At 57.0% G+C, this 55,235-nt stretch carries 53 protein-coding genes and 3 pseudogenes (1 of these 56 running past the window's edge); 28 read left to right on the plus strand and 28 right to left on the minus strand.

From position 1 onward, the window contains the following. Positions 1 to 246 precede the first annotated feature (246 nt). From H6F75_RS28715 to H6F75_RS03060, 3 genes and pseudogenes are all read right to left on the minus strand, one after another. A pseudogene (locus H6F75_RS28715) lies at positions 247 to 902 on the minus strand (DJ-1/PfpI family protein). Positions 903 to 1,040: 138 nt separating this feature from the next. Then, positions 1,041 to 2,105: a DUF4331 family protein gene (locus H6F75_RS03055; RefSeq protein ID WP_190749132.1), complete on the minus strand. Its 1,065-nt coding sequence runs from the start codon at positions 2,103 to 2,105 to the stop codon at positions 1,041 to 1,043. Between the two features lie 6 nt (positions 2,106 to 2,111). Continuing rightward, on the minus strand, positions 2,112 to 2,276 hold the full coding sequence (locus H6F75_RS03060; protein WP_190749134.1) for a hypothetical protein: 165 nt from the start codon (positions 2,274 to 2,276) through the stop codon (positions 2,112 to 2,114). A gap of 268 nt (positions 2,277 to 2,544) precedes the next feature. On the opposite strand from H6F75_RS03060, the gene H6F75_RS03065 reads away from it, so the two are divergent. Next, on the plus strand, positions 2,545 to 4,134 hold the full coding sequence (locus H6F75_RS03065; protein ID WP_199303728.1) for a CapA family protein: 1,590 nt from the start codon (positions 2,545 to 2,547) through the stop codon (positions 4,132 to 4,134). 385 nt (positions 4,135 to 4,519) lie between these two features. After that, positions 4,520 to 4,918, plus strand: a complete 399-nt coding sequence (locus H6F75_RS03070) for a hypothetical protein (RefSeq protein WP_190749138.1) — start codon at positions 4,520 to 4,522, stop codon at positions 4,916 to 4,918. A 156-nt stretch (positions 4,919 to 5,074) separates the two neighbouring features. Here the strand turns inward: H6F75_RS03070 and H6F75_RS03075 are convergent, their stop codons facing one another. The 4 genes from H6F75_RS03075 to btpA form a co-directional block, all read right to left on the minus strand. Continuing rightward, positions 5,075 to 5,509, minus strand: coding sequence for a tellurite resistance TerB family protein (locus H6F75_RS03075; RefSeq protein WP_206754664.1), 435 nt, complete (start codon positions 5,507 to 5,509; stop codon positions 5,075 to 5,077). Positions 5,510 to 5,716: 207 nt separating this feature from the next. Then, positions 5,717 to 6,103 (minus strand): DUF2809 domain-containing protein, encoded by a 387-nt coding sequence (locus H6F75_RS03080; protein ID WP_190749142.1) that lies wholly within the window; start codon positions 6,101 to 6,103, stop codon positions 5,717 to 5,719. Between the two features lie 173 nt (positions 6,104 to 6,276). Further along, a complete protein-coding gene (locus H6F75_RS03085; RefSeq protein WP_190749144.1) occupies positions 6,277 to 7,197 on the minus strand; it encodes a vitamin K epoxide reductase family protein in 921 nt (306 codons plus the stop codon). A 111-nt stretch (positions 7,198 to 7,308) separates the two neighbouring features. Beyond that, entirely contained in the window at positions 7,309 to 8,160 is an 852-nt protein-coding gene (gene btpA, locus H6F75_RS03090) for a photosystem I biogenesis protein BtpA (RefSeq protein ID WP_190749147.1), read from the minus strand. Between the two features lie 353 nt (positions 8,161 to 8,513). Here btpA and rimO point away from each other — a divergent pair, with 353 nt between their 5' ends. From rimO to H6F75_RS03110, 4 genes are all read left to right on the plus strand, one after another. Then, positions 8,514 to 9,866: a 30S ribosomal protein S12 methylthiotransferase RimO gene (gene rimO, locus H6F75_RS03095; protein WP_190749149.1), complete on the plus strand. Its 1,353-nt coding sequence runs from the start codon at positions 8,514 to 8,516 to the stop codon at positions 9,864 to 9,866. A gap of 46 nt (positions 9,867 to 9,912) precedes the next feature. Continuing rightward, a complete protein-coding gene (locus tag H6F75_RS03100) occupies positions 9,913 to 11,322 on the plus strand; it encodes a DEAD/DEAH box helicase (protein ID WP_190749151.1) in 1,410 nt (469 codons plus the stop codon). A gap of 197 nt (positions 11,323 to 11,519) precedes the next feature. Continuing rightward, positions 11,520 to 11,717: a hypothetical protein gene (locus tag H6F75_RS03105; RefSeq protein WP_190515072.1), complete on the plus strand. Its 198-nt coding sequence runs from the start codon at positions 11,520 to 11,522 to the stop codon at positions 11,715 to 11,717. Positions 11,718 to 11,866: 149 nt separating this feature from the next. After that, positions 11,867 to 12,361, plus strand: coding sequence for a Tic20 family protein (locus tag H6F75_RS03110; protein WP_190515070.1), 495 nt, complete (start codon positions 11,867 to 11,869; stop codon positions 12,359 to 12,361). Here the strand turns inward: H6F75_RS03110 and H6F75_RS03115 are convergent. Further along, the gene (locus H6F75_RS03115) at positions 12,358 to 13,134 is read right to left on the minus strand and encodes a fumarylacetoacetate hydrolase family protein (RefSeq protein ID WP_190749153.1); all 777 of its coding nucleotides are present in this window, start codon (positions 13,132 to 13,134) and stop codon (positions 12,358 to 12,360) included. The genes H6F75_RS03110 and H6F75_RS03115 overlap by 4 nt on opposite strands. Positions 13,135 to 13,293: 159 nt before the next feature. Here H6F75_RS03115 and rpsF point away from each other — a divergent pair, with 159 nt between their 5' ends. Then, a complete protein-coding gene (gene rpsF, locus H6F75_RS03120) occupies positions 13,294 to 13,680 on the plus strand; it encodes a 30S ribosomal protein S6 (protein WP_190749155.1) in 387 nt (128 codons plus the stop codon). 307 nt (positions 13,681 to 13,987) lie between these two features. Then, on the plus strand, positions 13,988 to 14,509 hold the full coding sequence (locus H6F75_RS03125; RefSeq protein WP_190749681.1) for an Npun_F5560 family protein: 522 nt from the start codon (positions 13,988 to 13,990) through the stop codon (positions 14,507 to 14,509). 62 nt (positions 14,510 to 14,571) lie between these two features. Here the strand turns inward: H6F75_RS03125 and H6F75_RS03130 are convergent, their stop codons facing one another. Next, on the minus strand, positions 14,572 to 15,507 hold the full coding sequence (locus H6F75_RS03130) for an S-layer homology domain-containing protein (protein ID WP_190749157.1): 936 nt from the start codon (positions 15,505 to 15,507) through the stop codon (positions 14,572 to 14,574). A gap of 193 nt (positions 15,508 to 15,700) precedes the next feature. Here H6F75_RS03130 and H6F75_RS03135 point away from each other — a divergent pair, with 193 nt between their 5' ends. Next, positions 15,701 to 16,441, plus strand: coding sequence for a hypothetical protein (locus H6F75_RS03135; protein ID WP_190749159.1), 741 nt, complete (start codon positions 15,701 to 15,703; stop codon positions 16,439 to 16,441). A 25-nt stretch (positions 16,442 to 16,466) separates the two neighbouring features. On the opposite strand, the gene H6F75_RS03140 is transcribed toward H6F75_RS03135, so the two are convergent. From H6F75_RS03140 to H6F75_RS03150, 3 genes are all read right to left on the minus strand, one after another. Next, on the minus strand, positions 16,467 to 17,996 hold the full coding sequence (locus tag H6F75_RS03140) for an anthranilate synthase component I family protein (protein WP_190749162.1): 1,530 nt from the start codon (positions 17,994 to 17,996) through the stop codon (positions 16,467 to 16,469). 188 nt (positions 17,997 to 18,184) lie between these two features. Then, positions 18,185 to 18,613: a photosystem I reaction center subunit II PsaD gene (locus H6F75_RS03145; RefSeq protein WP_190694544.1), complete on the minus strand. Its 429-nt coding sequence runs from the start codon at positions 18,611 to 18,613 to the stop codon at positions 18,185 to 18,187. Positions 18,614 to 18,821: 208 nt separating this feature from the next. Then, positions 18,822 to 19,631 (minus strand): glucose 1-dehydrogenase, encoded by an 810-nt coding sequence (locus H6F75_RS03150; RefSeq protein ID WP_190749164.1) that lies wholly within the window; start codon positions 19,629 to 19,631, stop codon positions 18,822 to 18,824. A gap of 183 nt (positions 19,632 to 19,814) precedes the next feature. Between H6F75_RS03150 and H6F75_RS03155 the strand changes: the two genes are divergently transcribed. After that, positions 19,815 to 20,492 (plus strand): TrkA family potassium uptake protein, encoded by a 678-nt coding sequence (locus H6F75_RS03155; protein WP_190749166.1) that lies wholly within the window; start codon positions 19,815 to 19,817, stop codon positions 20,490 to 20,492. Positions 20,493 to 20,526: 34 nt separating this feature from the next. Here H6F75_RS03155 and H6F75_RS03160 read toward each other — a convergent pair whose 3' ends face one another. Beyond that, a complete protein-coding gene (locus H6F75_RS03160; RefSeq protein ID WP_190749683.1) occupies positions 20,527 to 22,137 on the minus strand; it encodes a sodium:proton antiporter in 1,611 nt (536 codons plus the stop codon). 301 nt (positions 22,138 to 22,438) lie between these two features. On the opposite strand from H6F75_RS03160, the gene H6F75_RS03165 reads away from it, so the two are divergent. After that, positions 22,439 to 23,047 (plus strand): CPP1-like family protein, encoded by a 609-nt coding sequence (locus H6F75_RS03165; RefSeq protein ID WP_190749168.1) that lies wholly within the window; start codon positions 22,439 to 22,441, stop codon positions 23,045 to 23,047. 111 nt (positions 23,048 to 23,158) lie between these two features. On the opposite strand, the gene H6F75_RS03170 is transcribed toward H6F75_RS03165, so the two are convergent. The 3 genes from H6F75_RS03170 to H6F75_RS03180 form a co-directional block, all read right to left on the minus strand. Next, the gene (locus tag H6F75_RS03170; protein WP_190749169.1) at positions 23,159 to 24,265 is read right to left on the minus strand and encodes a VOC family protein; all 1,107 of its coding nucleotides are present in this window, start codon (positions 24,263 to 24,265) and stop codon (positions 23,159 to 23,161) included. Positions 24,266 to 24,515: 250 nt separating this feature from the next. Continuing rightward, on the minus strand, positions 24,516 to 25,313 hold the full coding sequence (locus H6F75_RS03175; RefSeq protein ID WP_190749171.1) for a hypothetical protein: 798 nt from the start codon (positions 25,311 to 25,313) through the stop codon (positions 24,516 to 24,518). 136 nt (positions 25,314 to 25,449) lie between these two features. After that, positions 25,450 to 26,550: a Gfo/Idh/MocA family oxidoreductase gene (locus H6F75_RS03180; RefSeq protein ID WP_190749173.1), complete on the minus strand. Its 1,101-nt coding sequence runs from the start codon at positions 26,548 to 26,550 to the stop codon at positions 25,450 to 25,452. Between the two features lie 135 nt (positions 26,551 to 26,685). Here H6F75_RS03180 and H6F75_RS03185 point away from each other — a divergent pair, with 135 nt between their 5' ends. From H6F75_RS03185 to H6F75_RS03200, 5 genes are all read left to right on the plus strand, one after another. Next, positions 26,686 to 28,026, plus strand: coding sequence for an efflux RND transporter periplasmic adaptor subunit (locus H6F75_RS03185; protein WP_190749175.1), 1,341 nt, complete (start codon positions 26,686 to 26,688; stop codon positions 28,024 to 28,026). A 153-nt stretch (positions 28,027 to 28,179) separates the two neighbouring features. Beyond that, the gene (locus tag H6F75_RS03190) at positions 28,180 to 29,403 is read left to right on the plus strand and encodes an ABC transporter permease (RefSeq protein WP_190749177.1); all 1,224 of its coding nucleotides are present in this window, start codon (positions 28,180 to 28,182) and stop codon (positions 29,401 to 29,403) included. 574 nt (positions 29,404 to 29,977) lie between these two features. After that, on the plus strand, positions 29,978 to 30,106 hold the full coding sequence (locus H6F75_RS28400) for a hypothetical protein (protein WP_277874224.1): 129 nt from the start codon (positions 29,978 to 29,980) through the stop codon (positions 30,104 to 30,106). A gap of 21 nt (positions 30,107 to 30,127) precedes the next feature. After that, complete coding sequence (locus H6F75_RS03195; RefSeq protein WP_190749179.1) at positions 30,128 to 30,802, plus strand: VOC family protein; 675 nt, start codon at positions 30,128 to 30,130, stop codon at positions 30,800 to 30,802. 7 nt (positions 30,803 to 30,809) lie between these two features. Continuing rightward, positions 30,810 to 31,289, plus strand: coding sequence for a GNAT family N-acetyltransferase (locus H6F75_RS03200; protein ID WP_190749181.1), 480 nt, complete (start codon positions 30,810 to 30,812; stop codon positions 31,287 to 31,289). 73 nt (positions 31,290 to 31,362) lie between these two features. Here the strand turns inward: H6F75_RS03200 and H6F75_RS03205 are convergent, their stop codons facing one another. Next, complete coding sequence (locus H6F75_RS03205; RefSeq protein WP_190749182.1) at positions 31,363 to 32,754, minus strand: NAD-dependent malic enzyme; 1,392 nt, start codon at positions 32,752 to 32,754, stop codon at positions 31,363 to 31,365. 169 nt (positions 32,755 to 32,923) lie between these two features. Here H6F75_RS03205 and H6F75_RS03210 point away from each other — a divergent pair, with 169 nt between their 5' ends. Further along, a complete protein-coding gene (locus tag H6F75_RS03210) occupies positions 32,924 to 33,394 on the plus strand; it encodes an SRPBCC domain-containing protein (protein ID WP_242019633.1) in 471 nt (156 codons plus the stop codon). Between the two features lie 97 nt (positions 33,395 to 33,491). Here H6F75_RS03210 and H6F75_RS03215 read toward each other — a convergent pair whose 3' ends face one another. The 3 genes from H6F75_RS03215 to groES all read right to left on the minus strand — a co-directional run bounded on the left by H6F75_RS03215 (position 33,492) and on the right by groES (position 38,092). Further along, positions 33,492 to 35,633: a cation:proton antiporter gene (locus tag H6F75_RS03215; RefSeq protein ID WP_242019635.1), complete on the minus strand. Its 2,142-nt coding sequence runs from the start codon at positions 35,631 to 35,633 to the stop codon at positions 33,492 to 33,494. Positions 35,634 to 35,921: 288 nt separating this feature from the next. Beyond that, positions 35,922 to 37,553 (minus strand): chaperonin GroEL, encoded by a 1,632-nt coding sequence (gene groL / locus H6F75_RS03220; RefSeq protein ID WP_190749186.1) that lies wholly within the window; start codon positions 37,551 to 37,553, stop codon positions 35,922 to 35,924. Between the two features lie 227 nt (positions 37,554 to 37,780). Further along, positions 37,781 to 38,092, minus strand: coding sequence for a co-chaperone GroES (groES, locus tag H6F75_RS03225; RefSeq protein ID WP_190515018.1), 312 nt, complete (start codon positions 38,090 to 38,092; stop codon positions 37,781 to 37,783). Positions 38,093 to 38,288: 196 nt separating this feature from the next. Between groES and H6F75_RS03230 the strand changes: the two genes are divergently transcribed. Then, the gene (locus H6F75_RS03230) at positions 38,289 to 39,182 is read left to right on the plus strand and encodes a DMT family transporter (protein ID WP_190749188.1); all 894 of its coding nucleotides are present in this window, start codon (positions 38,289 to 38,291) and stop codon (positions 39,180 to 39,182) included. 72 nt (positions 39,183 to 39,254) lie between these two features. Further along, positions 39,255 to 40,736, plus strand: coding sequence for an SGNH/GDSL hydrolase family protein (locus H6F75_RS03235; RefSeq protein ID WP_190749190.1), 1,482 nt, complete (start codon positions 39,255 to 39,257; stop codon positions 40,734 to 40,736). Positions 40,737 to 40,879: 143 nt separating this feature from the next. Here H6F75_RS03235 and H6F75_RS03240 read toward each other — a convergent pair whose 3' ends face one another. Next, complete coding sequence (locus H6F75_RS03240; RefSeq protein WP_190749192.1) at positions 40,880 to 41,086, minus strand: hypothetical protein; 207 nt, start codon at positions 41,084 to 41,086, stop codon at positions 40,880 to 40,882. A gap of 348 nt (positions 41,087 to 41,434) precedes the next feature. Between H6F75_RS03240 and H6F75_RS03245 the strand changes: the two genes are divergently transcribed. Together H6F75_RS03245 and H6F75_RS03250 are read left to right on the plus strand one after the other, a co-directional pair. Next, positions 41,435 to 43,348, plus strand: coding sequence for a bifunctional diguanylate cyclase/phosphodiesterase (locus H6F75_RS03245; RefSeq protein ID WP_190749194.1), 1,914 nt, complete (start codon positions 41,435 to 41,437; stop codon positions 43,346 to 43,348). Between the two features lie 135 nt (positions 43,349 to 43,483). After that, on the plus strand, positions 43,484 to 44,773 hold the full coding sequence (locus H6F75_RS03250; protein WP_190749196.1) for a Glu/Leu/Phe/Val dehydrogenase: 1,290 nt from the start codon (positions 43,484 to 43,486) through the stop codon (positions 44,771 to 44,773). A gap of 64 nt (positions 44,774 to 44,837) precedes the next feature. On the opposite strand, the gene H6F75_RS03255 is transcribed toward H6F75_RS03250, so the two are convergent. Further along, positions 44,838 to 45,581 (minus strand): SDR family oxidoreductase, encoded by a 744-nt coding sequence (locus H6F75_RS03255; RefSeq protein WP_190749198.1) that lies wholly within the window; start codon positions 45,579 to 45,581, stop codon positions 44,838 to 44,840. A 115-nt stretch (positions 45,582 to 45,696) separates the two neighbouring features. Between H6F75_RS03255 and H6F75_RS03260 the strand changes: the two genes are divergently transcribed. After that, positions 45,697 to 46,038: a helix-turn-helix domain-containing protein gene (locus H6F75_RS03260; RefSeq protein WP_190749199.1), complete on the plus strand. Its 342-nt coding sequence runs from the start codon at positions 45,697 to 45,699 to the stop codon at positions 46,036 to 46,038. 52 nt (positions 46,039 to 46,090) lie between these two features. Here the strand turns inward: H6F75_RS03260 and H6F75_RS03265 are convergent, their stop codons facing one another. Next, a complete protein-coding gene (locus H6F75_RS03265; protein WP_190749201.1) occupies positions 46,091 to 46,699 on the minus strand; it encodes a flavodoxin family protein in 609 nt (202 codons plus the stop codon). A gap of 183 nt (positions 46,700 to 46,882) precedes the next feature. Here H6F75_RS03265 and H6F75_RS03270 point away from each other — a divergent pair, with 183 nt between their 5' ends. After that, positions 46,883 to 47,272, plus strand: a complete 390-nt coding sequence (locus H6F75_RS03270; RefSeq protein ID WP_190749203.1) for a helix-turn-helix domain-containing protein — start codon at positions 46,883 to 46,885, stop codon at positions 47,270 to 47,272. On the opposite strand, the gene aat is transcribed toward H6F75_RS03270, so the two are convergent. Continuing rightward, positions 47,246 to 47,824, minus strand: coding sequence for a leucyl/phenylalanyl-tRNA--protein transferase (gene aat / locus H6F75_RS03275; RefSeq protein WP_190749687.1), 579 nt, complete (start codon positions 47,822 to 47,824; stop codon positions 47,246 to 47,248). The genes H6F75_RS03270 and aat overlap by 27 nt on opposite strands. Before the next feature lie 149 nt (positions 47,825 to 47,973). Between aat and H6F75_RS03280 the strand changes: the two are divergent. Both H6F75_RS03280 and H6F75_RS03285 read left to right on the plus strand, forming a co-directional pair. Beyond that, positions 47,974 to 48,300, plus strand: a pseudogene (locus H6F75_RS03280) (hypothetical protein); the annotation flags it as partial. A gap of 102 nt (positions 48,301 to 48,402) precedes the next feature. Next, positions 48,403 to 48,977, plus strand: a pseudogene (locus H6F75_RS03285) (Uma2 family endonuclease). Positions 48,978 to 49,107: 130 nt separating this feature from the next. On the opposite strand, the gene rpsN reads toward H6F75_RS03285, so the two are convergent. Further along, on the minus strand, positions 49,108 to 49,410 hold the full coding sequence (gene rpsN / locus H6F75_RS03290) for a 30S ribosomal protein S14 (protein WP_190749207.1): 303 nt from the start codon (positions 49,408 to 49,410) through the stop codon (positions 49,108 to 49,110). 349 nt (positions 49,411 to 49,759) lie between these two features. Between rpsN and H6F75_RS03295 the strand changes: the two genes are divergently transcribed. Continuing rightward, positions 49,760 to 50,530 (plus strand): DUF362 domain-containing protein, encoded by a 771-nt coding sequence (locus tag H6F75_RS03295; protein ID WP_190749209.1) that lies wholly within the window; start codon positions 49,760 to 49,762, stop codon positions 50,528 to 50,530. A gap of 94 nt (positions 50,531 to 50,624) precedes the next feature. On the opposite strand, the gene H6F75_RS03300 is transcribed toward H6F75_RS03295, so the two are convergent. Beyond that, positions 50,625 to 51,149, minus strand: a complete 525-nt coding sequence (locus H6F75_RS03300) for a hypothetical protein (protein ID WP_190749211.1) — start codon at positions 51,147 to 51,149, stop codon at positions 50,625 to 50,627. A 217-nt stretch (positions 51,150 to 51,366) separates the two neighbouring features. Here H6F75_RS03300 and dxs point away from each other — a divergent pair, with 217 nt between their 5' ends. Beyond that, the gene (gene dxs / locus H6F75_RS03305) at positions 51,367 to 53,274 is read left to right on the plus strand and encodes a 1-deoxy-D-xylulose-5-phosphate synthase (protein WP_190749213.1); all 1,908 of its coding nucleotides are present in this window, start codon (positions 51,367 to 51,369) and stop codon (positions 53,272 to 53,274) included. Between the two features lie 61 nt (positions 53,275 to 53,335). Here the strand turns inward: dxs and H6F75_RS03310 are convergent, their stop codons facing one another. Together H6F75_RS03310 and H6F75_RS03315 are read right to left on the minus strand one after the other, a co-directional pair. After that, positions 53,336 to 53,746 (minus strand): biopolymer transporter ExbD, encoded by a 411-nt coding sequence (locus H6F75_RS03310; protein WP_190749214.1) that lies wholly within the window; start codon positions 53,744 to 53,746, stop codon positions 53,336 to 53,338. A gap of 165 nt (positions 53,747 to 53,911) precedes the next feature. Continuing rightward, complete coding sequence (locus tag H6F75_RS03315) at positions 53,912 to 54,376, minus strand: VOC family protein (protein WP_190749216.1); 465 nt, start codon at positions 54,374 to 54,376, stop codon at positions 53,912 to 53,914. A 30-nt stretch (positions 54,377 to 54,406) separates the two neighbouring features. Between H6F75_RS03315 and H6F75_RS03320 the strand changes: the two genes are divergently transcribed. Next, a protein-coding gene (locus H6F75_RS03320) for an RluA family pseudouridine synthase (RefSeq protein ID WP_199303735.1) crosses the window boundary here: on the plus strand, positions 54,407 to 55,235 show its 5' portion. Its footprint extends 146 nt past the window's final position; 829 of the gene's 975 nt are visible here — the first part of the coding sequence; its start codon is at positions 54,407 to 54,409; the stop codon falls past the right edge of the window.

Consider the following 55,235-nt stretch of genomic DNA (forward strand, 5'->3'; position numbering starts at 1 on the left):
AAGTTGCTGGGGTAGTCTTTACTCATAGCCTCACTCCGGCGTTGCTGACTTCTATCTGCAACCTATACGGAGTGAGCTTTTTTACTCAAGCCTTAACTTTTCAAACATCCTCTTAGCAATGCCCTCATCGTGTTGTTGCTGCCACTGTTGAGGTCGTTTAGGTCAGAGACAATCATCTGCCTTCCGGCAATTCGCTGAGACCTTATCACAGGCTATTCTTCGACTTGACTGGAAAAACTTTTAACGCTAAAGCTCACTGACAGAGCGAAGCGGGGTCTGGTGCAGCGCTTCGTCAGGCGTGATCGTACTGATATACCGCTCGATATTCTTGATTGCCCTTGAAACATACTCATCTTTCTCGCCAAGCGGAGTAACGTAGTGCAATGTTTCCCTAGCAGCTTCTTCGCCTTCGGTACGAGCAATAATCTATGCGGCCAGATACTGCGACGCGAAACAACCCCGTGCGGTAGCGATATTACCTGATGCGTAGAAGGGTTGGCTCAGCACTTCAACCCCAGCTTCTTGTACCCAAGGTTTGGTTGTGAGATCAGGCATGCAGGAACATCGGCAAGGATGCCAAGCTTGGCAAGGATGAGCGTACCGGAGCATTGCGCTCCAATGAGCTGGCGTGTGGGAACCAAGCGCAGAGGGGACATGATGGCTGAGTCGTTCACGATTTCTCGCGTTTTAATGCCGCTGCCGACAATAACCGCGTCAGCGTCAGTTATTTACGCGAGGGTTGACTGCCCACGCACGGTCACGCCATTCATTGAAGAAACTTCCTTCTCTGGACAGCAAAGCGTGACGCGCTAGTCTGGTTTCTTAATTCGGTTGAGAATGCCAAGCGCTACAAGGGAGTCGAGTTCGTTGAAGCCTTGAAAGGTGAGTATGGCAGTGTGCATTTTTTAGTTACCTCTGCTTTGGAGCATGACGCTTAATGACCAAGATACGCAGTGGCAGATTGCCTTGGTACTACCACCCAGAGCTTTGCCCGTCCGCTTTATTAATTGGTTATGCGGCGATCGCCCACGTCAAGATTTTTACTCTTCCTGTCGGCTAGGAACGCTAACCGCTGGCTCTGTAGGTAGAGGTCTCGCTGGAGCGACATAGGGAAATTCAGCTCTTAAATCAGACGGAGGGGGCACTTTGTTCTGAAGTAATGTATTAAAAAACAGCGTGTAAACGACTGTACCGAAATCATCTTGTAGTCTGCGTCCGTTAATGCCTGCAAAGCCAAAACTGGCTGGAAGCTGTGGGTTAAAGGGAAGCACATCTGGAAATAACCAGTTTGTGACCATCTGTCCATAGGTCGCAGGTTGGTCGGTGCTGCCTGCAACGCGACAAATTTGAGTTACCAGATCGCTCACAGGTTGAGCAAAGTTGTCATAGTCGGCATCGGGATCAGTAGAGTTGTAGAGTAGTGATCCTTCGGGATTGTCATTGAATGTTGCTGCAAAATTGGGCTTGCCACAGCGATTTACTTGCGTCCAATGTCCGTGATCGTTGGCTGAAACAGTTGCATAAAAGCCAAAGGGTTTCGTTGAAATTAGATTTAGGGGCAGTTCAGCAACGATCGCCAAAACATTAGTTGCTCCCGTTGTGCTGGCTCCGGTGCTGAAACTTTCTACGTCCCATTCCTGATTTTGGATGGCTTTATCGAGACAGACCCGGGCAGCCACCGCATCTAGAAAGAAGGGATCGCCTGCTAATCCTGTCCAAACACGCCCTAGACTAGCAACCGTCGCAATTTCATTTACGATCCCTTGCCCTAGTTCACGACCTGTGGCATGAGGATCGCGCGCTTCTGCTCCACTCAAGCAAGTGAGTGTCCAGGTCTGGGGATGCGCTTCGCCTTGAAAGATGAATCTGAACACCACATCCGATTTAGCATCACTGTTGGTGTCAAAGCGAAATTCGTAGGCTGTGTCGGGTCTAAAAGTATTCCACTGAAGTTGCCCAGTAAACGGCGAAAGTAGACCGGCCAGGGGGCTGATCGTCATGACGACAACGATCGTCTCGGGTGCATCCGCGTTGAACAGATAAATGTCGCAAATGTTGATGCGGCTATCCTGCCGAGATCCTGGTGAATCAAAATGGTGGCTCATCTTCCCTCACTGATAGATGTGTTCAGTCTGCCAGTGGTCAGGCGCTTGGGTGTGCAGTTGCCAATACACTTCCGCGATCGCATTTGGAGCGAATTTTGTTCTAGACGCGATCGCTCCAGAAATTGTCACGGTAGCCGTGTAAATATCGTTTGCTTTCAGTTCGTCAGCCAATTTCAACACGAGGGAGCAAACCGCAAACAGCATTGAGTTTGTGGGCGAGAACACCTATGTTTAACCCTGGTGGCTCTACCCAGCGAGAACAGCGATCGTTCAATTGGTAGGGACAGTGCTGCTGATCTCCCCAAGTTTCACAGGTCTAATAGATCCGTCTCTGCCCCGTTGGTCTCTGGCTAGCAGGGCAGTTTTTTGTGAGGTAGCAATTTCTTTTTGCTCCGCCGGTATGATTTGCGTAACTTCGGAGCCTGGATACCTTTCGTTTGTGACTATTGCTAACCTGACCCAACTGTCTATGTGGCCCCAGGGCCAGCAGGGCAACCTAGCCGCGATCGCCGCTTTGCTCACCACCGCCCTGGACGATTCAGCGCTGCGGGTAGAAGTTTCTCGGCGCGATCGCACCCTCTACGTGCTGCTCACCGTCCCTCACCGTGACGGGCTGCCCCAGCATCTCGATCGCATTCACGCCGTAGTGACGGCCCTCGCTCTGCCTGACATCGCCGAACTCAAGGTAGTGGATGGCACCGATCACCCCCTGGAAGACCGCTGGCAGCAGGTCTTTAGCCTAGATGCTGCCGCCCCAGCGCCTCCAGCCACCATTTTTGCCGATGGAACGTTGGAGGAGGAGAGGGCTGCGGAAGTCGCGCCCAGCGATCGCAGATCAGCGCCAGCGGCGAGGACTAGAGGCCGCTGGCGTTGGGGAGCATTGTCTATGGCAACGGTGCTCGGGTTTGGCCTGGCCGCTGGGATCACTCAATGGCGTTACGAACAGCAGCGCGAACCTAGCCCAACCCAGTCACTACCTGCCGCCAAGGCCGGCATGACTCAAGCGATCGAGCCCCTGCTTCCGGCAGCGTCTACAGCAGCTTTGGCGATCCCCGACCTAGCGGCCCCCGTAGCCCTAACCATCAAGGCCGTGGGCGACATCATTCCTGGTACCGACTACCAGCGCTACCGCCTGCCCGACGACTGGCAATACCTGTTTGGCAGCATTCAATACCACCTGGGCGAAGCCGATATCACCTTCGGCAATTTTGAAAGCACCCTCACCGAAGTTCCCAGCAGCGCCAAAGACACCGGCAGCGCCAATACCTTCGCCTTTCGCACCCCGCCCTGGTACGCCAGCGTGCTCAAAGAGGCCGGGTTTGACGTTCTGAGCGTGGCCAACAACCACTCCATGGATTTCTTTGAGCAGGGCTTCACCGATACCATCGCCCACATCGAAGCGGCGGGTATGAAGGCCGTGGGCCGCAAAGGCGAAATTTTGTACGTCGAGGCCCAGGGGCAAACCGTCGCATTCATTGGCTTTAGCAACTACCAAGAGCACAACCAAGTGCAGGATATAGAGGCTGCGATCGCCCTGGTAGAGACCGCCAATGCCCAGGCCGATATTGTCGTCGTCTCCTTCCACGCCGGCAAAGAAGGCACCGATGCCACCGTCACCCGCGATCAAGACGAGCTGTTCTACTCCGAAAATCGCGGCAACGTCGTGCGCTTCTCTCGCGCCGTTGTTGACCACGGGGCCGATCTGGTACTGGGCCATGGACCCCACGTTCCCAGGGCGATCGAGCTGTACAACAACAAACTAATCGCCTATTCCCTCGGAAATTTCCTCGGCTACCGCAGCCTCTCTACCGTTGGCCCCCTCGGCACCTCGCTGATTCTGCAAACCGACCTTGATGCCCAGGGCAACTTTGTCAGCGGGCGCATCGTTCCCGTCGCCCTCGATCGCAACGGTGTTCCCTACCTCGATGACCACTTCGGCGGCGTGGTGCTGGTGCGCCAATTCACCCAACGCGACTTTCCCGATACACCTCTAGAGATCGACGATCTGGGCTATATCTGGCCCCGGTGATGTCAGTAGTGCACCCTATGGGCAAAGGGCGATGCAGAGAGCAGGCGACGTTTGAACCCTTTAGCCTTCTTTAACCACGGCTTGAAGAAGGTATCAGCATTCTCCGCAACTCGTGAATTTAGGCGATGCAATGTCTGTTGCCTGCCGAGTTCACGCTCTAATTCACCAGCATTCGATCGGCCTTCTGCCCTGTTTCTATCTTGAGGAAGACGTTGAAGGCCGTATTTTTACTTACGCTACTCACATCTAGGAAGTCATGAGCTGTGAGCTTTTAGACTGACTGATTGCTTTCTCTAAAGTTATCAGACGCGTTTTTGTGGTAGAAAAAATCCGTAGCTTAGCGGACTTACCACAAAACTTATTCCTGTTTTTAGAAGGATAAAACATGACAACTCGTAAGCTTTATGTTTCATTAAAAACGTCAGTCAAGCGCCTTGCAGTGCTGCTTGTGGCTGTGGTTGCACTGTTTGGCTTTTCCCAGACGGCGGCTTTGGCAAACCCTGCCTCCAGCTCGTTAGTAGCCTTAGCAGCGTCGTCTCGCTTTGCTGCTCAAGCAGAATCCAAAGGTGCAGAGCCCATTATTCCTGAAGAAAAACTCAGCGAAATGCGAGAGCAGCGCCGAGAGTGGCAAAATAAAGCCGCTACTGACGCCGCTGCCGCTGCTGATGCAAACAAGAAATCTAGCAGCTCAGCTGGTGAATTAATCAAAGATAAACTCAATCTCGACGAAATTACTGAAGAGAACGAGATTGTCGAGACAATAACTAACTCCCAAGAGAAATAGAAGCATCTGCTTTAGGGAGATAAAACTGGTGGGCAATGGGCTTAGAAAGCTATACGCTGTCACGCCCAATGCCCACCTTAAGTACGCTTATTTGAGGTTAGAAGCACCGAATTAATGGCACAAAATTTTCTGCCATTAATAGGGATTACATAGAGTTTACTCTTCTTCGCTCTCGTCGTATTCCTCTTCAGCTTCCTCTACTTCAGAGAAAAGCTCGCTGACAATCTCATCAGCTCGTTCGACAGAGATCCGGAGAGCCTGACGCAAGTCGTCGATAAACTCTTGCTCGTCTTCGGGCACTTCACCGTCTGCAACGAGAACAACTAGCGCAATGATAAAGGCGGCCTCTTCTACGCCCTCATCCTTAATGGTCTCAATGGCTTGGGAGACGACAGCTTCAACCCCAGCCTCGTTGATCAGGCTACCGATCTCGGCACCCAAGTCGGCAAAGTCTTCCTCCGTATATTCAGAATACAGATCGATGCAGCTGACCATCTCACCCAGCGCATAGGCTTCTGCATCGCTGGACACTTCACCGTCAGCAAACGCTGAAAATAGACCAATCATGGCCACTGCTAGCTCTGGACTCAAGGCAACTTGAGTACCACCACCACGCGGTAATCTGCGTTTAGGCATGTTTCTCTAATCCATTAGTAATGTTGTGCGGCCCCCAGTCATTCGATGGTCAACTAGGTTCTGCCTCAGCATTCCCCGAATGGAACGGGTCGCACAGCCCGGAACTATTTTGGGCAAATAAATAAAGTTGGGTAACAGTTTGCGCAGCGGCGGTTGATAAACCTATCTATCCCGTCGCTCAGTTGCCGCAGAACGATACTCGACAACCAGCACCAGGGCAGCACCGATCGCATAGGCCAGAATATCTTTGCTATCAAAGGTAGTGCCGAGTACGGTGGCGATCAGCCGGTTATCGCGCAGCCCGATGCGATCGACCAGCTGAAGATATTGCAGACCCTCAATGAGGCAGGCAAAGGCAAAGACTCCCAACGCCGCAGTGATAGGGCGAATTTGCCAGAAGGCCTTGATGAAACAGTAGACAAGAATGACGACCAAAATATCGCCGATGAGGGGGCGAATGATGCGATCGTCTAGAAAAATCGCGATCGCTGCCTCAATCAGAAACAACGAAATCGCTAGATAAAAATACTTGGCGTTAAATTTACTCATAGGATTTATAGATTGTTATGCGATCGCCTCTTGATTAAACCCTGTTGCCAGCTAAGGCATGATGCAGTCCTAGTGCAGCTTGCCGAGACGGTCAAACCTAAAACGGCTGGTGCCCAGGTCTTTGGGTACCAGCCGTTCTAAAGCACTAGCGCGATTTGGATGAGTTCAAGCCTCTAGCGCTGAAAGTTTGTCGGTCCGCTATAGTTCGTCAGCTCCGCTAGCTGCTCCAGGCTCTGGGTGCCCGGATAAAACTTGCCGTTGATCTCCCAACTGGGAAATCCAGTGATTTCGGGTTTAGACCGACACACAGAGACCTGAGAGTTTTGGCCATCTTCTGCGCACTCTACGTAGTTGATTGTTGTGGCGGCCTCGGCCCCAAACAGCTGCTTTTGTTCGTGGCAGTGGGGGCACCACCAAGCGCCATACATCGTAGCGCCAACCTCTTTGAGGTGATTGGCTAGGGCAACTTCGGCAGGGCCAGAGGCGGTAGTAATCGGTGGCCCTGCCTGCCCGGCAACGTCGCTGCTGGGGTTGCCTGCGGCGTTGATGGGTGCGTAAACAGCCAGGGTAGAGATGATGGTGACGACGCCCACAATCAGGCCAATAAAAGCGATCTGACCGAGGTCATCCCAGCGATTGCCCAGCAAAATAATCACAAACATGGAGAGGGCGAACAGCGCCGAGCCAATGCAGTATGGGCAAACCGCCTGTAGCTCAAAGGCCAGCACCGTCATCAAATAGCCGCTAAACACCAGCATGGCCGAGGCCAGCATAAACATCAGCGGCCAAGTCCAGGTTTCAAGCTTTTGGCGCAGGGGTTTGTTGGTGTCGGCGTTAATTAGAAGGGGGGCAACGGCCAGCACTAGCATGGTGCCGTAGGCCAAACAGCCAAATAGGGTCAGGGGCAGCCCAAATACGGTGCCCCAAGGGCTAGAGAGCACGCGATCGCACCCTTCCGTGGGGCAGGCTCCCCCGCCAGTCAGCTTAGCAACGGTCAGATAACCAGTGCCCAGAGCACCGATCAAGGCGATCCCCGCCACCAGCCAGCGCGACCAGCGATGAATCCAACGGCTCTCTTGACGACGACGTCTCATGATGCGCCTCTCTTCCAAAATAGCTAACCCAAACTCTACAGCAACACAAAATAGCGGGGTGTCACCGCCCGTTTTGTGTCTATCTTAATGCCTCAGTCTCGGCATAGGCCGTCACCCCTTGGGGGCCACCATGGTCGGTAGGGTAAGATTGCCCCCCAGGACGTCCAGACTTTCCTGCATGGCTTCCACAAACTGCCCCACCCGAATTGGATCGATGGGCTGGTTAACGTCGCCCTGGCGCTTGAGGGAGCTGGCGACAATCACGCCGTCGGCAGCCTTCATCAGGATGCCAATGTTGTCAACATCGGCACCGCTGCCAATGAAGACGGGGCGATCGCCCGCTGCGGCCTTAGCCAGTTCTAAATCTTCTAGGCTGGGCGGGCTACCCGTCGCCCAGCCCGACAGAATAATGCCGTCGGCCAGACCCCGATGAATAGTCTCCTGCACCGCCGTGGTGAGATTGGGCGAGCCCAGGGGGCGGGCATGCTTGACCAGCACATCGGCCAAAATTTGCACCGAGCTGCCCAGCTCTTTGCGGTAGCGCAGCAGGTCGTGGGCGCAGCCTTCGATCAGCCCTTGGTCTGTAGCCATCACACCCGTGAGCACGTTGACGCGGATGAAGGCGGCCCCAGTGCAGGTGGCGATCGCCAGGGCACTGCGGGCATCGTTGCGCAGCACGTTGATGCCAATGGGCACTGTAACCAGTGTCTGCAAGCGCTGCACCACCAGACCCATGGCGCTGACTACCGCTGGGTCTACGGCACCCTTAGTAAAAGGGGCGTCGAAAAAATTCTCCACAATAATGCCGTGCACGCCGCCCGAGGCGAGGGCTGTAGCCTCTTGCTCGGCGCGATCGACAACGGCCTGCAAGTCTCCCTGCCAGCGGGGAGACGTCGGTAGGGGCAGCAGGTGCAGTACCCCAATCACCGGGTTACGGGTGTTAAAGACTTTGATTAAGTCCACGTGAATTTTGCCTGGACTCGCCTAACGTATAGAACTACAGATTAACCCAGCCCGCCTCAGCAGACTCAGGCCTAACCCACCCTATCAGCATATCAATCCCGGGGACGCGATTTAGGACACCCCTGCTTTTGTGATGTATTATTTATGAGTGTTAATTTGTATTGCCCCCTGGTGCCATTGGCCAAAAGATTTGCTGGGCAATTCGTCAACACAGGATTGATGGATGCCTGAGCGGTGGTGTTAATGGTGCTGGTACCGGGTTTGAACGGTTTTCCAGTGGCTTAGCGTGGTTAAGTCGAATCTACGACCCAGAGCTTTTGGCATGATTGGCATGTTACACACTGAGAGACACCATGGGGCTGAAGCCAACGGTTGCGTTTAACCACCTGGGCTGCGAAAAAAACCGGGTCGACACCGAGCACATGCTCGGGTTGCTGGTGCAGGCCGGCTACCAAGTCGATGCCAACGAAGAATTGGCCGACTACGTTGTGGTCAACACCTGTAGTTTTATCCAGGAGGCGCGGGAAGAGTCGGTGCGCACCCTGGTGGAGCTGGCCGCCGCTCAAAAGAAAGTTGTGATCACAGGCTGTCTGGCCCAGCACTTTCAAAATGAGTTGCTGGAAGAAATCCCTGAGGCCGTGGCCTTGGTTGGCACTGGCGACTACAACCGCATCGTCGAAGTGATCGAGCGGGCCGAAGCGGGTGAACGGGTGAAGATTGTTTCCCCCGAGCCCACCTACATTGCCGATGAAACTGTGCCCCGCTACCGCACTACGGCCTCTAGTGTGGCCTACCTGCGCGTGGCGGAGGGCTGCGACTACCGCTGCGCGTTCTGCATTATTCCGCACCTACGGGGCAATCAGCGATCGCGCCCCATCGAGTCCATCGTGGCTGAGGCTCACCAGCTGGCCGCCGAGGGCGTGCAGGAGCTAGTGCTGATCTCCCAAATCACCACCAACTACGGTATGGATCTCTACGGCAAGCCTCGCCTCGCCGAGCTGCTGCGGGCGCTGGGTGAAGTAGACGTGCCCTGGGTGCGCATGCACTACGCCTATCCCACCGGCCTCACCCCCGACGTGCTGGCCGCCATTCGCGAAACCCCCAACGTGCTGCCCTACCTCGATCTGCCCCTGCAGCACTCCCATCCCGAGGTGCTGCGGGCCATGAACCGACCCTGGCAGGGGCAAGTTAACGACAATGTTATTCACCGCATTAAAGACGCCCTGCCCGAGGCCGTGCTGCGCACCACCTTTATTGTTGGGTTCCCGGGCGAAACTGAAGCCCACGTCGAGCATCTGCTGGAGTTTGTAGAGCGCCATCGGTTTGACCATGTTGGCGTGTTCAGCTTTTCTGCTGAGGAAGGCACCCCTGCCTACAGCCTGCCCAACCAAGTGCCCCAGGAAGAGCGCGATCGCCGTCGTGAGGCGCTCATGCTGGCCCAGCAGCCCATTGCCTGGGAGCACAACCGTGCCCACATTGGCCGCGTAGTAGATGTGTTGATTGAGCAAGAGAACCCAGCCACGGGCATGGCGATCGGACGCAGCGATCGCTTTGCCCCCGAGGTTGACGGTCTGGTCTATGTGACCGGCACCGCTCCCCTCAACCAGATTGTCCCTGTCAAAATTACCGCCGCTGACACCTACGACCTGTTTGGCGAAATCGTCGCGCTCCCGTCCGCAGAGCCCTTGCTAAGTCTGGCTCGCTGAGTTCTGTCAATATTTTGTTTTTTGTTCACTGCTTCAAGGAATCATCATGACCTTATCGTTTGCCAGTTTGGGGTTATCTGCAGCCCGCGTTAGCCATCTCGAAAGTATGGGCTATGACGAACCCACCGCTATTCAGGCAGAGGCCATTCCCCACCTGCTCTCAGGGCGAGACTTGATCGGTCAGGCCCAAACCGGCACCGGCAAGACTGCCGCCTTTGCTTTGCCCCTAATGGAGCAGGTTGACGCTAGCAACCCCGCCGTGCAGGTGCTAGTGCTGACGCCCACCCGCGAGTTGGCTATTCAGGTCTGCCAAGCCATGCGCGGCTTTCGCATCGACGGTCGGCCCAAGGTGCTAGCCATTTACGGTGGCCAGTCCATCGAGCGCCAGCAGGAGCAGCTGCGGCGGGGCACTCAGATTGTAGTGGGCACCCCGGGCCGCGTGCTCGATATGCTCAATCGGGGCAGCCTATCCCTCAAGAGCTTAGGTTGGCTTGTGCTCGACGAGGCCGATGAAATGCTCAACATGGGCTTCATTCAAGACGTCGAAAAAATTCTCAGCAAGGCCCCCGCTGAGCGGCAAACCGCCTTTTTCTCTGCCACCATGGCCCCAGCCATTCGGGAACTAGCTACCAAGTTTTTGCAGTCTCCTGTGACCGTCACGGTGCAGTCGCCCAAGGCCTCACCCAAGCAGATTCAGCAGGTGAGCTACATCGTGCCTCGAGGCTGGACCAAGGTACGTGCCCTCCAGCCCATCCTAGAGCTAGAGGATCCTGAAACCGCGATCATCTTTGTGCGCACCCGGCGCACCGCTGGCGATCTCACCCGCCAGCTTCAAGCGGCGGGCTACAGCGTCGATGAGTACCATGGTGACCTTAGCCAGTCCCAGCGTGAACGGCTGCTGATGCGGTTTCGCCAGCAGCAGGTGAAGCTGGTAGTTGCCACCGATATCGCTGCCCGGGGTCTGCACGTCGACGATCTCACCCACGTGATCAACTTCGACATGCCCGACGCCATGGAGAGCTACGTGCACCGCATCGGCCGCACCGGACGGGCGGGCAAGAAAGGCGTGGCGATTTCCCTGGTGACACCCCTAGAAAAGTACAAGCTGCGGCAGATTGAGCGCCATACTAAGCAGCCAATGACTCTGGTCAAAATTCCCACACGGGCTGAAATTGCCGCCCGCAACCTGGAGCGCCTGCGCAGTCAGGTGCGCGAGGCAATCACCAGCGAGCGGCTGGCGTCATTTTTGCCGATAGTGTCTCAGCTCAGTGAAGAGTACGACCTGCGTACCGTTGCTGCCGCTGCTTTGCAGATGGCCTATGATCAGACTGTCCCAGCTTGGCAGCGCGAGCACCACAGCAGCGAACCCGAGGTGTCTGAGGGTGGTGTGCCCCTACCCAAAAAACGCAAAGGGATCTCCTCCGAGCCGCGCGAGGTCAGCAAGGCTAAGGAATAGAGGAATTACTTGCCGCCAAATCGTTGTTGGACGCTGCACGCAGCGTCCAACAACGATTTCCCAACCCAACAATTTATATTGCGGGTTGCGTTGACCGATTGAGTTTGATTGCGTATGCCAGCACACAGCATCTCCCGTAGGGCATCCTAAGATTAGGGAAAGGTCAGGTTAACCCCGAAATTAGGGAGGTGACCATTATGCTGGTGCTAATGACCGACAACCAACTCATCTCGCCCCAGACCGTGTGCTGCAACTGCCTAATGGCCGATCGCCACGGGCAGCCCCGCTGGCAGCAGGGCAAACTGCGCTGTGGTCGCCCAGTGACCAGTCTAGACCAAGCTCAGCCCGCTCAATTTGAGTGCCAGATGGGCTTTCGGGTGGCTGATATTGGTTAAAGATCACAAGTTGAGGGTGGAGATGCGGAACCCCATAGGGTTGTTCTCCGTACCCTGAACCGTATACCTCGTCTCTCCGGCAAATCATAGATTTACGATATGGTAAGGCTATAGCCTGGTAGCCCTTAGCGTTTGTCTGGAGAAAACCAATGACCTGGAGCAGTTCCCCAAATCCCACTATCTTGGATCGCATTCTGGCGGCCCTGCCCTATATTTTGCCGGTTACGGCTGGGCTACCCTACGGCCTTCAGCTAATTAGCCAGTTTCCGGTGTTTGGGTTTTTGCTGCTGCCCCTGTCTCCCCTAATTGCCGTCTATGGTACCCTAGAGAGCACAATTCCCTTCTTTGGGCTGATCGTGTTTTTTGCGTTAATCTTGCTGGTCGTGCGCAACGAAAACATCAGCCGATTTATTCGCTTTAACACTATGCAAGCGATTTTGCTGAGCATTATTTTGGCGGTGTTTAGCCTTATTCTCAGCCTGCTAGACCCCAGCCTGTTTGGGGAACTGCTGTTTAGCACGCTGTCCAATATGTTGTTTCTCGGCATGTTGATTTCGGTTGGCTACTCTTTGGTGCAGACCTTCCGGGGTCTCTATGCCGAGATCCCAACGATTTCAGAGGCTGTGCACATGCAGGTGCGCTAGGGGCGCAAAGCCACAGTATTCTCGAGCGCGCCAATACCTTCGATTTCTATTCTGATCTGGTCACCAACCCTAAGCGGACCGACCCCGGCTGGGGTACCCGTTAGGATCACGTCTCCGGGCAGCAGGGTCATAATCTCGCTGATGTAGGACACCAGGTAGTCAGGGCTGTAGATCATTTCTTCGATCGAGGCTGACTGTACGGGTGCTGCTTGGCCGTTGAGAAAGGTCTGAAGCAGCGCTCCGGCGCTGAGCTCTCGCACAATCCAGGGGCCGAGGGGGCAAAAGGTATCAAAACCCTTGGCGCGGGTCCACTGGCTGTCGCGCTTTTGCAGGTCACGGGCGGTGACGTCGTTGGCGATGGTGTAACCCCAAATTTTGGCGCGGGCGGCTTCGGGCGGTACATGGGCGCAGCGATCGCCAATTACTACGGCCAACTCGCCTTCATAGTCGACTTGAGCCGATTGGGGCGGGTAGTAAATGGGAGCCCCAGTGGCGGTGACCGCTGTTGAGGGCTTGATAAATAGCAGGGGCTCGGGCGGGGTTTCGGTACCCATCTCGGCGGCGTGGGCGGCATAGTTTTTCCCCACAGCCACTACCTTGGAGGGGGCACAGGGGGCCAGCAGGTCATAGCTGCCGGGCAATAGCTCGATCTCGGTGGGCTGTCCCTGTAACCAGGGGGGTGCATCTAGCACCTGCACACTGCGATCGGGGCGCAGCAGGCCATAATGCAGTTGCCCGGTTTGAGACTGAACCCTAACGTAGCGTTGCGCCATAATTTTCTAACTCTTGGCCTGCTAATTCTTGGTATGATTGTAGATCCTTGTCTTTGCGCCAATACGTGAGGCATGGGTAAGCGAGTGGCTAAGCGGCTGCAAAGGCTTATTTATGCCTATTTTTGGCTGCAAAGGCCACTATGTCCACAAGGAGTTTTCATGACAGCCTACATGTACGAGACAATGTACATCCTGCGCCCCGATCTAAATGATGAGGCGATTGATGCGACTATTGGCAAATATCAAACCATGCTGAAGGACCAGGGTGCTTCAATTTTGGAGACCCAGCACCGGGGCAAGCGCCGTTTGGCCTACGAAATTAATCGCCACCGCGAAGGCATCTATATTCAGATGAACTATACCGGGCCTGGGGGGGCGATCGCACCTCTCGAGCGCGCCATGCGTCTGAGTGAGGAAGTTATTCGCTTTTTGACCGTTAAGCAAGAGTCTGACGAACCTCTGCCTGAAGCGGTCGAAGAACCCGCTGAGGCCGTTGCCGCCGTTGCCGCCGACGACGCCACCGTTGCTACTGGCGAAGAAGAGTAGAACTGACTTCACCGTAAAATGCCTATTTGCCGCTGGTCAGTCTGCCTTAGGGAAGAGATTGACCAGCGGCTTTGATTTAGAGGTCGGCCAGTTTAATTTTGAGTGTGCCAACTTTTCAAACAGGTGCTATAAATTAGCAGCAACTCAATCCAACCCTGCCAAAGTCTTGCTGTGGTCACCCAACATTATTTTGGGTGCAGCTAGTTGAGCCGGGATAGAGAGCATAGTTCAGGCTTTTGGTGCATCGGGTAGCAGGTTAGTCGTTTGGTGTGGGAGTAATCTTGTGGCGCAGTCTTCATATGCTGATATGAACGAGCAGCAGGCAGAAATTGCCCGGCTCGAATCTGAGCTGGCCATTCGTGACCAGCTGGTGCAGCAGCTTTCTCAAGAACTGTTTCGCCTAGTGAAAGGCAACACTGGGTTTGTGCCCAGCCCCGAGATGTCTGAGCAGCACCAGGCGGAGATGACGGCTCTGCGCGATCAGCTGCGGGGGGTTGAAAAGCAGATTGACTTTTACCAGGGGCAGCTAGAAGAGCGCGACGGTGAAGTGCTGCAGCTGCGGCAAACGGTGCAAGAGTTGACCGATCGCACCCGCATGTTGGAGCAGGTCGTACAAGAACTGCCCACGGTCTATCGACAAAAGTTTGCTGACCGCATGGCGGCGGTTAAGCAGCGGGTAGCCGAAATTCAGCGCGAAAATCGTCAGCTTCAGGCCGAGCTTCAAAGCGTCAGCTACCGCTTGGCCATGCGTACCCGCCGCAGCCAGCGGTTAGAGCTGCCTACCCTAGAGCAGGATGGCCTAGACGGTATCTCGCTACCGTCGTTTTAGAGAAAACTTCTGGGGTAGTTCCTCTAGCTATCGGCGTGCCTTAACTAGGGCAGGGCTGTAACTCAATAGCTTTGCCATGCTGGCAACTCGGCCTTTTCTACGACGTAAGGCGAGGGTATAGCTTGTAGGCTGCCTGTATACACCAGCGATCGGTGCAGCATGGCGGCTACTTCAGCCCGGCTAGCGGGTTGGTTGGGAGCCAGCGTAGTAATTTTTGGATAGTTGACTACCAGGCCTGCTTCCGTAGCCGCAACTAGCTGACGAATCGCCCAGATTGGGACCTGCTCTCGGTCGGCGTAGGGCACCAACGCTTCGGTGGCGGCGCGGCTAGACGTTAGCGCTAGCCCATTGGCCAAGGCCACGATCACCTGTATGCGGCTGATAGGTTGGTTGGGCAGGAAAACCCCCTCTGGATGGCCGTTGAGAAACCCCATTTCTACTGACTTTTGCACGCTGCTGTAGGCCCAGTGATCTGGCTTTAAATCTGGGTATGAGGTCTGCACAGGGAGCGGGGAGGGCTCGGGGGGAAGATTAAAGAGCTGGGCCAGCTGAGCGGCAAACTCAGCCCGTGTCATCGCTGCTCCAGGGCGAAAGGTGCCGTCGGGAAAGCCCGACACTAAATCCCGCCGGGCCAGGTCGGCCAGCAGCGGCCAGGCCCAGTGCTCGGTGTTGAGGTCGTTAAAGTCGGGCTGGGCCTGCACCAGCGGTAGCTCAGGCCAGGCCTGCTGAGGCGGCAGGGGCTGAGGTATCACCGGGGGCGGCACCGTCAGCGGTGACCCTTGAGGGTGACGATGAAACAACCCTTTGAGGCCCCGCACCGGCATCGGGCTGGTGGCTGGGATCAAAGTAGCGCCAGCGTCTGCGGATTGTTTGCTGGTCCAGGCAATTAGGGTAAGGCCGGTAGCGATCGCCACCAGTCCGACGGGTACTAGCGGGTGCCACCGCAGGCGACGAGTTGACGGCATCTGGGATCGCCGAGGCAAAGGACGCAATGGCATGGGGACAGATGACTGCGGCTGCTACACTAAAGCGAGGTTAGGTCACACTATTGACCAGACTTGTCCCCCTATGATAAGTCTTGCCTAGGGGTTGAGCCGGTTTGGGTCTAGCGTAAGTTTTGGCTGGCTGGCGGCGTTCCACGTAATGCCGCCAGTCTGTTGCCGGTTAAGCCATGTATCGGACTTAGGAGTAATGGTCAAGGGGAAACAAAAACGCCGGGGATCTCTGGCTGCGATCGTGGCCTTTACCTCCCTAGTCGGGCTGGTGGCAGCTAGCTATGGCCAACGGTCCCAGGGAGAGGCCCAGGCTATCCTTGCTGGAACCACTGCGACTACCACTCAAGCATTGCCCTCCTACAGTTCCCAGGCCGGCACTCTACTTGACGGTGTGCTCGCTCCCCTCAGCTCGCTACGGGTGATGCAGCGAGCGATTGCCTTAGCCCCTGGGAGCGATGCCGATGTTGTGCCAACCCTGGCGCTGCTAGCAGCACCTCTCAAGACTACGGGGCTCGGTCCCATTCGCATCGGTATGGAGCTAGACGATCTGCGGGCGAAAGGGCTCACCCCAGTCCTGATCGAAGACGCCAGCAATGGTCAGTGTCAGTACTACCGTATTAAAGACCATGGGGAACCCCTTGGGCTGATGGCTATCGACGCTCGGGTGCTGCGGATCGATATTTGGCCAGGCAGTCTGACAACTACCCGCAGCGGCATCCGAATTGGTTCGACCGAGCAAGATCTAGTGCGGGTCTATGGTGAGCAGCTAGAGGCCGCCGCCAACCCGGTAACCCTCGGCAAAACCGTCATTTTTACCCCCCAAGATCCCGGTGAAGACGTCTATCGCCTGGTGTTCGAAACCGATGATCAGGGCCGCGTTACCCAGTTTCGCGCCGGGCAGTTTCCGTCGGTAACCTGGGCTGAAGGCTGCGGTTAGGTGCGATGAGCGCCGTTGGACAGAGCTAGCCCAGGCAGCGAATCGCCTCCAACATGCCTCGGGCTTTGTTTAGGGTTTCTTGGTACTCTGACTCGGGAACAGAATCGGCCACCAGTCCGGCCCCGGCCTGCACCGCAACGCTATGACCTCCCTCGGGCAGCGCCCTCACCACCATGGTGCGAATGGTGATGGCGGTATTGAGCTGCCCCTCAAAATCGTAGTAGCCGTAAACCCCAGAGTAGGGGCCGCGGCGGCAGGGCTCTAGGTCATGGATGATCTGCATGGCGCGAATTTTAGGCGCACCGCTGACGGTGCCTGCTGGAAAGCAGGCCTTGAGTAGATCCCAGGCGGTTTTGCTAGGGCTGAGGTGGCCTACCACGTTGCTGACGATGTGCATGACGTGGGAGTAGCGCTCAATCACCATCAGCTCGTCGACCTGCACCGTGCCGCTGAGACAGACGCGGCCTAGGTCGTTGCGGCCCAGATCAACCAGCATGACGTGCTCGGCCCGCTCCTTGGGATCAGCCAGCAGGTCCTGTTCGTAGGCGGTGTCTTCGGCGGCAGTTTTGCCTCGCGGGCGGGTGCCGGCAATGGGGCGCACCGTGGCCACGCGGGGCTGGCTAGGGTCGTCGGCCAAGGTAGCCTTGACCATGACTTCGGGACTAGAGCCAATCAGCTGCCAGTCGTAAAAGTTGAAGTAGCACATGTAGGGGGAGGGGTTGATCTGCCGCAGCGAGCGGTACAGATCAAAGGGGTTGCCCTCATAGGTGGTATTTAACCGCTGGGAAATCACGACCTGAAAAATGTCTCCAGCCTGGATATGGGCCTTGGCTTGCTCAACGCTGGCGCAGAATTCAGCCGGGGTGCGATTGCTGGTGTAGTTTACTGGGGCCGCGTCGCGATGGGGCGGGCGCCAAGCCAGGGCAGTCTGGGCCGGGGGGAGCGGCAATGTGAGCTTGTGGAGTAATTGCTGGACGCGATCGCAGGCCCCCTCGTAGGCCGCCTGCACATCCGTACCGGGGTAGCGCAGGTCGGCGTAGGCCACTGCCCAGATTTTGCGCTGTACCTGGTCAAAAATCAACAGGCTATCCACCTGCATCCACAGACCGTCGGGCAGGTCGTCGGGGGTGAGGGGGTAAACGGGCACCGTGGGTTCAATCCAGCGGATCAGCTCGTAGCCCCAGAAGCCAAACAGGCCGCCAATGCCGGCGGGCAGGGCGGGCAGCTTTACCGGCTGGTAGGGGGCGAGGCAGTCGGCCAGGGTATCAAAGGGGTTGCCTTGGTGCTCAATCACGGTGCCGTCGCGGTGGGTTTGGCTAGCGCGATCGCCCCGGCTTTCCAGCACCCACAGTGGGTCGCAGCCCAAAAAGCTGTAGCGGCCCAGGCTTTCGCCCCCCTCTACCGACTCCAGCAAAAAGCTGTAGGGCTGTCCGGCACAGACTTTGTACCAGGCTGACACTGGCGTATCGAGATCGGCCAGCCACTCTTGGTATACAGGCACGAAGTTGCCCTGGGTGGCGTAGGTTTGAAACTGCTCAAAGGCTGGAAAAATCATGGCACTTATTCTACAGCGCGAGCGGGGCAGCGCAATGTTCAAAGGCTGGCAGAGGGGGCGATCGCCAACCCAATGGCAAACCAGGCTAGATAGCAAAAGGGGCCTAGCCGCAGCTACGCCCCCTTACAACACAACAGTCACAGTCAGAACTTGGTAGCAATCGGCTCAGCAAACCGAGCCAAAAGGGCCTAGACCTCGTAGGTGGTCTTACCGCTAAACTTGATGGTAGACGGGTCGGGGTTGGCCCCGATGTTGCGTCCGATGCTGCCCACAGCCGCACGTCCTTCGTTCACCTTCTCAGGGAAGACGCCGTCGGCGGGGTGCAGATACTGGGTTTCACCGTTGGGAAAAACGCGGTAGATCTTGTAGTTTTCGATTCTGGGCTTAAATCTGTTGCGCAGCTGTCTGCTAAGGGCGAGGCACTGCTCTTTGCGGGCCAGATAAAGAAGGTTATCCCCTTCGTTCATGAAGGCAGCGCCGCCGGTGGGCATTTCAAAAACCTGCTTCTTGGGGCTGGTCCAGGTAATGGCGTATTTCTCTTCGACCGCAGCCTTGGTGAGGAGACCGCCGGTGCTGCCTCCAAAAATAGGTGTTTGACCTGTTAGCGATTCAGTCATGAAGTCCTATCTCTCAACCGTTTGATGGGCATCGTATCATCGCAAGAGCAGGGGGTAATACCGATTGTTGAGGAAGTGTAACAGTTCTTCAGGTAAGGGTTGGAAGACTTGATGAATGCGTGGATCCGTTGATGGTGAGGTGTAAGGTGCAAGGTTTAGGGTTTAAGGCTTACGGTCGCCCCTTAAACCCTGAACCTTGCACCCCTTTTTAGGCCGACCAGGCTTCCCTGAAGTCTGCGTAGAGGGTGAGACCACCATCGATGTAGAGGGTCTGCCCGGTGATGTAAGCGGCCTCATCGGAGGCCAGAAACGCTACAGCGGCGGCCATTTCTTCGCTGGTGCCGGCCCGACCCATGGGAATGTGGCTTTCTACCTCAGCTTTTTTGGCGGGATCGTCGGTCCATTCGTCATTGATGGGGGTGACGGTGGCCCCGGGGCCAATGCCGTTAACTCGAATGCCCTTGGCCGCATATTCCAGGGCCAGAGTGCGGGTCATGTTGCCCATGCCCCCCTTGCTAATGGAGTAGCTGAGGTACTGGGGTCGGGGAATGATTTCGTGCACGCTAGAAATATTGATGATGCTGCCGGGCCGGTTGTGGGCCAGCAGGTGCTTAATGGTTTCGCGAGCACATAGGTAAGCACCCCGTAGATTGACTCCTAACACCCAATCGAAGCTGTCGGCCTCAAGCGCCTCTGAAGGGCTGTCGGCCTGAACGCCAGCGTTGTTGATCAGAATGTCGAGCTGACCAAAGTGATCGATAGACTGCTGCACCAGGGCGATCGCATCTTCCTCCTTAGAGACATCGCCCTTGAGCAGCAGCGCCTTGACGCCACAGTTCTCAACATCGGCACAGGCTTTTTCCATCGCCTGGCGGCGGGTGTCTTCGGCCCCATCGCTGTCGCTGCGGTAGTTGATCACAATGTTGCAGCCTTCCTCAGCTAGGCGAACGGCGATCGCCTGGCCAATGCCCGACGAAGCGCCAGTGATCAGCGCGGTTTTGCCGACAAGTCCTTTCATGGGGTAGCTCCGGAGGATGAAGAATGGGCAGAAAGGGGAAAAGGCTGTGGCCTAGACCAGACAACGGCCTGCGTCCCTACAATGGATGCGGTGAGCATACTAAAAGGCTGATTTTTGGTATATCCCCCCAGGGGGTTATATCCCTCAGTCCAGCGTGGCTACTACATCTTAAGGGGGTTGTGCATGTACGTATTGATTGGCGGCGCTGGCATGCTGGGCCTTGACCTGGCTAAAACCCTGTTGGGAGAGGGACACACCGTGGCCGTGGTCGACCCTGACCCGCTGGCCTGCCAGTATGCCCGCGAAAAGATTGGTGTCATGGCCTTTGAAGGCAGTGCTGTGAATACCACTACTCTGCTGGAGGCAGGCATTCGCAAAGCCGACGCGGTGATTGCGGCTCTGCCCGAGGATGCTCTCAACCTGGCGATCGTCACCCTGTCGAAGCACTATGGGGTGCCCCAGACGGTGGTGCGCATGAGCGATCGCGACTTTGCCGAGCCCTACCAGCTGGCGGGGGCGACTCACACCGTGAGCACCACCGAACTCACCATCAACCGCATTGTGAACGCTATTGAGTACCCCCAGGTGGAGGCCATGATGCATTTTGAGCAGGGCCAGGTGGAAGTGCTCAAGCTGCCCATTCCGCAGCAGTGCACCATCGTCGGGCGCACCGTGGCCGAAATTGCTCAAGATACTCGCTTCCCGGCAGGCACGCTAATCATCGGCTACCAGGCCCATCCCCACGAAGATTTAACCATTCCCAACGGCAGCACGGTACTTGAGAGCGGGTCGACTATTCTGGCGGTGACCAAGCCCGGTCTGGTGCGACAGATGCTCGATTTCATGGGGCTCTGCTCCTAAGGGCTAGGGCGCTCGACGACATTGTTCTTTGGGCTCAGTCATCTTTGAGGGCAAGCAGCTTTTCGTTGAGGGCTCTCACGTAGGACTGGCTGGTCTCTTCGGATAGCAATCCCTTGCGCAGAGCGTCGTTGACGGCCCCCTTCTCCGCTAGATAAAGGCGGCGGCGCAGCCCGTCTAAGTGGCTTTGGTCTTCGAGGCGATCGGCGTCGTTGAGAGTGCGCTGGTTATAGAAGTCACGCAGGTCGCGATCGGCGCTGGCGATCTGGGCCTGGTAGGCGGCAAACAGCTCTTCGTAGAGATTTTTGGGCAAACTGCCCGATTGCAGCAGGGCGGCTAGCTCCTGCTGTCCCGCTTTGGCGGCGATCAAATTGAGCTGTAGCGTCTCGAGGTGCTGCCTGGTTGCCGAAGGGACCGTGAGCCGCAACCGCTTCACCAGCCATGGCAGGGTTAGCCCTTGACCCACCAGTGACACCAACACGGTGCTGAACACTAGGGCAACCACCTGCGATCGCCCCGGCAGGTCAGCGGGCAAGCTCAGCGCCAGCGCCATCGACAGCGACCCTTTGACATTGCCTAAAATCAGCACGTGCTGCCAGCGCAGGGGCAGGGGGCGATCAAAAAAGCTCAGCAGGTACAGCAGTGGGTAGGTCGTCAGAACGCGGCCGGTTTGATAGGCCAGCACCGCAAACAGCGCCGCAGGGATGGTTTGCAGCAGCACCCCTGGATCGACCTCAATACCCACCAGCAAAAAGATAAAGGTGTTGACCCCAAAGCCCGCATACTCCCAAAAGTTGAGCAGGGTGACCTTAGTCGAGGCCGAGGTCTGGCGAAAGCCCAGTTCACCAATTACCAGACCGGCGACCACGACGGCGATGGCGCTCGACACGCCGATCTCGTGCCCGATCTGAAACGTGCCCAGAGATACTGCCACCGTCAGCAAAATGTTGCTGAGCGCATCGTCGAGCTGTTGAAATAGCCCCACACACAGATAACCCAGGCCCAGACCCAGGATCCCGCCGCCGCCAAAGGCGATAATTGCTTGCTGCAACCCTTCCCACACCGTGAACGAGCCCTGCACGTGAACGGTGGTGATGATGCCCAACAGCACTAGGGCCGTGCCGTCGTTAAACAGGCTCTCGCCCTCCACGATGGTGGCCAGTCGAGGGGGTACCGGCACCGTTCTAAAGGCGGCAATGACCGAAACCGTGTCGGTAATGGTCAAAATCACGCCGATGGCGGCGGCGGTGATGGTTGCCAATCCCAGCCCCCACTGGAGTATGGCGGCGGTAATCATCGCGGCCAGCAGCACCCCCGGCCCTGCGATCAAGGCAATTAGCTTAATGGTGCTGCGCAGTCGACTAATATCGGTATTAATGGCTGCTTCAAAAATCAAAATGGGCAGAAACAGGTTGAGAATGATCTCTGGATTGAGCCCCACTGACCCCGGCAGCACCGATTGAGTAATGCTGAGCCCCGCCAGCACCAGCCCCACCACGTAGGGAATGCGCAGCCGTCGGGTAATCAGGGCGACCACTGTAGCCATCAGCAGCAGCACGATCAGGGCATTGACCAAGCCAGTAACGTCGCTGGTGGTATTTGCCAGTGCCCCGGCCTCCAACGGCTCCTCGGCCAGCCACAAACCCATCGCTAACGTTGTACCCATCGGGGCAAATATCCGCAAAACGCCAAAACTCTTACCCATACTAGGGCCCATCCTAGGGGGTGAGCTCTACCCTTGCACGACACAAACAAAAATTGCGTGGGGCTCTCTCAGGGAGTCTAGGCCGTAAGATAGGCCCTAGGGGAGTACCCATTTAGGCAGGTGTTCCCTATTTATGGGGTCGCTGGTTACACTGGGTTTAGGCAACTGCTGTGGGGCTTGGGTTTCGATCTGATCAGGGCAGGCTGTTGTTGTCAAGTTGTCTGGGGGTTTTGGAGTTTTGCAGATGAGCGACCAAAATTCGTACGAATTGCTGGGGTTAACTGAAGCCTCAACCTTTGAAGAAATTCAGGCGGCCCGCGATCGCCTAGTCGATCACTATGCCGAAGAGCCCAAGCAGCAGGCCGCTGTCGAAGCGGCCTATGACGCCATCCTGATGGAACGCCTGCGCCTGCGCCAAGAGGGCAAGATCAAGGTGCCCGATCGCATTCGCTTTGCCGAAAACGTACCCGAAACCCCGCCCCTGGCTAAAGCTACCCCCTCCTTGCCCCGACCCGACTGGCTGAATAGCCTGGTCGACACCCCCAGCCGCGACGACATTCTCTGGCCTGCCGTAACCTATGCAGGGCTAGCCCTGTTGGGTTTCGCCGCGCCGTCGCTATCGCTGGCGGTAGCCATTGGTGCTGCCATCTACTTTCTCAACCGCAAAGAAAACAAGTTCTGGCGATCGGTGCTGCTCACTATCGGTGGTCTGGCCGCCGGTCTGGCCCTCGGTATGACCGTAGGGCAGCTGCTCATTCCCCAGGGCGCGCAATTTGCCTGGGCTACCCCTGATGCGATCGCGGCAGCGGTCACTTGCTTGGCGCTGTGGACGGTCAGCAGCTTCCTGCGCTAGCCGTCGGCGATCGTTAAGGGTTCGAGGTTTAGGGTATAGGGTGTAAGGCTCAAGATTTAGCCCTGTACCTTATGCCCAAGGCCTTAGACCTTGTTATTCTTTAGCCTCATCCTAGGCGAGACTTCCCCGCTTCATCTGCTCCCGCTCAATGGCCTCGAACAGGGCCTGAAAGTTGCGCTCCCCGAACCCTTGGGCCTGGGCTAGGTCGCCGTTGACCCGCACCACCTGCCGCTGAATCAGCTCAAAAAAGACGGTGGGAATGCTTAGAAAGGGTTGGGTAAAGGTTTGCAGCAGGCGAGCCTGGGGCAGATGAGGATCCCAATCCACCAAAATTTGCAGTCGGGCAATGGCGGCTTCCCGCTGGCTGAGCCAATCTGACGGCATATCGCCCTGGGTTTGGTAGCCCGGGCGTTGCCCAAGGGCTTCGTAGTAGCTGTGGGGCACCGGCAAAAAGCTCACTCCCCCACGGCGCAGTTGCTCTACCGTATGGACGATATCCTCGGTGTGAAGCGCCACGTGCTGAATGCCGCCGCCTCGGTTGTAGTCGAGAAATTCCTGTACCTGGGAGTTGGCCGTAGCCGGTTCATTGATGGGGAGCTGGGCGCTGCCTTGAGGATGGGCCAGTACCTGGCTCCGCAGACCCGAGCGGGAGGTATCAATTGCAAACCGCTGCCGGGGTTGAAAGCCTAGCTGACTGGTGTACCAGGCCACCGCCTGGGCCAGTTCTCCGGTGGGCACGTTGACTACGGCGTGGTCGATCGCCGTCACCAGGCTGCTGGGGTAAGCTGACTGCTGGCGATCGCAAGGGGCAATGCCCGGCACCCAAACCTCTCCCTGCCAGGTTTCCATCAGGGTGTGACTCAGAGAGCCCCAGCCCTGAATTTGCCCCCAGCACCCTCGTCCCCAAGCGTCGGTTTGGATGGGCTGGATGACTTTGCCCCCGGCAGCCACCACCTGACGCAGAGTTTGATCGAGGTCGGCTACTCGAAGGGCAATATCGCCAATGCCCGGCGGGTGTTGTTGCAAATACTGAGTGACTGTCGAGGGCACAGCCACAATCAGCAGTGGCACCTGCCCCAGGTAGACTAGGGCCTGGTCTGGGGCCGATTGCTCTGGGGAGGTGTTTGGGCCAGCCCAAACACCTCCCCAGGCATGGATAAACCAGTCGCGCCAGAGGGCCACCTCATCCACGTAAAAACTCAGATGGTTGAACTCCATAGGGCTATGTCACCGTGCTGATCCCGCTGTTATTGGAGCACAAACCTACCCCTCCAAGGCTCACCCCTGAGAATATTTTCGTTTAGACACTTAATAACCTGCTGTTTTCAATGCCTTTTTTACAGCTTCAAGGGCTAGTTTCAGACAGCATTTCTTCCGACCCAATCTCTCACCGCGATCGGCCGGAAGAAACCGCAGTCAGCTTTGACCAAGCAGCAATTTTTTCTAGTTAACCGCCTGCCGCGCCCACCTAGCCTGCAGCATTCCCCGCCACCGCTATCACCTGATCTTGGTTTTCGGCGGTGTAGCTGTTGGGAGGGTAGCGATCGAGATGGCGAAAGAGGGCGATGGGCTTTTGTACGCGGCAGGTGTAAAACTCGACAATAATCTCAGCATCCTGACGGAGCACTACTTTGGGAGAAAAGTCTTCAGGGATTTTGGTGCGCCACTGCCAGGGAATTTGCTGGGGAGGCGCGGCCACAAAGCGATGGTGCACCCAGCGGGCGTAGCGGTTGAAGCGGCCAAACTCCCGCACCTCGCGGGTAAAGATTGAGGCTGCCAGAAAGGATGCCAGCGAACCGTCGCCGTCTATGCCCGCCATCAGGTTGGGTAGGGCTCCCATGGGCCTGGGAACCTGGTCGGGGGTGGTCACTTTGCTGATCGCGTCGTCTAAATATTCTGTGGTGCTAAGCAGGCCGGGTAGAGCAACGGTAGCGCCCATGCCGCCATTGGCATCTTGGCGCAGGTAGGTCACCAGGCGGATGCCAGGGCGTATCCACAGGCCGGGCAGCTTGACTAGAGCTTCAGCCGGGTCAAGGGTACTGACAAACCAGCGCCCCTCGGTGTTGGGGGCCGGAACGTTGTCCTCGGGCATATCTCCGACTCGAAACAGGTCACCTAGGGCGTTGAGTGAGTCTGGTAGGGGACCATCGTCTACCTCTTCTCCGCTGATGCTCGGCTGCTGTTCGTGGGGGGGGAGCACCAGAGTTTCGCGAATAAACTGGCTAACCTTTTGGACCGTAGCTAAGGGATATCTTTGAAACGACATGGATCACCGGGGCGGTGGCTAGGGAGGAGGCGATAGAACCGGCTGGAACGCTGCACCGTTTATAGGTTAAGGATGCCCTGAGGATACCCTTTACCCCCAACTCTGAACGGCAGGCCTGCCTAAATCAGGAACATTTCTACACTTGAGATAGGGGTTTGGGCACCTCAACCCAGGCATTTTGGCGGTGGGACTGATGGGCTAAATCCATCAGGTGCTGCGATCGCACCCCATCCCAAATCGAGGGCTCGGTGACCTGACCGCGATCGATGTCGCTGACCCAGTGATTGACGACTCGCACAAAGGGGGCAATGCGGCCATCGCTATAGGTGGTGGGAAACTGGAGGCGATCGGGAATGGGCAGTTCTGCGAGGGCTGTGCCTCCCTTGCTGCCCCAGAGCTTAAAGCCGTGGACGTAGTCGGTGAGGTTGTCGCTGCCCAGCACCAGGGTGCCAGCGTCGCCGTAGACCTCGACCCAGTGGCCCCGCCCAGCGTAGGTGACGGAGCTGATTGCCACCTGGCAGGGGGCACCGTTGGCCAAATCGAGGATCAAGCTACAGGTGTCGTCGGCATCTACCGGCTGAAGCTTGCCGGTCGGGTCGGGTCGCTGGGGAATGGCGGTGCTGAGGCGGGCGCTGAGCCGCTGGATGGGGCCAAACAGCCAGGTGATGTAGTCGAAACTGTGGGAGGCAAAGGCCCCCTGGGCACCGCCCCCCTGGTCTTGGCGGGAATACCAGTTCCAGGGGCGGCTAGGGTCGGCGCGGCCCGGCACAGTCCAGGTGATGTTGACGAAGCGCAGGTTGCCGACGTAGCCCTCGGCCAGCAACTCGGCCAGCCGCTGCCAGGCGGGCACAAAGCGAAATTCAAAGTCCATGGTGGCGACTAGATTGCGATCGCGCGCTAGCTCGGCGATCGCCTCGGCCTCCGCCCCCGACAGCGCCGTGGGCTTCTCCAGCAGCAGGTGCTTGCCTGCCTCAAGCACGGTTTTGGCCTGGGAGTAGTGCAGAAAGGGCGGGGTGGCGACGGTCACCGCCTGCACCTGGGGCAGGGCTACGATCGCCTCCACGCTGTCGCAGGCGTGGGGGATGCTGTGCTCGGCCGCGATCGCCTGCGCTTTCGCCAGATCGCGGTGATACACCGCGACTACCTCAGTGCGATGGTGGGCCTGCAGCCCTGGTATATGAACCTTTTGGCCAAAGCCAGTGCCCACCACTGCCACCTGAATCGGAGTTTCTGCCATAGCGACCTCATCTTTGCCCTTATCAATGCAGGGGGCCGGCTAGATAGCCAATGCCCTATCCCAGGGTAAGGGGCGAGCTGCGATCGCTACAATTAAACTGAGCAGTTTAGTTCTGGCCAAAATCTAAAAGTTTTTATGCAGTTTCCCTTGATTGGTAAGGTGCGTCGTCCGCTGGTGTGGCTGTTGGCCGGGCTGGCAGCGGCGGCCGTAGTGGCGGGCTCGGTCGGGTTTGGGGTTTGGCGCAGCCGCCAAAGCGCTTACGATGTCGAGGCCTTTACGACGGCGGCAGCGATCGAGCCCCTGACGGTGCGGGTGGCGGCTAGCGGCACGGTGAGACCCGTGCAGACGGTGAACCTTAGCCCTGAGAATGCTGGGGTTTTGGAAGAACTCTTCGTAGAGCAGGGCGATCGCGTTCAGCCTGGCCAGGTGATCGCCCGCATGAAAAGCCGCGACACCGCTGCCCAGGTGAGTCAAAACCAGGCCGCCGTGGCTGAGGCCGAAGCCGCCCTAGCCGAGCTGCGCCAGGGCAGCCGCCCCGACGAAATTACCCAGGCCGAAGCGACCGTTGAGGCCAACCGCGCCCAGGTGCGCGATGCCCAGGCTCGGCTGGATCTTGCCACCAGCGACCTGGCTCGCCGCCAGCAGCTGTTTGACCGAGGAGCGGTGGCGGCGACGGATCTCGACACTGCCGCCCGTGAGCAGCGCAGCGCCCAAGCGGCCCTGGAGCAGGCCCAGGCCCGCGTCACCGAGTCGCAGCGGCGAGTGGATGACCTGCGCAGTGGGCCGCGCCAGGAGGCGATCGCCCAGGCCGAAGCCCGCCTGGCCCAGGCCCGTGCCCAGCTCGACGGGGCCCAGATTCGCCAGGATGAAACCTTAATTCGCGCCCCCTTTGGCGGCATTATTACCCAGAAATTTGCTACCGAAGGTGCCTTTGTCACCCCCACCACCTCGGCCTCCGAGCTGTCGTCGGCCACCTCTACGGCGATCGTGGCCCTAGCCGAAGATCTAGAGGTGCTGGCCGAGGTGCCCGAGGCCGATATTGCCCTAATCGAGCCGGGGCAGACGGTAGAAGTGGTGGCCGATGCCTTTCCAGATCAGACTTTTGCTGGCCGGGTTAAGCTGGTGGCCCCCGAGGCGATCGAGCGGCAAAGCGTCACCCTGTTTCAGGTGCAGATTGAGCTCATCGACGGCAAAGATATTCTGCGATCGAACATGAATGTCAACGTGAATTTTGTCGGCGATCAGCTGGCCGATGCCCTGGTGGTACCCACGGTGGCGGTGGTAACCCAGGCGGGGGAAAGCGGGGTGCTGGTGCCCGGTGATGACCGCGATATTGTGTTTCAGCCCGTGACCCTGGGCCCTCAGGTGGGCGACCAAATTCAAATTGTTGATGGTATTGAGGAGGGCGATCGCGTCTTTGTCGATCTACCCCCCGGCAAATCCCTCGAAAATATCACCGTCCGCCAACAGCAGTAGCAAGCTGCCAAGTGCCCCAGACCCGTAAATAGGATGCCTCTGATGACCGCTCAAGTCTCCTTGTCAGTACCCCCTTCGTCGCCTCTAAAAAAGCCGTAGAAGCCCGGTTTCAATTCTTGGCTGCCCTGACGAATTCCTAAGCATATCTTCCCTATGAACCTGCAAGAAAGCCTGTCGATGGCGACCAAAACCCTAGCGGCCAACCGCCTCCGCAGCACCCTCACCATGCTCGGCATTATCATCGGCAATGCGTCAGTGATCACGATGGTGGGTTTGGGCGAGGGGGCACAGCGGTATGTCAATGCCCAGCTCGAAACCCTGGGGCCAAACGTGCTGTTTGTTGTGCCGGGCAGTCGCGAAACTCGCGAACTGGGTTCTCTAGAGGTGCCGCGTACGCTGGTGCTAGATGACGCGACGGCGATCGCTGAGCAAGTGCCTTCGGTCAGTGGCGTGGCGGCTGAATCAAGCGGCCGCCAGCTCGTCACCTTTCGCAACCGCAACGCCAACATCAATGTGGTGGGCACTACGCCAGACTTTCTCGCCGTGCGCAGTTTTGAGGTGGCCAACGGGCGCTTCATCAGCGATTTGGATGTCTCTCGCAGCGCTCAGGTGGCGGTGGTGGGCGAAACCCTGCGGGAGCGGCTATTTGATGACGAATCGGGACTGGGTCAGCAGATTCGGGTGGGGGGCATCAACTTTGACGTTGTCGGCGTGCTGGAGAAGAAAGGCTCTAATTTGGGTCTCGACTATGACGATGCGGTGATGGTGCCGCTGACGACCAAAGCTAGCCGCCTAGGCGGCAGCGAGCGATCGCCCTACGGCATTGAGGTTTCGTTCATTACGGTGTCGGCCCGCGATCGCACCAGCATGGACACCGCCGAGTTTCAGATCACCAACCTGCTGCGCCTGCGCCACAACATTCGCGACGAAGACGACTTCTACATCAGCAGTCAGGACTCGCTGCTCACCATCGCCAACACGATTACCGGGGCGCTGACCCTGATGCTGGCAGCGATCGCCGGTATTTCTCTCTTTGTCGGCGGCATCGGCATTATGAACATCATGCTGGTGTCGGTGCGAGAGCGCACTCAAGAGATTGGGTTGAGGAAGGCGATCGGAGCCTCCCAAGGCGATATTTTGGGCCAATTTCTCATTGAGGCGATTATTCTATCGATCGCAGGGGGCGTAATTGGCACCGCCGTGGGGGTAAGCGGCATTCTGCTCATTGGGGTGTTGACTCCCTTTGAAGCTGGGATTTCGGCGGGGGCGATTCTGCTGACGGTGAGTATTTCTGGCGGCATTGGCCTATTCTTCGGCGTTTTCCCGGCCCGTCAGGCGGCCAAGCTGGATCCCATTGTGGCCTTGAGAACGGCATAGACCAGGAGTTCATCAACTTGTTTTGACAGAATGGCTCAGGCACAAGCAGAGTGTCAGGGGTTAGGGTCTGCCTAGAGCCATGTGCTTGTCACCTACAACCCTACCCTATCGCCGCTGGCTGGTAGGTTAGTCGTTTCTGGTCAGAAACTGGCTCTAAATTTTGCCGCTCCGAGCGGAATTATTTGAGCTGTGGGTGAAGTTAATTTCCCTGAAATTTTCTCTCCCCTTCATCGACAGCCCCTTCCATGGATAGCCCCCGTTCAACCCCCGTCCGCCCGATGACTTTGGCGGCGCTAGTGACCTTAGCTGCTGGCGCTAGTCTGGCCCAGAGCCGTGTTCCTGTCGGTGCACCAGTTCAAGTGCCCGCAGAAATCGATTCACCCCCTGGGCAAATTCGCTGCTGGGTGGTCATCACCCCCAGAGAGGGCGCCGCTGTCTCCACAGGCCTTGAGTTTAGGTATCCTCAAGGGCATAGGGCAGAGTACCTCGGATGTTTAGCTCAAATCGCCTGATTTTGCTGCCAGGACCGGGAAGCAAAGGGCCTGGTTCGTCCTGGCGAAGATAGCTCTGGACGATGCCGGCAGTCTTGGGTATGGTGCCAGGGATAATTTCTCTAGCGGCAGCCCCCCGCGAGCCGGTGGACGATCGCATGGTTAGCTTCTGCGGCAGTCCAGCGGTGCCCGTTGTCTGCGAATCTCTCTAATGCCCTACTGGATTAACGGCTATGGCGTTTGAACTCGATCACCTGTTTATTTGCGCCGCTCCCAACGCCCCTGCCGCCGAACAGCTGCTCCAGTTTGGGCTAGTGGAGGGCAGGGCCAACGTGCATGCCGGCCAGGGCACGGCTAACCGCTGCTTTTTCTTCCATAACCTGATGCTGGAGCTGCTGTGGGTGCACAATGCCGCCGAGGCCCAGTCTGACCGCACTCGCCCCACCTATCTGTGGGAGCGCTGGTCTGGTCTAGCCCAGGGCACCTGCCCCTTTGGAATATGCCTACGCCCGATCGCAGGCCAAGCCTCCGAAACCCTGCCCTTCCCCACTTGGAACTACCAGCCCGCTTACTTGCCGGCGGGCGTAGCCATACCTGTAGCGACCAATGTATCGGTGCTGAGCGAGCCAATGCTCTTTTGTCTGCCCTTTGCCAAGCGACAGGATAGCTACACTGAAGCCAAGGCACAACCCCTTGATCACGCCTTTGGGTTACGCGAGGTGACGCGGGTTAGTTTTACCTTAACCCAACCGCCGCAGCGATCGAAGGAATTAGAGGCGCTCTCTGCCACCGACTTAATCACAATCCAGACCGGCCCGGCCTATCTCATGGAGCTCGGCTTTGATGGAGAGACCCAGGCCCAGCACCACGACTTTCGCCCCGCCCTACCGCTGATCGTCCACTGGTAACTCAAGCATGAATCTTCGTACCGCAATTGAAGCCGATTTACCGGCCCTGGCAACGCTGTTTCGAGAAACGGTGCTAATCAACGGTCCGCAGCACTACACCCCGGCTCAAGTCGAGGCCTGGGCGGCCGTCGATGCCGCTAGCCCTCGGTTCCACCAGTTCATCTTGGGGGTGACCACCTACGTAGCCGAAGATGATGACACCGCCATCCTCGGCTTTGCGGGTATTGACGACAACGGTTATGTGGCGTCCACCTACGTACGCCACGACTGTCTGCACCAGGGCGTCGGCTCATTGCTGATGCAGGCGGTGCTCGCCCACGCCCAGGAAAAGCAAATCCAGCGCCTCTACTCTGAAGCCAGCGAGTTTAGCCTGGGGCTATTCCAAAAATTTGGCTTCAGCCAGTACGACACCGAAGTGGTCGATCGCAACGGCGTGCAGTTTACGCGGTACTTAGTAGAACGGGTGTTGACTGAAACTGGGGTCTAGGGTGGGTATAGGGTATAGGGTACAGGGTTTAAGGGGTAGCCCTGTACCCTATACCCTATACCTTGAACCCTGTTTACTTCCTTGCAACCCCATCCACCCGTGCTGCATGCTTGACCGCTGAGGCGACCGCTGCTGCCACGCGCTCATCGAACACTGAGGGGATAATGTGCTCGCGATCGAGCTGCTGGGGGCTCACCAGGGCCGCGATCGCATAGGCCGCCTCTAAATACATCGACGACGTAATCTCCTGAGCGCGACAGTCGAGCGCTCCCCGCAGCACTCCCGGAAAGGCCAGCACGTTGTTGATCTGGTTGGGGTAGTCGCTGCGGCCCGTGGCCATCACTGCCACTTTGTGGGTCACCAGCTCGGGCTGAATTTCAGGGATAGGGTTCGCCATGGCAAACACGATCGGGTCGGCCGCCATGGAGGCCACCATATCCACCGACACGACCCCCGGCGCGCTGACGCCCAGGAAGATGTCGGCCCCCACCATGGCGTCGGCCAGGGTGCCCGCTGCTTCCACCGCAAATTCCTGCTTTTGGTCGTTCAGATCGTCGCGGCTCAGCGAGAGAATGCCTTTGGAGTCGCAGAGCACGATGGAGGTGGCTCCGGCCTTTTGCAGCAGCTTGGCGATCGCCACCCCTGCGGCCCCGGCGCCGTTAATCACTACCTTGACCTGGGTGAGGGATTTGTTGACGAGCTTGAGGGCGTTGATCAGTGCCGCCAGGGTGACAATGGCGGTGCCGTGCTGGTCGTCGTGGAAGACGGGAATATCTAGCTCCTGGCGCAGGCGAGCCTCGATCTCAAAGCAGCGGGGGGCGCTGATGTCTTCGAGGTTGATGCCGCCAAAGACGGGGGCCAGCTGCTTCACGGCGGTCACGATCGCGTCAGTATCCTGGGTGTCCAGGCAGATCGGGAAAGCATCCAGCCCGGCAAATTTCTTAAACAGCAGGGCCTTACCCTCCATCACCGGCAGAGCGGCAGCGGGGCCAAGATTCCCCAGGCCCAACACGGCGCTGCCGTCGGTGACGATCGCCACCGTGTTGCCCTTAATGGTGAGGTCAAAGACGCGATCGGGGTGCTCGGCAATTTCGACGCACACTCGCCCCACGCCGGGGGTGTAGGCCATAGCCAGGTCATCCTGACTGTGCAGCTCCAGCTTGCTCTCCACGCTGATCTTGCCGCCCTCGTGGATCTTAAAGGTGCGATCGCAGATCTCTAAGATCTCGATGTCTTCAACGGTTTTGACCGCTGCAATGATGTCTTCGACATGGGCTTCGCTGGAAGCATCCACATGCAGCACGCGCACCAGATCGCGGCGGCTGCGGCTGATCAGCTCAAAATCGCCTAAATTTCCCCCAGCTTCGGCAATCGCTTGGGTAATGCGCGCCAGCATGCCGGTTTTATTGGGAATTTTGAGCCGTAAACTGAGACTATAACTTGGGTTGGGGGTAAGAGTTGCCATGCCAAAACCTTTGGGCGATCGCCAGCGAAACAAGAAAGCTGTTCTGAGGGAATATTAAGACCAGCTCCCTAGTTTAGGCGACTAAGTCGCTCCCGTCTGTGTCCCCCCAGTGTGTGTGAAGATAGCAGTAGCGTCTGTTACCTCTGCACGATTTCTGGCGCCCGATTCCTTGGCTACCCTCTTCACCGCCATGCCCAGTCTCTACAGCGAAGTTACCATCAACGCTCCCCGGTTCGCCGTTTGGGATGCCCTAGTCCGCAAAGAAGAGTGGCACCGTTGGAATACCTTTCTCTACGACTGCGACCCCAACCTGCCCATCCGCCCCGGCGGCGAAATTTTCCTGGCTCTGCGCCGCCTTGAGGGCGAAGACGAAACCGAGTTTCAGCCCCGCATCGTGGTTGTGCAGCCCAACCACTGCCTACGGTGGATCTCCAAAGGCCCCGGCTTCAAAAGCGAGCACGTGTTTGAACTGGAGGATGTTGGCCCCAACCGCACCAAATACATCCACCAGGAGCGCATTTCTGGCCTGCTCTCCCAGGTGTTTCTGCCCTTCATTCGCCGCGACGAAAAGGAAGGCATTCGCCGCATGGCCCGGCAGATTAAGCGCTATGTGGAGCACCACTACCGCCGGCAGTGGTGATGGGCGTTAGGGGTGGATGGGTATTTGGGTAGATGGGTTTTGTCTGCCTCAGCGATCCGCTCTCCCGCTTGGACTTGACCTCAATTGCAAACGATCCCTAGGACGAGGTCAAGAATTTAGAATTTAGCTTGAAGGCAGCTCGATCAGAACGGACGGGGCGATCGCTGCGTAGAGGATGGGGCTCGCCCACCAAAATGACCGAGCCGGTCAGCTGATCGACCAGGGACGTAGTTTGTGAGCCCACGGTCAACCCATTGCCGACGCGACGACGCTGTAGGCGCAGCATCACTACGTCATACTGCGATGCGGTTTTGACAATGGTAGCGACCACGTTGTCTCCCGCTACTAGGCGAATATCGATATCGATATCCGAGGCGGGAAAACGGTCCACCAACAGCTCTAGCTGCTTGGCTAACCGGCTGCGCTGAAGTTCTGAGGCCCGCGAACTGTGCACGTGCAGCAGCGTAATTTTAGCCTCGTAAGTGCTGGCCAACACCTGGGCAAAGCGCAGGGTGCGGAGGTTAGCAGGGGAGGGGTTCTCAATGGGCAACAGAATGGTTTTGCAGGTCGTGGGCGAATCTAGCAAGCGGGCCACCACTACTGGGCAGTGGGCTGACCACAAAATACTGTCCTGAATATTGCTGAAGAGCCGGGCACCTAGCCGCGAGCGCTGTCCCATGCCCAGCAGAATCAGGTTGGCATTTTCCTCCCGGCTGAGGTGAGAAATGCCCTGGGCCACGTTGTAGTCGATTCTCAACCTGGGGTCGATTTCGGCTTCTAGGGCGGCGCTGATCGCCTGGGTGGCCTCCAGCCTCTGGCGGCTGTGGGCAATAGCTCTAGCCAGCTGCGGCGAATCCATCTGGGGTTGAGCCAGGGCCACCGCCAGGGGAATCACCCGCCCGTGTTCATGGCGGGCGACTGCCGCTGCCAGCTCAATCAGCCATTGCTCGGTATTGGGGTTGTAGATCGGCACCACCACCGTAAACGACTCTGGAATGTCACTGGAGGCGGGTAGCCAATCGAGCACTTCGGTTTCCGCCAATGGATCTACGGTGATTAGCTGTTTGCCGAATCTAGTGGTAACCAGCGGACCTAGAATGGCCGTCACCAGCATCAGCAAAATGACGCTGTTGAACACCTGGGAGTTAATAATTTCCGCTTCATAGCCCACCAGCGCTGCCGCTAGGGTAGCCGCCACCTGCGGAATCGACAGCGACCACATAGTCCAGGTTTCGGGCCAGGTGTAGCCATAGAGCATGCGGGCACCTAGGGAGGCCAGCCCTTTAGTGAGCAACAGCATACCGACGATGATCAAGGGCAGTTCAATCGATCTGAGGATGTCGCCAAAAGCCTCTAGATCGAGCAGTAGCCCCATGGCCACAAAAAACATCGGAATAAATAAAACGCTACCCAAAAATTCTGTTTTTTCCTTGACTGGGCCATCACCAATTACGCTGTTGATAGCCAGCCCCGCCAAGAAGGCCCCAATAATGCTTTCTACTCCAATTAGCTGTGCTCCCAATGCACAGAGAAACACAGAGAGCATCACAAAAAGAAATTGATTACCCTCGTCTTTTCCAGTTCGCTGGAAGAACAGCTTACTGAGCTGTTTGAGACCCACTAAAACTGCGATCGTGTATAGAGCCAATGACCCTAACAACGTGGCCAATTTAAGCGTTGAAAAGTCTCCCTGATTGATGCCTAGACAGATAGCCAGCACCAGCAGCGAGCCAATGTCTGTGAAAATTGTTGCCCCAACAGTGACGGTTACGGCTTCATTATTTACAATGCCAAACCGTTGCACAATCGGATAGGCCAGTAGCGTGTGAGAGGCCAGCAAAGAGCCAATTAAAACCGCTGCCAGCCAGCCAAAGTTAAAGAATAAACCAACCGCAATACCGCCTAGCATGGGGACAGCAAAGGTCAGCATGCCAAAGCCGAGGGAGCGGTTGCGTGTTTTCTCAAATAGGGCCATGTCAATCTCAAGACCGGCCACAAACATCAGATAAATTTTGCCGATTTCTGAGAATAGTTTCATGATGTCGGTGTCAGCGCTGAGCCACCCCAGACCGCTACTACCAAATAACACCCCAGCCAGCAATAGGCCGATTAATCCGGGTAGCCTGAACCGTTCAAAAATGGGCGGTGTGATCAACACAATCGCCAGCAACAGCACAAACGTTGTAATTGGTTCTTTTAACGTTTCTGAGACAGGTTCTACCAAAAAGAAAAACATCATGCGGCCCTTAGCATAAAGAGAGCCAGGACGCTTGAGGCCTGGCTGTGGAAGTTAATTAAATACTGACTTTGTATTGAGTCTGCTGTCCTAAGGGTCGTGCTCCTAGGCTAAGTCTGTCTCTCTGTCCAAAGTAAGAGTTTCGCGCTGCTCCTGGTTTTTAGCATAAAAGCCGCCCCAGATTCTAGGGCGGCTTTTGTTTAGAGCTATGTTGCCAGACAGATTGCTACACAGTTACAGCCCGGTGGCGTGTCCCTAACAGCGTCTGGTGCTGGTGGCTAACTTAGCGACTTAGTAGTCGAAGTCGCCGCCCATGCCGGCGCCTGCAGGGGCACCTTCTTTGGGCTCGGGCATGTCGACCACGATGCACTCGGTGGTCAGCACCATACCGGCGATGGAGGCCGCGTTCTGCAGGGCAGAGCGAGTCACCTTGGCGGGGTCAACGATACCGGCGTCAAACATGTCGACGAACTCACCGTTAGCGGCGTTGTAGCCGACGTTGAAGTCCTTCTCTTTGACGCGCTCGGCGATCACGGCACCGTTTTGGCCAGCGTTCTGGGCAATGCGCATCAGAGGAGCAGCCAGGGCACGGGCTACGATCGCAGCCCCAGTGTGCTCTTCAGCGGTGAGGTTGGCTTCTAACCAGGTGGTGAGATCGGGCACCAGGTGGGCCAGAGTAGTACCACCGCCGGGGACGATGCCTTCTTCAACGGCTGCCTTGGTGGCGTTGATGGCGTCTTCGAGGCGCAGCTTGCGGTCTTTCATCTCGGTTTCGGTGGCGGCACCGACCTTGATTACGGCTACACCGCCAGAGAGCTTGGCCAGACGCTCTTGCAGCTTCTCTTTGTCGTAGGTCGACTCGGTTTCGTCTATCTGGCGACGGATCTGCTCGCAGCGGGCCTTGACATCCTGCTCGTTGCCTTCGGCGACGATGGTGGTGGTGTCTTTGGTGATGGTGAGGCGACGGGCCTGACCCAGCATGTCGAGCTTGGTGTTGTCGAGCTTGAGGCCGGTGTCTTCAGAGATCACCTGACCGCCAGTCAGCACGGCGATGTCTTCGAGCATGGCCTTGCGGCGATCGCCAAACCCAGGAGCCTTAACGGCAGCCACGTTCAGCACACCGCGCAGACGGTTGACTACCAGGGTAGCCAGAGCCTCTTTCTCGATGTCTTCAGCAATGATGATTAGGGGACGACCGGAGCGAGCGACTTGCTCCAGCACGGGCACTAGATCCTGCACCAGGGCAATTTTCTTGTCGGTGATCAGGATGTAGGGCTCATCGAGCACCGCTTCCATGCGCTCGGTGTCGGTGACGAAGTAGGGGGAGACATAGCCCTTGTCAAAGCGCATCCCTTCGGTGACCTCCAGTTCGGTGGTCATCGACTTGCCTTCTTCTAGGGAGATGACGCCTTCGCGGCCCACTTTCTCCATGGCTTCAGCGATCATGGCGCCCACTTCTTCGTCGTTACCGGCGGAGATGGAACCCACCTGAGCAATGGACTTAGAGTCGCCAACGGGGCGGGCGTGCTCAGCAATTTTTTCGACCAGAAACGCAGTGGCTTTGTCGATGCCGCGCTTCAGCGAAATGGCGTTGGCGCCAGCGGCGACGTTGCGCATCCCTTCCTTGACCATGGCGTGGGCCAGGACGGTGGCGGTGGTGGTACCGTCGCCAGCGGCGTCGTTGGTTTTAGAAGCAGCCTGACGAATCAGGGCTACGCCGGTGTTCTCGATGTTGTCTTCGAGTTCAATTTCTTTGGCGATGGTGACGCCGTCATTGACGATCTGGGGCGCGCCAAACTTTTTCTCGAGCACCACGTTGCGGCCTTTGGGGCCGAGGGTGACGGCCACGGCCTCAGTCAGAATGTCCATACCGCGTTCGAGGGCGCGACGGGCGTTTTCGTTGTAGACAATGCGCTTAGCCATAGATTTGATGTTCTCCGGGAAGAAAATACGAAGTGAATGCGAAAACGTGAAGGGAAGAGAATTTTAGGGGTCGGAACTCACCAGCTCAGTCAGTCGGGTAAAGCGCTAGCGGAACCCACGAAACTTTGCAAAGGCAACTGCAAGTAACGCCTTGCAATTGGCGTAGGTGATGGTGGGCATTGCCCACCCTACAAAGCCAAAATTCAAACTCTAAAATTCAGAGTTATTTAGCCGAGAACGGCGAGGATGTCTTTCTCAGACAGCAGCACAAACTCGTCGCCGCCCAGCTTGATGTCGGTACCGGCATACTTGGAATAGAGCACCTTGTCGCCAACTTTTACTTCCAGCGATTGGCGGGTGCCTTTGTCGTCGGTTTTACCAGGGCCTACGGCGGTGATCTCGCCCACCTGAGGCTTTTCCTTGGCGGTGTCAGGTAGCAGAATGCCGCCAGCAGTGGTCTCTTCGGACGCACTTACTTTAATCAAAACTCGATCGGCTAGGGGCTTAACGCTAGATGCCGCCAAAGTGATAGCTGCCATACAATGCTTCTCCGGATTTGCTATTAAGACAGCGCCTGGGGGAGTTAGCACTCAGCCCCGCTCAGACGCATTACACAGACTTTCGAAGCTTAGCACTCGCAAGCTCCGAGTGCTAATTTACGACGCTAGAGGGGCGATCGCAACAAAGCCCCCTGTACGGGTTCCCGAACTGGTTGGCGCTGTGTAGGATTGATCGATGCCCAAACTCAAGGTTCTGCTGCCCATTCTCACCAGCTTTTTGTTTGCGGGCAGCTTTGTGGCGGGCAAATACACCACGGTCGATCTGGGGCCGCTGACTACCTCGCTGCTGCGCTACGTCATTGCCATGGGAGTTTTGGGTCTATTTATCAGCCGCAGTGCTCAGCCGGTCAAAGCCCTCACCGTCGCCCGCGCCGACTGGGGAGCGATGGCGCTACTGGGTCTATTTGGGGTGGTGGGTTATCACTATTTTTTCTTTAGCAGCCTGCGCTACACGGCCACGGCTAACACCGCCATTATCAACGCCTTTAATCCGGTGGTGACGGGGGTGATGGCGGCGCTGTTTATTGGTGAGCGGCTGAGTCGCCGCCAGTACGGCGGCATTGTGCTGGCGCTGCTGGGAGTGCTGACCCTGCTGACTCGGGGCAACATCACCACCCTGCTCACCCTAAAACTCAACCGGGGCGATGGGCTGATGCTGTGCGCGGTGCTGTGCTGGGTGGTGTATTCCTTAATTATCAAACAGCTAAGCCAGCGGTACTCGGGGTTGACGATTACCTTTTATGCCGCTGTGGCTGGCGTTGGGCAACTCCTAGTACTGGCCTCGTTAGAACGCTGGTGGCTACAGTTGGCGACCCTCTCTTTGGCTTCATCGATCGCCATTCTGTACATGGGGGTGGCAGCGTCGGGTGTGGCCTATCTATTGTTTAACCTCAGCATTCAGCAGGTTGGCCCCACCCGCACTGCCAGCGTCGTCTATAGTTTGGTGCCGATCTTTGTGGCGGGGCTAGCCTGGCTGTTTTTTCGAGAGCCACTGACGGCGACGATGGTGGCTAGCATGGGGCTAATTTTGCTGGGCGTGAATGTGGTGCTCAGTCAACCTAGACTATGAGTCAGTCAGGTGTGCTATTCGCTACTCTGGGCATAGCTTTTTACTCAACCCACTGCACTTTCTGGAGGCGTTATGGCATCGCTTTTACCATCTTTTTTGAATCCGTTTCTTGCTAGTCTCAATCCCCTTGATATTTTTGGCAGCACCGTTTTGGTCAGTGGCTTTGGCGATGACGTGCTCAATGGCGGCACGGAAGACGAAATCTTAGTGGGCCTCTGGGGCAACAAACAGCTGTTTGGGGCCGAAGGAAATGACTGGCTTTTGGGTGGTCTGGGCAATGATGCTCTCGATGGGGGTTTGGGCAATAACCAGCTCTTTACCGGGCTGGGGCAGGATACCGTGGTGCTCAAAAACGATGGCCGGGTCGATACCGTGGTGGATTTTACTCCTGGAAGCGATCGCTTTTTGCTGCCAGGGGGCTTGAGTTTTGGGCAGATTGCGATCGCTCAGCAGGGCGCAAACACCACCCTGCGCTACTTGAACCAGCCGGAGCCCAGCGTCATTCTCCTGAATGTGGAAGCGACCAGTCTTACTGCCGAGAATTTTCAAGCCCAGGCGCTGGTGCCCAGTTTTAGCGGCCTGACGATCTTTGGCGACAGTCTGTCAGACCCTGGCAACCTGTTTGGGCTGACGGGCTTTTTCCCGCCTTTTCCCTATTCTGAAGGCCGGTTTTCTAACGGCGATATTTGGGTTGACTACCTGGCTAGCGATATCGGACTAGAGCCTACCGAGGTGCAAAACTTCGCCGTGGGGGGAGCCACCACAGGCCGAGACAACGGCCTCGACCCCCTAATTAGCTCGCTCACGGGCACGGCATCTAATCTGCCGGGATTGCTCGACGAGGTCGATAGCTATCTGGGTGGCCTCGGGGAAGGCGCGGCCAACCCTGACAGTCTTTATGTCTTGTGGGCCGGGGCCAACGACTTATTTAATCTACCCAGCGACCCCGCTGCAATTCCGGCCTTTCTCGCCACCTCGGTGCAGAATATCGCCACGGCTATCACCAGCCTAGCGGCGCGGGGAGCCGATACATTTTTGGTGCCCAACCTGCCGAACTTGGGCCTGACGCCCCGCACCCTGGGCGATGGCACCAGCGCCCAGGCCACTGCGCTGAGCCAGTCGTTTAACGCTGGTTTAGCCAATACGTTAGCGGCGCTGGAGCAAAGTCTGTCCGCTACGATCGACATCATCCCGGTCGATTTGTTTGGATTGACCACCGAGATTATTGGCGCTCCGGCGGAGTTTGGGTTTACCAACGTCACCGACCCGCTGCTCAACCAGGGACTGCTCGACGACCCCGGCTACTTTTGGTGGGATCAGCAGCACCCCACAACCACCGTGCACGCGCTGCTGGCGGATGTGTTTCAGACTAGCCTCTTGGAGGCAGGATATTTGCAGCCCGGCGATGGTGCGATGCCAGCGCTGGCAGGCGAAGCTTTGGCGATGTCTGGAGCGGTTTCCCAGGGTGGCGCAATAGGAATTTTCAGCCCCGATTCGGATAGTTGGGTCGCGGACTCCCTGAGTTCAGTTCAGACTGTGTCAGCCGTGATTTGAGAGCGGACCTGGTTGAGGCGATTGGCCTCCGGCCACCCTTTGGGATCGCAGTCAAAAGCCCGGCGGATAAAAATTTCCGCCGGGCATCAAAGGGCTAACCCCAGTTGCGCTAACCACCTGGGCTCAGTGAGGGTGTTTAAGGTCTAGTAGCTGTCTTCGCTGCTGACGGTGTGCAGGGCTAGATCGTGGTTGGCTCGGTTGAGGCGATCGGCGATCGCCCGACGCCACTTGAGACTAACGGTGTCGTCTGCGAGTACTTCTTGGGCCTCTTCGCGATAGAGGGCGCTTTGTACTGTACCGACTTTTTCGAGCTGCTTTAGGTGCTCAAGTACTTCTTGGGGATTGTTCATAACGATAGTCCTTATACATAAGAGGAACCAGACCCGCCTTGGGGCACCGGGCCTGGGTACATGACCCCATTCTCCGAGAACCCATCCCTAACGACCACTGTTCAGGCTGAACCTTTACGCCTCGATAAAGTTTGTTGTGCTTCGCAATAGGACGTTGCACTTTACGCCAGCGAAAATTCACTGGATCGCGCCCCGCAGGTACTGTGAAGCTAGCTGGGGCCGATCGGCATTTTCCCGGTGAATACTTTACTTGCCGCTAATTAATAATTGGAGGTTTCTGTCTTAACGGCCCGGTCAGGCCATAGGCTGAAAACAGCAAAGGGGCACTGTTCTAGGGGAGGGTCAAGCATGGATATTGCTGCCAACGGCGCGATCGCGGCGGCGTATTTCATCATTCCCCTAACGCTGTTGCCGCTGCTGCTGACGGCCCGACGCGACATTTGGCTCAACCTGCTGCTAATGATGATGTTCATCTTTAGCTGCGGCGTCGGTCACACCCTCAGCGCTATGCACTTCCACAACGCCTTTTGGCACTGGGTCACGGCGGGGGTGTCTTGGGCGGCGGTTTTGACTTTGCTCACCAGCCAAACCCGACTGCGCTATCTGGGGGAAACCTTTAACTTACTAGAGGCCACCTGGGAACAGGCGCTCACCGGCAAGCTGCTCTGCCAGCGTGTCGGCGACGACCTGACGATGATCAAGCTCAACCCCGCCGCCAGGGTGATCACCAAAGGCTTGCTGAAGCCGGGCGATCGCCTCTGCGAAAAAATGCCCACCCACCGCCAGCGGGTTTACCCCTATCAGGTTTCGCTCATCGAGCTTTACCTGGCGGCCCTTGAGTCCGGTGAGCCCAAGCGGCTTGAATACCAGTACAAGGGCGAAATTTCGGGCTGGTACATGACCCTGGTTACGCCGCTCTCCCCAGAGCTGCTCTACATGACCTTTACGGAGGTGAGCGGTGTTATTCACGACCCGCTCACGGGCCTTTACAACCGCCGCGTGCTGGAGATGGAGCTAGAGGCTTGGGAGGTGTGCCTCTTTATTGATCTCGATCGCTTCAAGCTGATCAATGACCAGCGGGGCCACTACCTGGGCGATGAGCTGCTCAAGGCCGTTGCTGGGGTATTGCAAGACCATGCGCAAACCCACAACGGCATTGCGGTGCGCAACGGTGGCGACGAATTTTTGCTGCTGCTGCCCGACTCCAACCCGATGCCACCGGAGCCCTGCCCGATGCCGGTTGCCATTGCCACCAGCGTGCTCGAGGCAATCTTAGCGATCGAAATCGAAGGGGCCAGCGTCGGTGCCTCCATCGGCGTAGCCAGCGGCACCATCGACGCCTTCGAGGAAGATACCTCAATTAACCGACTGCTCCAGGCCGCCGAAACCGCGCTGCGAGAGGCCAAACGCAACCGCCGCTCTAACTCACCTCAGCACCGCATTCAGGTGTGGAACTACAACTTGGCTCGGCGGCGGCTGCGCCAGATTACCCTCGAAGCCTACCTAGAACAGCGCAGCAGCGAAGCCGAGTTTTGGCTCGCCTATCAGCCCATCTGCAACATGACAACCGGTGCCATTGTTGGAGCTGAAGCTCTCATCCGGTGGGATTCGACTCATCTCGGTCGAGTCTCACCCTCAGAGTTTATTCCTGTGGCCGAAGCGACTGGGCTGGTGCACCGCATTAGCGACTGGGTGCTCTGCCACGCCCTAGAGCAACTGGCCCAGTGGCAGGAGATCGCTCCCCAATTTACGCTTTCTGTCAACATCAGCCCCCTAGAGCTTGAGGATGACGACTTTTTAGAGCGCGTCATGGAGCGGGTGATGGGGGCCGGCATTGCCAGCAACCACTTTGGCATCGAAATTACCGAGCGCGGCATCTACAACAACCTCGATCGCTACCTGCAAGGCCTGCAAGGGCTGCGGGATATGTCGCTGCGGCTTAAGGTCGACGACTTTGGTATGGGACAGTCGGGCCTGGCCCAGCTACTACAGTTTCGCTTCGATGAAGTCAAGGTCGACCGCTTTTTCATACCGACCAATGCTCAAAACTTAGAGAAAGTGGCGATTTGTCGGGCGATCGCAAATCTGTCGGAGGGCATTAACTTTAGTCTGGTGGCTGAGGGCATTGAGCAGGCCAGCCAGCGCGACCTGATGCTGTCGCTAAACTACACCTACGGCCAAGGCTATCTATTCTCTCGACCCATGACCGCCGCAAACTTGACGACCCTGCTGCGAGAAGGGACCTGTTTAGCCGCACTGTGAAGGGCGTAAGGGAGAAAACGGTAGCTTACAATACAAAATATTGCTATTTGATTGAGTCGATTCGACCTGGCGGCACCTTAATAACAGCGGCACTATTTGCTGCTCACCAATCCCTTCATCCCCTGGTGTTTGTCTATGGCCTCCATTTTGTCCGATGCTAACCGCCGTCTAGAGCGGGCGCTTAAGTACGTTTCGATTTCTGAGGATGCCTCTGAACGGCTGCGATATCCCAAGGCCAGTCTCACCGTGTCGATTCCGGTGCGGATGGACAACGGCACCCTGAAAGTCTTTCAAGGCTATCGAGTGCGCTACGACGACACGCGCGGCCCCACCAAGGGCGGCATTCGCTTTCACCCCGATGTCACCCTCGACGAGGTTCAGTCGCTGGCGTTTTGGATGACCTTTAAGTGCGCGGCGCTGAATTTGCCTCTGGGTGGGGCAAAAGGTGGCGTCACCGTAAACCCCAAGGAGCTGTCGAAATTCGAGCTAGAGCGCTTGAGTCGGGGGTATATTGACGCGATCGCCAACTTTATCGGCCCCGATGTCGACGTGCCCGCCCCCGACGTCTACACCAACCCCATGATCATGGGTTGGATGATGGATCAGTACAGCATCATCTGCCGCAAGCTGAGCCCGGCGGTGATTACTGGCAAACCCCTGAGCATGGGCGGCAGTCAGGGGCGCGACACGGCCACCGGCACCGGCGCTTTCTACGTGCTGCAGGCGATGATGGCTAAATTTGGCCAGGTGCCTCAAAACACCACTGTTGCAGTGCAGGGGTTTGGCAACGCCGGCAGCGTCATCGCCCGGCTGCTGTTCGATGCGGGCTACCGAGTTGTGGCAGTCAGCGACTCCCAGGGCGGCGTCTATTCCCCGTCAGGGCTAGATATCCCCAGCATTCAGCAGTTTAAGACCTCGACCCGCAGCCTCAAAGCGGTGTACTGCGAAGGCACCGTGTGCAACATCGTGGAGGATCACTCTGTGGTCACCAACGATGAACTGCTGGCCCTGGATGTCGATATTTTGATTCCGGCAGCGCTGGAAAATCAAATCACCGCCGAGAATGCCAACACCATTCAGGCTCGCTATATCTTTGAGGTGGCCAACGGCCCCGTAACTTCCGAGGCCGATCGCATCTTAGAAGCCAAAGACATCTACGTCTTCCCCGATATTTTGGTTAACGCAGGCGGCGTCACCGTCAGCTATTTTGAATGGGTGCAAAACCGCAGCGGTCTCTACTGGTCGGTGGAGGATGTCAACGCCCGCCTCAAAACCATGATGGTGACCGAGGGTGAACGCATCTGGCAAATTGCCCAGGAGCTGGCAATTTCTCCGCGCACTGCCGCCTACGTGCACGCCCTCGATCGCTTGGGCGATGCCCTCAATGCCAAGGGCACCCGCGACTACTACGTCAGCGGTATTTAAGACCTGGAGAATGCAGGATAAGGACGGGAGTTAGAGGGGTGAGACGTGAACCTTTTTACAAGGTTTACGCTGACTGGGGCAACATTGCCGCCATTGCCTTCTCTAGCCCCTTGGGATCACTGAGCAGTTGGGCTGCGATCGCCTGGGCCTGCTCGCCGGGATATACATCCTCAACCCCATCAATGACTGCTTGAAGGGCCGCCTGGGCTACCGCTGCGGGGGCCACCTTGGGAGGCGGAAAGTGCTGGCTACTCTCAGTATCTACCGTTGCGGGCATGACGCCGATGACGAGGGTATTTTGGGCTGCCAACTCTGCCCGTACCCCCTGGGTCAAGATATAGCCTGCCCCTTTAGACGCGCTGTAGGAGGCATTCATAGGGAAATTAACTCGGCCCAAAATGCTGAGCATGTTGACGATCGCACCCCCACCATTGGCCTTGAGCACTGGCGCAAACGCGCGACACATCGTCAAAGTGCCAAAGTAATTTACCTCAAGCTCAGCCCGCGCTGCGGAGAGATCGGGTGCAGAAATAAACCCCTGCATCAGGGCAATACCCGCATTGTTGATCAGCAAATTTACATCGCCACACTGGGCGGCTGCCGCCTTTACCGTTGCCTCATCGGTAATATCTAAAGCAACCGGAATAATGCGGTCTGGATCGAGCGCAACCAAATTATCTAAGCTTTTAAGCTGGCGCGCTCCGGCATAGATTCGAGCTGCTCCCATTGCTCGTAAGGTGTCAATATAGTATTGCCCTATACCACCGTTAGCTCCCGTTACCAGCGCTACAGCGTTTTCTACCTGCATGTCAGCGGCCTTTTTTCTAACCCGTTTTTACAACGGTATACTGAGTCCTGAGGTTTGCAAAGTACTTACTTTTTCGTAAGTACTCAGGCTTCGTTATGATTAACCAAAATGAACGATGCCAGAGATAACTACCGAAGGAACAGAATTTGTTAAAGCAACTTTAAAGGTGCTAGGCGGTAAGTGGAAAATCTTAATTCTCTGGCATTTGCGCGACGAAGCAAAGCGCTTTAGTGAGCTAAAGCGCCTAATGCTTGACGTGAGCGAAAAAGTCCTTACTCAGCAGCTTCGAGAGTTAGAAGCTGATGGCATTGTGCTGCGGATTTCGCACCCGAGCAAATCCCCCAAGGTAGAGTACTCTTTCACCGACTATGGCCGGAGCTTAGTGCCGGTGTTGCAGTCGTTGTGCCAGTGGGGCGAGGTGCATTTAGCCCTTTATAGTGACCTACCCCGGCAATAACAGGTGGTGGTCTCAGAACTCGGAAGACCACTTGTGACTAAGCATTGTCGGCCTAGGCCGGAACAGCCACTTTTTGCGAGGTCCAGCGCTCGACAGCGGCGGCAATGCGCTGGCCAAACAGCTCGGCGGTGAGGCGATCGCCCGACTCGAGGGTGGCGGGGCTACCATCCATCGTCATGGGGCTCTGGCCCATAATTCCTAAGAACGAGCCTAGGCGGTTGATGCCGTCGGTTTTGCCCTGGTACTGACTGGGCATGTCGGTGGCCCCCACCCACACCATGCCGTGCTGAGCTGCATTGATAGATAGATACAGCAGCGTGCCCTGCTTGTCGCCGCTGGGGGAGCTGGAGTGGGTAAAACCGGCGGCGATTTTGTCCTTCCACTGCTGCACGAACCAGGCAGAGCTAGCCCCGTCAATAAAAGCTTTGAACTGAGCTGCCACGCCGCCCATGTAAGTGGGCGAGCCAAACACAATGGCATCGGCTGTACTCAAACGGGCCATAAATACATCATCTTGCCAGCGACCAGCCGTAATTTGCTCACCAGTAATGCGCAGCAGATCGGCGGTGTGACCCGCTTCGCGCACTCCAGCGGCGATCGCTTCAGCCATGAGATGGGTGTGCCCACCTCCAGAAAAGTAAACAACTGCGATGGTTGACATAGAGCGGTACGGCGAAAGCTACGCCTAGATACTAAAAGTAACTACTTACCGAAGTAAAGTAGGAACCTCAAAGTAACTAGTAGTTTGCAGAAGAAGTATTCTGGTAACAGAGCAAGACAAGGTTAACGGGTTAAGGCCTGCCTGCGCCCTGCTTACAGCATTCTGAACGGTCCCCAATCTCCTATGGCACGATTGACCAACGATCGCAACTCCTGCCCCGTCAGCATTTTAATGAACCTGCTGTCAGGGCCCTGGACCATGTACATTATCTGGAAACTGTCTACCAGTGGCCCCATGCGGTTTGGGGCGTTGCGTCGCCAGGTGGAGGGGATCTCGACCAAAATGCTCACCGAGCGCCTGCGGATGCTGGAGCAAGAGGGTATTGTCCATCGTCACTACGAGCCCACCGTGCCGCCCCAGGTCACCTATAGCCTGACCGAGCGCGCGGGCGAACTGGTAGCCATTCTCGACCAGCTCAATGGTCTGGCCCAGCGCTGGTATGGTGACTTGCCCGACTGTGGAGCACCCCAGGCCCAGACAGAGGCGCTAGAAGAAACTACAGTTTTGTTTTAGTGCTACTTTGAGCAGGCTTTTGTACTCGCGATCGCCAATCACATAGGCCCCAAACCGCTCCAGGTGGGGGTTCATCATCTGGGCATCGAACAGGGCAAAGTGGTGCTGACGCAGGTGTTCGACCAGTTTTACCATCGCCACCTTAGAACCCTCAGAAATCCGAAAAAACATCGACTCGCCAATGAACGCTCCGCCAATTACCAGGCCGAGAATACCCCCCGCTAACTCATCCCCCTGCCAGGTTTCGAAACTGTAGGCCCAGCCCGCCCGATAAAGCTCGGTATAGACCTGCCTGAGTTCGCCCGAGATCCAGGTAGTATCGCGGTCGGCGCAGCCGCTGACCACCTCTTCAAAGGCTTGGTTGATGGCGACCCGAAAGCGGTTTTGGTTGAGCGATCGCCGCAGCGATTTGGGATAGCGAAAGCGATCGTCCAGCGGAATCAACGTGCGCTGACGGCTAGAGTACCAGCCCAAGTCGTCGCCCTCGCCATCGGCCATCAAAAAATACCCCTGGGAGTAACCGCGAATGATGGCGTCTAGGTCGTATTTGATGGAGGTCACAATAGTTTGAGTAGATGGTGCTCAGGGGCGGGCGAGTAATGTTTCTTGACGCTCAGCCGCCTTCACTCTAAGGCAGGAATCTGAGACGGTAGTATTGAGTGTACAGAAGGTTTTCTTCGGTTTCCTCACCCCTCAACTCGATGACTGACCCCCTTAGCCCCATTATGCTGCCGCCGCCAGAGGATGCTCAACAGGAGGGGCAGTGGCTCAAGGCAGCGTTGTTGACCTGGCTGAATGCAGAGTATCTGCCAGAACCGGCCAATCGCAAAATCGCCGAGCGCGTTTCGCAGGTGTTTGTGCGCCAGCGCATGGAGGGCGAAAACGATGTCGGCTCGCTGGTGATGGCGATCTTAACTGAGCTGCAAGCCTTTGATTTTTCTGACAGTTTCTACGGTGAGTTTACCGTCGCTAACGCCGTGGGCGACCTCCTGTTCGATAGCTTGGGAATCGATCGCTGCTGCGGCCGCTCCACCACTCTGGAGGCCAGCCGTGTCGGCAGGCTAGCCGATGGCGGCGATGCAGAAAGAGAGAGCACTTAACCTACAGCGATCAGTCGTTATCCTAGGGCTATGACTTCACTGACCCTAACCCTCGACCCAGTGGTGCGGCTCACCCGCGAACAGTTCTATGAGCTGTGTAAAGTCAACCACGACATTCGCCTCGAGCGCAGCAGTACAGGAGATTTAATTCTCATGCCACCCACTGGCTGGGAGTCTGGTCGTCAAAATTCTAAGCTCAACCTACGAGTCGGTTCCTGGGCCGAACAAGATGGCACAGGCTTGGTGTTTATTCTTCCACCGGGTTCTCGCTCCCCAATGGAGCCGATCGCTCGCCAGATGTAGCCTGGGTAGAAAAATCGCGCATTGAAGCCCTGGCCCCGGACCCCGCCAGGTTTTTACCCTTAGCTCCCGATTTTGTGATTGAGCTGCGATCGGCTACCGACAAACTGGCCACGCTACAGCACAAGATGGCCGAGTATCGCGATTGTGGCGTGCGGTTAGGGTGGCTAATCGATCCTTAGGAAAAACGGGTGGAAATTTACCGTTTGGGAAGACCTACAGAGTATTTGGGCCAGCCAGAACAGCTCTCTGGAGAAGGTGTGCTGCCCGGCTTTGTGCTTAGGCTAGCCGAAATTTGGGGTTGAGGAGGCCTGCGATCTCACGCTTATCGTCAAACATCATGGCTATAACAACAAAAGAGGCCTGAGCATCGCTCAGGCCTCTTTAAGACTTCATAACCTATACTCGTTCAAGCTCAACGCTCGAAAGGCTGCTCTACCAGCTCGACTTCACCACGCCAGGCAGCAGACCCTGGTGGGCCATCTCGCGCAGCTTGTTGCGGCAGAGGCCGAAGTCGCGATAGTAGCCACGAGGGCGACCGGTCATCCAGCAGCGATTGTGCAGGCGAGTCGGCGCGCTGTTGCGGGGAAGTTGCTGAATTTTGCGGTGGACTGCCACCTTCTCTTGCTGGTTGGCAGCTTTGTCAAACTCTTCTAGCAGGGCCTCACGCTTCTTGGCGTATTGCTCTACCATCTTTTCCCGCTTGCGCTCCCGCGCAATCATGCTTTTCTTAGCCATTTGGTTTCTCTAGCCGTAAGACCTTTTGATCACAGACACAGTCTACTACTATACGCGACTCAACCCAGGGGAGTAAACCCCGGCACCCAGGTTTTTTGCCAGTGCCTTGCTGGTAATCCCTGTGTGGAGCTATCCATGGGCAATTCCGCTGATGAGACGGGTTCGGTTTTCTGCCCTCGGAATGGTTCAAATACCCAACTAGATTAAAAAAGAGGATTTTTTATTGCCAAAAGAATTGTTTGGCCGGAGTAACGATGACAAGCTTAATCACCTGGATTTTCTTCGCCTGGGCCATTGGCATTATTGTGGTGCAGTTCATTAGTTAGCGCCCATACTTTAATGCAACCCTATGTCAGTCTTAGCCTCAGCGGTGGCGACTCCCAGCGATCGCTTCCACTACATTCCTCCCGCGGCTGCCCAATCGGCTCAACACATTCTCGTTAAGCCCAATCTTGGCTACCCCGTTGGGCCACCTGTTACCGTCAGCATAGCAGTGCTACAAGAAGTCATTCGCGGGCTTCAGGAATACAGTCCCAAAGCTGAAATTTTCATTGTTGAAGGGGTTTGCTCCAAAGTCTCCTTCGAGACCGTGATGGCCAAGCTGGGTGTTCAGCAGCTTCTATCGACAAAGATTCAGCTGCTCAATGCCGATGAGCTAGAACTGGCTGAGTACCCTAATCGCTCTCCCAGCCCGGTGCGATTCAAAACCATGTGGGCACCCAAACTGCTGCAGGAGGTCGATTGCTGTCTCTCAGTTAGCGCCTTTAAGCGCACCCAGCTGAAAGGAGCACCGTTGATTTCTGCGACCCTAAAAAATCTCTACGGCCTCTTCCCCAGAGAGAAATACAAAGCCCGTAGCGCCAGTTCACGTGGGCAACTACACCGCCCATCGGTGCCCCTGGTCTTGCAAGATGTCTACTACACCCTGGGTCACTTCTTCGCGGGTGGAGTGGTGGACTGCACCGAAAAATTTGTCAGTCGTGACTGGCAGCCCGATCGCGGCGATCGCATTCCCATCGGCCAAGTGGTCTATGGCGACGATTTGCTAGCCGTTGATAGAACCGCCTGCCAGGTGGGGCAGGAAGGCATCCCCGATTACATCACTGCCCTAGAGCATTAGCGTCAAGGTTAGTAATCTGCTGAGCTAAAGGGTACAGGGTCTCAGGTACATGGCCTGGCTTAAACCTGAAACCTTAAACCTTTAGGCCGCTAGACTAGCGAGAAAAAATGAAGGTGGGAGCGACATCCTCCGGGCGGTAGCCGGCAGCAATGCACTGGCTCATGGAGTCGGCCACGGCTAGGCTAGCTGCGGTAGCCACGCCCACGACGCAATCAGAAAACCGCACAGGCAGCACGCTGCGGCGGCAGTTGTTCAACACAGAGGTAGAGTTGGTGACCTCTAGACCCTGGTGAATGTCACTGACGCAGGTAGCGAGTTCTTGGGGGCGGCGATCGCTCTGGCAAGCTACTAGGGCTTGCTCAGCATCTACTTCGGCGACACCGATAACATCAACGGTGCAGCTAGCTAAATCGACGGGGTATAGGGCTTGGCCGCAGGCCCCGGCCGCCGCAGGCCCAGCAATGCCAGCCCCAATTAAGCGGCTGGCGCAGGATTCAAAATCGTTGGCGATCGCTTGCGGAGCAGAGAGCATCACCATGGAAGTCGTCAGCCCTGTGATCACGGCAAACGGTATTGCAAGGCACTGGCGATGGGTAATAGAAGCTAGAAAATGAACCATAACAGAACGTTAAAGGTTATATCGCTTGGTTAACGGGCGCAATTAGCGGTTACAGTCTGTTGATCAATTAATTACAGAGGATTAGTCCTCTAGATTAGCCTGGGCAGCACTGGCTTTATACCAATGCTTGCCCTCCTCAATGTTTCTGGTCGTTGAATCTTCTACAGTGAAGAGTAGCAGGAAAAACTCAATTTCGTGACGCAGAGGTTAAGGCAGTATGCACCTGAGTGACATAACTCACCCCAATCAACTCCACGGTCTATCTATTCGTCAGCTCGAAGACGTGGCCCGCCAGATTCGCGAAAAGCACCTGGAAACCGTGGCGGCTAGCGGCGGGCACTTGGGCCCTGGACTAGGGGTAGTGGAGCTGACCCTGGCCCTGTATCAAACCCTCGACCTCGATCGCGACAAAGTCACTTGGGATGTGGGCCACCAAGCCTACCCCCACAAGCTGATCACCGGCCGCTACCACGACTTTCACACCCTGCGCCAAAAGGATGGGGTGGCGGGCTACCTCAAGCGCAGCGAGAGCAAGTTTGACCACTTCGGCGCAGGGCACGCCTCCACCAGTATTTCGGCGGCTTTGGGCATGGCTCTGGCCCGCGATCTGTCCGGCGACAACTACAAGGTGGCCGCGATTATTGGCGACGGCGCGCTGACTGGCGGCATGGCCCTAGAGGCGATCAACCACGCCGGGCACCTGCCCCACACCAACCTGCTGGTGGTGCTCAACGACAACGAAATGTCGATTTCCCCCAACGTGGGGGCAATTCCGCGCTACCTCAACAAAATGCGCCTCAGCCCGCCGGTGCAGTTCCTCACCGACAACCTCGAAGAGCAGTTTAAGCACCTGCCCTTTGTCGGCGAGTCGCTCTCCCCAGAACTCGATCGGGTCAAGGAAGGCATGAAGCGCTTGGCGGTGCCCAAGGTGGGGGCCGTGTTTGAGGAGCTGGGCTTTACCTACATGGGGCCAGTGGATGGCCACAACCTGCAAGAGCTGATCGCCACCTTCAAAGAGGCCCACAAGCATACCGGCCCCGTGCTGGTGCATGTGGCGACTACCAAAGGCAAGGGCTATGCGATCGCCGAAAAAGACCAGGTCGGCTACCATGCCCAGTCGCCCTTTAACCTCTCCACCGGCAAAGGTATTCCTTCCACCAAGCCTAAGCCCCCCAGCTACTCGAAGGTGTTCGCCGAAACCCTGATCAAGCTGGCCGAAGACAACCCCAAAATTGTCGGCATCACCGCCGCCATGGCCACAGGTACCGGGTTAGATAAGCTCCAGCAGGCGCTGCCCAAGCAGTACATCGACGTGGGCATTGCCGAACAGCACGCCATCACCCTGGCAGCTGGTATGGCCTGCGAAGGCATGCGTCCCGTCGCGGCCATCTACTCCACCTTCCTACAGCGCGGCTTCGACCAGATTGTCCACGACGTCTGCATTCAAAAGCTGCCGGTGTTCTTCTGCCTCGACCGGGCGGGCATTGTCGGGGCCGATGGGCCAACCCACCAGGGGCTCTACGACATCGCCTACCTGCGCTGCATTCCCAACATTGTGCTGATGGCCCCCAAAGACGAGGCCGAGATGCAGCGGATGATGGTGACCGGGATTGACTATAAAGCGGGGGCGATCGCCATGCGCTACCCCCGGGGCAGCGGCTACGGTGCCCCCCTCATGGAAGAGGGCTGGGAGCCGTTGCCCATTGGTGAAGCGGAGGTGCTGCGCCAGGGCGACGACGTGCTGCTGCTGGGCTACGGCTCGATGGTATACCCCGCTATGCAAACCGCCGAAATCCTCAGTGAGCACGGCATTGAAGCTACTGTGGTTAACGCTCGCTTCGCCAAACCCCTCGACGAGGAGCTGATTTTGCCCCTGGCTCGAGAAATTGGTAAGGTTGTCACCCTCGAAGAGGGCTGCCTGATGGGCGGCTTTGGCTCCGCTGTGGCCGAGTCGATTTTGGATGCGCAGGTGCCTGCCTCGGTGCTGCGCATCGGCGTGCCCGATGTGCTGGTGGATCATGCCTCCCCCGACCAGTCGAAGGCGGCACTGGGGTTGACCCCGCCCCAGATGGCTGAGCGCATTCTCGCCACCTACCAGGTCGAAAAACCCGTTCTGGTTCGGTAAACTGCCCAACATCGTCCCCCAGCGAGTTACTTACTGGGGGACGATGCTTTTTGCTGATTTATTATTCAATTGCTAAGGAAACCTGGGCACCACCCACGGCTCGCATGGGTCCCAGCACTTCAACAATTTGCTGATAGCTCAACTGATAATCGGCTTTCAAAACAATAACGCCCTTCGGATCTTCAGCGAGATACTGCTGAATTTGCTGAGCCATGGTGGCTGAATCAACGGGCTGCCCTGCCAAGTAAAGCTGCTCTTGTTGGTCTAGCTCAACGATGAGCGGGTCTGGTTGGTCAACGTCACTACCACCCGATTCGGTTGAGGGCAGCTGAACATCGACCGCCTGCTGATTAAACTCAGCCGTCATCGAAATGATGATAAAAAATACCAGGATCGTCATTAAGACGTCCATCATGGGCACGAGGTTGATCTCGGGCAAATCACGCTTGTCAGATCGAGCCTTAAATCGCATGGAATGTCCTTCAGGCGTTACTGGAAGAAATGAGTTAAGCGAACTTCAATCATGACCGCTTAATCATAGCAACCCTTGAGCTGACTCAAGAACTCCTCTGGCCGCGCTCAGCCCTGGCGATTGAGCTTGCTCTACAAGGCTCTCTTGCTTCGATAGTGCCATGCTCTAGGGCCCAACCGGGTCGCAGCGAATTTCTACCATAAAGCCGTCAGGGTCGTAAAAGTAGACGCCGCGCCCGGTGGGTCGGGTGACGGGGCCGTGAGCGATCGCAACCCCATTCGCATATAGTACTGCCAATGCCTGATCGAACTGCGCGGGGTCAATGTCGAAGGCCAGATGGTAAGCGCGGGTAAAGGATTTTTCGGGATCGGGATCGGGTGGCTCCAGATCGGGAGCACCAAATAAATCGAGAATCAGGCCGTCGGGGGTGACAAAGTTAGCGACCTTGCCCGTGGCTACCAGTTCTTTAAGCGTGTCGTCTACCTCATCTCCGGTCAACTCCTTGAGGCCCAGCAATCCGCCGTAGAAGCGCCGCGAGGCAGCCATATCCTTCACGTTCAACGCCAGGTGGTGGATGCGGCGCAGTTGACCGGGTAGCAGAGCGGTTAACGTTGCAGGGCTGGTGCTCATAGAACGCGTCCGAGAAAAGAGCGAATTATGATGGATTATAGAACTCCTACCGCACTCAGTCCCTCAGCCATCGCCGATCAAACCCTCGAACTCACCGTCACTGTCCCCGCCCCCGAACGGCTCGATCGCTGGCTGACCGCCAACGTGGACGAACTTTCCCGCAACCGCGTTCAAAAGCTGATTGATTGTCAACATGTGCAGCTCAACGGCCAGCTCTGTACTAATAAAAAAGAGACAGTGCAGGTAGGCGATCGCATTCGTCTCACCATTCCTGAACCCAGCCCGCTGGAGCTAACTGCTGAGGCCATTCCCCTCGACATTCTTTACGAAGATGAGCATTTAATTGTTCTCAATAAGCCCGCTGGACTGGTGGTGCATCCTGCCCCTGGCAACTTGAGCGGCACCTTGGTCAACGCCGTACTGGCCCACTGCGGCGACCAACTGTTGGGCATTGGCGGCGTGCAGCGCCCCGGCATTGTGCACCGGCTCGACAAAAACACCACTGGGGCGATCGTGGTGGCCAAAACCGACCTGGCCCACAGCGACCTGCAAGCCCAGATGAAGGCCAAAACCGCCCGCCGCGAATACCTGGGTCTGGTTTACGGCGCGCCCAAAACTAACTCCGGCACCATTGATGCGCCCCTGGGTCGCCACCCCGCCGATCGCAAAAAGCATGCCGTCGTTCCCCTGGAGAAAGGCCGTACCGCCGTTACCCACTGGCAGGTAGAAGAACGCTTGGGCAACTTCTCGCTGCTGCGCTTTCGTTTAGAAACTGGGCGCACCCACCAGATTCGAGTCCACAGCACCCACATGGGCCATCCGATTGTTGGCGATCCCACCTACGGCACAGGGCGCGATG

The organism is Nodosilinea sp. FACHB-131 (assembly GCF_014695395.1).
GTDB lineage: Bacteria > Cyanobacteriota > Cyanobacteriia > Phormidesmidales > Phormidesmidaceae > Nodosilinea.

Excerpts from the sequence above, each read along its gene's own strand:
- rpsN (WP_190749207.1), bottom strand. The coding sequence starts at position 49,410 with ATGGCTAAGAAAAGCATGATTGCGCGGGAGCGCAAGCGGGAAAAGATG.
- H6F75_RS03080 (WP_190749142.1), bottom strand. The coding sequence starts at position 6,103 with ATGAGTAAATTTAACGCCAAGTATTTTTATCTAGCGATTTCGTTGTTT.
- H6F75_RS03145 (WP_190694544.1), bottom strand. The coding sequence starts at position 18,613 with ATGACTGAATCGCTAACAGGTCAAACACCTATTTTTGGAGGCAGCACC.
- H6F75_RS03240 (WP_190749192.1), bottom strand. The coding sequence starts at position 41,086 with ATGAACAATCCCCAAGAAGTACTTGAGCACCTAAAGCAGCTCGAAAAA.
- H6F75_RS03140 (WP_190749162.1), bottom strand. The coding sequence starts at position 17,996 with ATGATTTTTCCAGCCTTTGAGCAGTTTCAAACCTACGCCACCCAGGGC.
- H6F75_RS03215 (WP_242019635.1), bottom strand. The coding sequence starts at position 35,633 with ATGATGTTTTTCTTTTTGGTAGAACCTGTCTCAGAAACGTTAAAAGAA.
- H6F75_RS03235 (WP_190749190.1), top strand. The coding sequence starts at position 39,255 with ATGGCATCGCTTTTACCATCTTTTTTGAATCCGTTTCTTGCTAGTCTC.
- H6F75_RS03160 (WP_190749683.1), bottom strand. The coding sequence starts at position 22,137 with ATGGGTTTGTGGCTGGCCGAGGAGCCGTTGGAGGCCGGGGCACTGGCA.
- H6F75_RS03180 (WP_190749173.1), bottom strand. The coding sequence starts at position 26,550 with ATGGCAGAAACTCCGATTCAGGTGGCAGTGGTGGGCACTGGCTTTGGC.
- H6F75_RS03135 (WP_190749159.1), top strand. The coding sequence starts at position 15,701 with ATGGTCAAGGGGAAACAAAAACGCCGGGGATCTCTGGCTGCGATCGTG.
- H6F75_RS03195 (WP_190749179.1), top strand. The coding sequence starts at position 30,128 with ATGGCGTTTGAACTCGATCACCTGTTTATTTGCGCCGCTCCCAACGCC.
- H6F75_RS03300 (WP_190749211.1), bottom strand. The coding sequence starts at position 51,149 with ATGGTTCATTTTCTAGCTTCTATTACCCATCGCCAGTGCCTTGCAATA.
- H6F75_RS03205 (WP_190749182.1), bottom strand. The coding sequence starts at position 32,754 with ATGGCAACTCTTACCCCCAACCCAAGTTATAGTCTCAGTTTACGGCTC.
- H6F75_RS03200 (WP_190749181.1), top strand. The coding sequence starts at position 30,810 with ATGAATCTTCGTACCGCAATTGAAGCCGATTTACCGGCCCTGGCAACG.
- H6F75_RS03105 (WP_190515072.1), top strand. The coding sequence starts at position 11,520 with ATGCTGGTGCTAATGACCGACAACCAACTCATCTCGCCCCAGACCGTG.
- H6F75_RS03245 (WP_190749194.1), top strand. The coding sequence starts at position 41,435 with ATGGATATTGCTGCCAACGGCGCGATCGCGGCGGCGTATTTCATCATT.
- H6F75_RS03255 (WP_190749198.1), bottom strand. The coding sequence starts at position 45,581 with ATGCAGGTAGAAAACGCTGTAGCGCTGGTAACGGGAGCTAACGGTGGT.
- H6F75_RS03055 (WP_190749132.1), bottom strand. The coding sequence starts at position 2,105 with ATGAGCCACCATTTTGATTCACCAGGATCTCGGCAGGATAGCCGCATC.
- H6F75_RS03150 (WP_190749164.1), bottom strand. The coding sequence starts at position 19,631 with ATGAAAGGACTTGTCGGCAAAACCGCGCTGATCACTGGCGCTTCGTCG.
- groES (WP_190515018.1), bottom strand. The coding sequence starts at position 38,092 with ATGGCAGCTATCACTTTGGCGGCATCTAGCGTTAAGCCCCTAGCCGAT.
- H6F75_RS03190 (WP_190749177.1), top strand. The coding sequence starts at position 28,180 with ATGAACCTGCAAGAAAGCCTGTCGATGGCGACCAAAACCCTAGCGGCC.
- H6F75_RS03165 (WP_190749168.1), top strand. The coding sequence starts at position 22,439 with ATGAGCGACCAAAATTCGTACGAATTGCTGGGGTTAACTGAAGCCTCA.
- rpsF (WP_190749155.1), top strand. The coding sequence starts at position 13,294 with ATGACAGCCTACATGTACGAGACAATGTACATCCTGCGCCCCGATCTA.
- H6F75_RS28400 (WP_277874224.1), top strand. The coding sequence starts at position 29,978 with ATGCCGGCAGTCTTGGGTATGGTGCCAGGGATAATTTCTCTAGCGGCA.
- H6F75_RS03070 (WP_190749138.1), top strand. The coding sequence starts at position 4,520 with ATGACAACTCGTAAGCTTTATGTTTCATTAAAAACGTCAGTCAAGCGC.
- H6F75_RS03130 (WP_190749157.1), bottom strand. The coding sequence starts at position 15,507 with ATGCCATTGCGTCCTTTGCCTCGGCGATCCCAGATGCCGTCAACTCGT.
- H6F75_RS03185 (WP_190749175.1), top strand. The coding sequence starts at position 26,686 with ATGCAGTTTCCCTTGATTGGTAAGGTGCGTCGTCCGCTGGTGTGGCTG.
- H6F75_RS03170 (WP_190749169.1), bottom strand. The coding sequence starts at position 24,265 with ATGGAGTTCAACCATCTGAGTTTTTACGTGGATGAGGTGGCCCTCTGG.
- H6F75_RS03295 (WP_190749209.1), top strand. The coding sequence starts at position 49,760 with ATGTCAGTCTTAGCCTCAGCGGTGGCGACTCCCAGCGATCGCTTCCAC.
- H6F75_RS03110 (WP_190515070.1), top strand. The coding sequence starts at position 11,867 with ATGACCTGGAGCAGTTCCCCAAATCCCACTATCTTGGATCGCATTCTG.
- rimO (WP_190749149.1), top strand. The coding sequence starts at position 8,514 with ATGGGGCTGAAGCCAACGGTTGCGTTTAACCACCTGGGCTGCGAAAAA.
- H6F75_RS03155 (WP_190749166.1), top strand. The coding sequence starts at position 19,815 with ATGTACGTATTGATTGGCGGCGCTGGCATGCTGGGCCTTGACCTGGCT.
- H6F75_RS03265 (WP_190749201.1), bottom strand. The coding sequence starts at position 46,699 with ATGTCAACCATCGCAGTTGTTTACTTTTCTGGAGGTGGGCACACCCAT.
- H6F75_RS03125 (WP_190749681.1), top strand. The coding sequence starts at position 13,988 with ATGAACGAGCAGCAGGCAGAAATTGCCCGGCTCGAATCTGAGCTGGCC.
- H6F75_RS03270 (WP_190749203.1), top strand. The coding sequence starts at position 46,883 with ATGGCACGATTGACCAACGATCGCAACTCCTGCCCCGTCAGCATTTTA.
- H6F75_RS03115 (WP_190749153.1), bottom strand. The coding sequence starts at position 13,134 with ATGGCGCAACGCTACGTTAGGGTTCAGTCTCAAACCGGGCAACTGCAT.
- H6F75_RS03250 (WP_190749196.1), top strand. The coding sequence starts at position 43,484 with ATGGCCTCCATTTTGTCCGATGCTAACCGCCGTCTAGAGCGGGCGCTT.
- H6F75_RS03230 (WP_190749188.1), top strand. The coding sequence starts at position 38,289 with ATGCCCAAACTCAAGGTTCTGCTGCCCATTCTCACCAGCTTTTTGTTT.
- H6F75_RS03100 (WP_190749151.1), top strand. The coding sequence starts at position 9,913 with ATGACCTTATCGTTTGCCAGTTTGGGGTTATCTGCAGCCCGCGTTAGC.
- H6F75_RS03260 (WP_190749199.1), top strand. The coding sequence starts at position 45,697 with ATGCCAGAGATAACTACCGAAGGAACAGAATTTGTTAAAGCAACTTTA.
- H6F75_RS03175 (WP_190749171.1), bottom strand. The coding sequence starts at position 25,313 with ATGTCGTTTCAAAGATATCCCTTAGCTACGGTCCAAAAGGTTAGCCAG.
- H6F75_RS03315 (WP_190749216.1), bottom strand. The coding sequence starts at position 54,376 with ATGAGCACCAGCCCTGCAACGTTAACCGCTCTGCTACCCGGTCAACTG.
- groL (WP_190749186.1), bottom strand. The coding sequence starts at position 37,553 with ATGGCTAAGCGCATTGTCTACAACGAAAACGCCCGTCGCGCCCTCGAA.
- H6F75_RS03085 (WP_190749144.1), bottom strand. The coding sequence starts at position 7,197 with ATGAGACGTCGTCGTCAAGAGAGCCGTTGGATTCATCGCTGGTCGCGC.
- dxs (WP_190749213.1), top strand. The coding sequence starts at position 51,367 with ATGCACCTGAGTGACATAACTCACCCCAATCAACTCCACGGTCTATCT.
- H6F75_RS03310 (WP_190749214.1), bottom strand. The coding sequence starts at position 53,746 with ATGCGATTTAAGGCTCGATCTGACAAGCGTGATTTGCCCGAGATCAAC.